Origin of the sequence: Streptomyces aurantiogriseus, assembly GCF_014649375.1 — a bacterium.
GTDB classification, from domain to species: Bacteria; Actinomycetota; Actinomycetes; order Streptomycetales; family Streptomycetaceae; genus Streptomyces; species Streptomyces aurantiogriseus.
Window position 1 is genome coordinate 230,687 of sequence record NZ_BMSX01000016.1, and the last position, 49,520, is coordinate 280,206.

Genomic DNA, 49,520 nt, shown 5'->3' on the forward strand with positions numbered 1-49,520 from the left:
GCCGAGGGGTCGAGTTCCGTCTCGATGACCGGTCCGAGAGGTGCGAAGGTGTCCTGCCCCTTCCCGATCAGAAGCGTGCCGAATGCGCTTTCCCTGCGCTGGATGATGCGGTCGCTGATGTCATTTCCGCACGTATAGCCGAGGATGTACTCGTGGGCATCGGAGGGCTTCACATGGCGGGCTTCTTTTCCGATGACGACGACCAACTCGCCCTCGAAATGGATCAGTTCACCATCTGCCGGATAGATGATGGCGTCACCCGGGCCTATCATCGCCGTGCTCGGCTTCATGAAGCACACGGGAACTTCCGGAACCTCGCGATCGGTCTCGTCGACGTGCGAGGCGTAGTTGTAGGCGAACCCGAAGATCCTGGGCCGCTCGAGCGGCGAGAGAATGACTGCGTCACCCATTTCGTCGACGTGCCCGGTAGGGGACAGCCCGGTGAAGGGATCCCCCTCGCATCTCACGATCCGGGCGTCACCGGACACGAGTTCTCCGTAATGACGCACGCCGCCGACGGCATACCTGATGATCCGCACGGAAACCTCCGCAACCAGGCAGCCGCAGGCGGCTGCACGATCCATCCAGTGGTGCTAACGTTAGCACAGGGATGATGATCAACCTTGCGTCTCATTCCTCCAACCACGGAGCGCAACAGAAGTGCTATCGTTGGCATACAGAAAGTGACGGCGCGGGAACAGCCAGCTCGAGGGGGCCCTTACGTTGATCACGACCAGGGACATCGCCGAACGCCTCGGAGTCTCCGTATCGACGGTCGGCCGGGCGCTCTCCGACGATCCTCGCATCAGCGAGGAGACCAAGTTCCGGGTCCGCCAGGCGGCCTCCGAGATGGGGTACGTCGGCAACCGCGCGGCGCGGATGATGCGCGGGGCGTCCAGCAATGTGGTCGCGCTGGTGATCCCGGACATCCGCAACAGCTTCTACTCGACCATCGCGCACGAACTGTCCAAGAACATGGAGGCCGAGGGCTTCCAACTGATGCTCTCGGAGACCGACGACGACCGGATGGTGGAGCTGCGCCACCTGCGGGAACTGTCCGCGACCCGCGTCGCAGGCGTCATCATCGTGCCCACCGCCCGCCCGCACAGCGACACCGTCAAGCTGCTGCGCACGGTGCCGCATCTGCAACTGCTGCGCCGCCACCCGTCGCTCGGCTCCCAGTGGTTCGGCGTGGACGACCACGAGGCGCTGCGCCAGGCGACGGCCCACCTGGTGACCCAGGGCCACACCCGCCTGGCGTACATGGGCGGCCCCACGGAGCTGCCCACGGGTGCGGAGCGTCTGCGCGGCTTCCGCAGCGCTCTGCGCGAGGGCGGCCTGCCGGAGGATGCCGGGCGCACGGAGCTGGGACCGCCGTCGTCCGTGGACCACGGCCGCCAGGCGATGCGCCGGCTGCTGAAGGGCCCGGATGCGCCCACCGCGCTCGTGCTGGGATCGATCCAGCTCACCCGGGGAGTACTGGAGGAACTGTCCGAGCAGCGGGTGAAGGTGCCCGGGGAACTGTCGGTGGTCGGGTTCGGTGACGAGCCGGGGTTCTCCTGGTGGGGGCCGGGGCTCACCACGATCGGTCTGCCGATCCAGGAGATGGCCACCGGCTGCGCACTGTGGCTGATGCGTCGCCTGAAGACCGAGCCGGGCAACGACGGCCCGTACACGTCGGTGTCCCCCGGATCGCTGGTCCTGCGCGGCAGCACGGCGCCCCCCGGTGGAAGGGCTCCGTCCAGGTCCCACTGAGCCATGGGCGACCCCTTGCCCACTCATGCGAAGGCGCCCGGAGCACACCGCTTCGGGCGCCTTCGTATGTCCGGCGGCAGGTCAGTACGTGCCGTTGAGCAGCCGGCGCACGACGCCGGCGGTACGGGCGAGTTCGCCGAGCACCCGCTCGGCAGCGGTCTCCTGGTCGTGCTCCGAGGCCCGGGCGGTGAACCAGTCCGCGACGGATCCGCCCACACGTCCGGGGCGAGTGCCGGCCACAACGGTGGTGAGGGTCATGGGCGCCGCAGAGGGCCGGGATGTCGTGTCGGGCTCGCTTTCCTGCCGGCCGGGGTCCGGCCCGGCGGACCCACGCCGCCTGTGCTGTCCGTCCGTCCAGGAGGGCGCGGGTCCGCCGGAGTTCTTGCTGGAGCATCACGGGCTGTGCGAACGATAGCATCAACCTTCCGGCGAACCAAGCGAATGCAGCAAGCGACCAGACCACCGCATCGGTGCCGCCCAACCCCTTGACAGAGCCACCGTCCCTTTGCACGATTGCGCTATCGTTAGCACGACACGAGCCGCAGTGGACGAGCAACCCTCGCCCCTCTCCTTCTCACTCGCGCCCGGCGCCGCCGCACCCTTCGGGTGCCGCCCCGCAGGGGCCGTCCGCGCCTGTTCGTCAGCGAGGACTCTTCCGTGCGTCTTCGGCTGCGAAGACGCCTACCGATGACAGGCACGGGCATCTTTCATCGCCCCGATCGTCCGAACTTCGAAAGGTTGCACCGCCATGACAGACGCGCGGATCACCCAGCTCCACGGCCGCAGGGTGTGGGATTCACGCGGGCGGCCGACCGTCGAGGTCGAGGTTCACCTCTCGGACGGCGCGATCGGGCGGGCCATCGCACCGGCGGGGGCCTCGACGGGCCGGGGAGAGGCGCTCGATCTGCGCGACGGTGGCAGCCGTTTCGGCGGGCTCGACGTCCGGCGCGCGGTGGGTTCGGTGAACGACGAGATCGCGCCCGCCCTCGCCGGCCGGGACGCAGGTGACCAGGAGGCCGTCGACCGGCTCCTGGTGGACCTCGACGGAACCCCCGACCGCGGCCGCCTCGGCGGCAATGCGATCGTGGCCACGTCCATGGCCGTCCTGCACGCCGCCGCCGCTTCGGCGGGCGTACCGCTGTGGCAGCACCTGGCGGGCGGGCGGCCGGTCCGCATCCCCCTGCCGGAGATCCAGATCTTCGGCGGCGGCGCCCACGCGGACCGCCGGGTCGATGTCCAGGACTTCATGGTGGTCTGCCCCGCGGCACGGAGCTTCTCCGAGGCCCTGGACTGGACGGCGGAGATCTACCGGGCGGCCGGAAGCCTCATGCGCAAGGCGGGCAAGGCTCAGGGCGTCGCCGACGAGGGCGGCTTCTGGCCCGCCTTCGACTCCAACGAGGAGGCGCTGGAGACGCTCACCCTCGCCATCGAGACCGCGGGCTTCGCGCCCTCGGCCCAGGCGGGCATCTCGCTGGACGTCGCGGCCTCGCAGTTCGGCAGCGGCGGACGGTACACGCTGGCCCTGGACGACCGCACGCTGGACACCGAGGCGCTGATCGACATGCTGGGCGACTGGATCGAGCAGTATCCGATCCTCTCCGTCGAGGACCCGGTCGGTGAGGACGACCACGAGGGCATGGCGGAGTTCACCCGGCGGCACGGCCGCCACTGCCAGGTGATCGGCGACGACTACCTGGTCACGAACGCCAAGCGGGTGGAGGCGGCGGCCACGGGCGGAGCGGTGAACGCCGTCCTCGTCAAGCCGAACCAGGCCGGCACCGTCACGGAGGCCTTCCAGGCCCTGCGCGCCGGAAAGGACGCGGGCTTCGGCACCATCGTCTCGGCCCGGTCCGGGGAAACCGAGGACATCACCATCGCCCATCTGAGCGTGGGATGGGACGCGGGCCAGCTGAAGGTGGGCTCGTTCACGCGCTCCGAGCGAATGGCGAAGTGGAACGAGGTTCTGCGTATCGAGGAGGCTCTCGGCGAATCCGCGGAATTCAGCGGTTGGTCCGCCTTCACTTTCGCCGATTCCGCACCCTCCGCGACCAAGCCGTAATACGGCCTCGAAGTATTACAGTCATCGAAATCCAGAGCCGACCGGAGCACGGAGACCAGCATGCTGCCACCCGTCAATCTGCGCCCGCCCTTCAACATCACCCGAACCAGCCATGTGCGTCTCACCGTTGCCGACCTGGCCGAGAGCCGGAACTTCTACGTGAACGCCCTGGGACTCGTCGTCAGCGACGAGGACGAGCGCACCTGCTACCTCCGCGGTCTCGCCGAGGCCTGCCACCACAGCCTGGTACTGGAGCTGGACGAGGAGGGCGCGGGCGCCGCCAGGAGGATCGGTTTCCGGGTCTTCTTCGACGAGGACCTCGACATCGCCCACGGCTGGTTCCGCGACCGGGGGCTGCCCGCGGAATGGGTCGACATGCCGTACCAGGGACGCACCCTGCACGTCAGCGACCCCGCCGGTACCCCGCTGGAACTCTGCGCGCACATGGAGACGCGGCCGCGGCTGCACATCGACTTCGAGCACCACAAGGGTGCCCACGCGCAGCGGCTGGACCACTTCCAGACCTTCGCGCCGAACACCTACGATCTGTGCGCGTTCTACGGCGAACTCGGCTTCCGGAACTCCGAGTACCTGGCGCACGGCGACAAGCTGCTGAGCGCGTTCATGTACCGCAAGGGCACCTGTCTGGACCTGGCGATCGTGGAGAACACCGGTCCGGCCCTGCACCACTTCGCCTACACCGTCTCCGAGAGCCGTGACATCTTCACCGCCTGCGACTGGGCGGGCATCCTCGGCTACGGCGAGGGCGTGGAACGGGGCCCGGGACGGCACGGTCCGGGCGGGATGCTCTACACCTACCTCCGCGACCCCGACGGCCACCGGGTGGAGGTCTTCAACAGCCACTACCAGACGATCGACACCGAGGTCGAGCCCGTGCGCTGGGACGCGGGATCGCTGAGCACCAACGTCCGCTGGGGATTCCCGGCGGTGGAGAAGTGGTACTTCGAGGCGTCGCCCTTCGTCGGTGTCCCTCAGGTCCCGCCGGCCGAGCTCCCGAAGCCGATGACGCTCGAGCGGTTCCTGCTCGAGCAGAACGCCCACTGACCCCCTTCGCTCCCTCCGCCCCCCGAGGAGACACCATGGCACGCGTTCCCTACCTGCGCCGCGAGGACGCGGACGAGGCGGACAAGGCCCTCTACGACCGGCTCGAGGCCGAACGCAAAATACCGACGGCGAACATCTTCCTCGCCCTCGCCCACGCGCCGACCCAGCTGGACGGCTTCCTGACCTACGCCAACTCGCTGCGGGCCAGTGAGCTCAGCCCCGCGCTCCGCGAACTGGCGATCCTGACGGTGGGTCACGTGACCCGGTCCGCGTACGAGGTGGCACACCACCACTCGCACGGGCTCAAGGCAGGGCTCACCGAGGAGCAGATCGCAGCGGTGGGTGACTTCGAAACGGCCGACGTGTTCGACGAGACGGAAAAGGCGGTGATGCGCCTGGCCAAGGAGTCCACGCTCCAGGTCGACGTCTCCGAGGAGACATGGCGTGCCGCCGCCGACCGCCTGCCGCAGAAGCAGATGGTCGAACTCGCGTTGTCCATCGCCTGGTACAACTCCGGCGTCCGGATCATGGGTCTGCTGGACATCGACCTCGAGGCCGATTACCCCCATCCGTTCCCGAATTCATAACTCTCGGCGCCGTCAGCCGCTCAACACATGGCACGTGATTTCAAGGAGTATTTCAATGGCGAAAATGCTCGCCGCACGGCTGCACACACTCGGTGAGCCGATGAAGGTGGACACGATCGACGTGCCCACCCCGCGGCCCACCGACGTGCTGGTGCGGGTCAAGGCATGCGGGATCGTGCCGAACATGGCCAACGTGATCAACAACTGGCCCACCTGGTACCCGCATCAGCCGCTGCCCAAGTTGCCGGCGATCTTCGGCCTGGACCCCGCGGGCGTGGTCGAGGCGGTCGGTGAGGCGGTGCTCAACACCAAGCCCGGCGACAGGGTGTACGTGAGCCCTCTGCGGTCGTGCGGCAGCTGCCAGGTGTGCCGCGGCGGCGAGCTCGCCCGATGCCGCTACTTCACCCTGAACGGCTACTTCAGCACGTCCCGTGACGGCCAGCGGATCTTCGACCTCTATCCCTACGGCGGCTTCGCGGAGTACATGACCGCACCGCAGCACGCGATCGTCAACATCCCGGACAACATGACGTTCGAGCAGGCCGGAAAGCTCGGCTACATCGGCACGTCCTACGGGGCCCTCAAGCACGCCGCGGCCGGCCCCGGCCAGGTCGCGCTCATCGACGGGATCACCGGCACCCTCGGTGTCGCCTCCACCCTGCTCGCGCTGGCCTCGGGCGTCTCCAGAGTCCTCGGCACCGGCCGCAACGAGGAACTCCTCAAGCGCGTCAAGGAACTGGATCCGGACCGGATCGAGGTGATGCGGCTGGGAGAGGGCTCCTCGGGCGAGTGGGCGAAGTCCCGCACCGGTGGCGAGGGGGCGGACTTCGTGATCAGCGCCCTGGGTGCCATGGCTCCGGTGGAGACGATGCTGGACTCCATGCAGGGCGTCCGCCGCGGCGGCAAGGTGATCAATGTGGGCGGTGTGGCCGACCGGCTGCCCGTGGACGTGAAGTGGCTCATGGACGAGCAGGTCCAGCTGATCGGCTCCAACTGGTTCACCACCGCGCAGGGCCAGGAAGTCGCCGACATGGTGGCCACCGGCGCCCTGGACCTGTCCTACCTGATCACCAAGCCCTTCCCGCTGTCCGAGGTCAACGAGGCGATCTCGGGACGCTCCACGGACAGCGACGGCGGATTCAGCAACTACGTCGTCATCCCGTGAACCGCAGGTCCCACGGCGGGGGTCCGCGCGCCCCTGCTCGCCCGGACCCGCGCCTTCGGCGGCGGTGCCCCTGAAGCCCCGTACTCACCCCGCGGCGGTCCTGTTCTGCCCTGACGCCGCCGCGGGGTGTTCTTCCCCGCCGGCCGTGCACACGGCCGGTGCTATCGTCAGCACAGGCCCAGCAGGACGGAGGAGCCGGTGGAACTGCGCTGGCTGGAATCGTTCGTCACCGTCGCGGAGGAACTGCACTTCGCGAGGGCGGCGGACCGTCTGCATCTTGCTCCGTCGGCGCTCAGCGCCCAGGTCAGGGCCCTGGAGTCGCATCTGGGCGTGCGGTTGATCGACCGGGGACGACGCACCCGCCCGGCCCTGACCAGTGCCGGGCGGCTGTTCCTGGAGGAGGCGCGGCTGACCCTCGCGCAGGCCGCCCGGGCCGAGGCGGTGGGCCGGCGTGCCGGGCGCGGAGAGCTGGGGCACGCCCAGATCGCGTACGTCGCCTCGGCCACGTTCTCCGGAGTGCTGACCGACGTCCTCACCCGCTGCGCGTCCTCCGGCAGCGAACTGACCGTCCAGGTACGGGAGTTGGAGACGCCCGCCCAACTGGAGGCGCTGGCCTGCGGGGACATCGACGTCGGCTTCCTGCGCTGGAGGCCGGAGTACCCGCCCGAGGTCACGGCGACGTGCCTGCTCACCGAGGATGTCGTCCTGGCGCTGCCGGCCGGCGCGCCGCTGGCGGCGTACGAGGCCGTGCCGGCGGCGGAGCTGCGCGACGAGTGCTTCGTGGCTCCGCACTTCGACGAGGAGTACGGCTGCCGCGACCAGATCTTCGAGGTGGCCGAGCAGGGAGGTTTCAGCCCGCGGTGCGCACCCCCGGTGCGGGATTTCGTCGCGGCTCTGACGCTGGTGGGCGGTGGTCTCGCGGTGGCTCTGGTCCCCGACTCGCTGCGCCGCGTGCACATCCCGGGGGTGGCCTACCGTCCGCTGGCGGACGTACCGCTGACCACCCGTCTGGTAGGCGCCTACCGGAGGGGCGAGACCTCGCCCGCGGTGCGCGGCGTGATCCGCCGACTGCGGGAGGCGGCTGCCGCCACGGTCGCCGTCGGCTGAAGCCGCGCGGACGATCGCGCGCTGACCGGGCGTCAGTCTTCGCCGGACGCCCGCTTCAGGCCGCTTCGGCGCGCTCCCCGCTGCGCCGTCACATCGGTCGGGGACGCGGTCCTCGAGCCCGCGCCCGCCTCCTCGTACTCACCTCTCCGGCCGCCGGGCCCGCCCCACCGTCGTGATCAGATTGGCTCCGCGCGGTACGGCGGGTCAACGACGAACCGACGCATGTTTGTGCGTGGAAAGCGCACGATCGAAGCAGGTCAGAGGGGTTGCACCCAGCCTACGCTCGACACGGAACCACAGACCGTGACGGCGTCGGTCGACCGCCGCCGGACGGAGGACAGGCGGAGGAGAACATGACATCGATCAAGCACGTGGCCGTCGTCGGCGCCGGACAGATGGGCCGGGGCATCACCGAGGTCTGCGCCCGCGCCGGGCTGCACGTCACGTTGTGCGACGTGACCGAGGACAGGGCCCGGGCCGGCCTGGCGGGTGTGGCGGACTCCCTGCTCAAGGCGGAGCAGCGCGGCGCACTCACACCGGAGGACCGCGCACACGCCCTGGCCTCGATATTGGCCACCGCCGACCTCACCCACCTGTCCGGCGCGGACCTGGTCATCGAGGCCGCGGTCGAGGACGAGAGGGCGAAGACGGCGCTGTTCCGGCAGTTGGACGAGGTCACCGACCCGGCCGCCGTGCTGGCCAGTAACACGTCGTCGATCCCCATCGCCCGCCTCGCGGCGGTGACCGGACGGCCGGAGGCGGTGGTCGGCCTGCACTTCTTCAACCCCGTCCCCGTCATGCCACTGGTCGAGGTGATCCCTTCGCTGCACACGTCGAAGGCCACGGAACTGCGGGTACGTGCCTTCGCGGGCGAGATCCTGGGCAAGAAGACGATCCTGGCGCAGGACCGCGCGGGCTTCGTGGTCAACTCCCTCCTGGTGCCGTACCTGTTGGCCGCGGTGCGGATGGTCGGCACCGGTACGGCGACGGCGGAGGACATCGACACGGGAATGACGGCGGGTTGCGCCCACCCGATGGGCCCACTGCGCCTCGCCGACCTCATCGGGCTGGACACGGTGGCGGCGATAGGCGAGGCGCTGTACGAGGAGTACCGGGAACCGCTGTACGCCCCTCCCCCGTTGCTGCGCCGCATGGTCGAGTCGGGACTGCTCGGCCGTAAGTCCGGACAGGGGTTCTTCAGCTACAAGGCGGCCTGAGGGCCCGGCTGACGTCATCGCCGGGCCGCGCGCGCCTCCCGAGGGCTCATGCCGTAAGCCGCCTTGAAGGCGTGGCTGAAGTGGGCCGGGTCCGGGAAACCCCACCGCCCGCCGATGGCCCCGACCGGTAGGTGGTCCAGGGCGGGATCCGCGAGGTCGCGCCGGCACCGGGCGAGACGCTGTTCCCGGATCCAGCCGGAGACGGTGTACCCCTGCTCCGCCAGCAACTTGTACAGGTAGCGGCGGGAGATGCGGTGGGCGGCCGCGATTCCCTCGGGGCTCAGCCGGGGGTCGGCGAGCCGCTGCTCCATGTGGACGAGGATGCGCTGGGTGAGCAGGCTCGGGCCGTCGAAGTCGGGTGCTCGGTCCCCACCGGTGTGCTCCGCCAGCAGGGTGCCGATCAGGCCGACCACGTTGTCGGCGAGCCGGGTCGTGCCACGGGACCCCAGTTGCTCCAGTCGCTCCACCTGCCGCGCCAGCCCGTACAGGAAGGGCCCCACCACCTGGCCGAGTCCGTCGTGGCACGACACCGGAGTCGCCGTCACCCGCGCCAGTTCGCGTTCCGTCAACTGCAGCATGGGCCGTGGGAACATCAGCACGAGGCCGCTGTGGGACTGATCGAGGTCGTAGGTGAAGGGACAGCGGGTGTCGTAGATCACCAGCTCGCCCGGCGCCACTCGGGCCTGTCGGTCGCCCTGGCTGAGCACACCGTGCCCGGTGAGCTGCAGCGTGACCTGGAAGAAGTCGGGCGCGTCCGACCCGATGTGGCGCCGGGTGCGCGCGACGGTGTGCGGTTCGGCCGTGATGGCCGACATCTGGAGCCGGCCGACCTGCGCGGACCGCAATGAGGCCCGGAAGTCGGGGCATGCGCGGGGCAGGACCTCCAAGGGCACGAGGTTCCGGCTGACGGCGTCCCGCCAGCTTTCCAGTCTTCGGGTGGTGGGGCCGTCGTGCGGCGTCGTCATCCGGGGCATGCGGCTCTCCTCCTGCGGATTCTGCCCCCAAGGAGTCCGGCACGAGCAGCCCGTCTCCTTTGCGGGGAGTTTAGGTCCCCGCGGGTGATGTGCAACCGCCCGTGACCACCCTGTTCGGCGGATCACAGGCCGGCGTCCCGCCGTGACCGGTACGGACGCCGGGAAGTCCCCGCCGACAGGCGCGACGGTGGCCGTGGCCGACGCCTGGCAGCAGTTCTCAGCCGACCAAATGCCCGTGCTCCCGGACACAAGCGGGACCTTGCGCCTCGGCCCGATCATTCGGGGCAGTGAGCAGGAGGCATCGGCCACGGTTCGTGCAGGGACGAGCACGACCGCATCCCCTCGCGTCGGCCGGCCCGCATGTCACCGCGGCCTCCGAAGCACGAACGCGATCGAAATCCGAATGACGAGCCGGCAGTCCGCTCGTCCGATGTGGAGACCCATCATGACGACTTTGCTTGAGCCCACCTCCTCCCAGGACCGGGAGACCGACAACAGTGTGCTCGGCCGCGTCCGCGCGCATCTGCCCGAGATCGCGGCAGGCTCCGCCGAGGCCGAGGCGGCCCGTGCGGTGCCTGCGGAGATCATCACCGCGCTGCGCGAAGCCGGTGTGTTCCGGATGGCGCTGCCCAAGGCCTGGGGCGGCGAGCAGCTCGGCCTGGTGGAAGGCGCTCGGGTGGTCCAGGAGATAGCGAAGGCCGACGGTTCGACCGGCTGGACCGTTCAAGCGGCCTCGATGGCCTGGTTCTTCGTGCGGTCGCTGCCCCGGCAGACGCTTGAGAAGGAGGTCTTCGGCGACGGCGCCGACCTGATGCTCCGCGGGGCGATAGCCCCGAAGGGGAAGGCGACGCCGGTGGAGGGCGGCTACCGGCTCAGTGGCCGCTGGCCGCTGGCCAGTGGCTCGTTCACCCCGGACTGGATGCTCGCGGGCTTCGTGGTCGAGGGCGCGCCCCCGCTGCCCGGTGGCGGTCCGGACATGCGCGTCGCGCTGGTCCGCCCCGAGCAGGTCACGTTCCTCGACACCTGGGACGCGGTGGGCCTGCGTGCCACGCAGAGCACCGACTTCACGATGGACGACGTCTTCGTGCCCGAGCGGTTCACGGGGCCGCTGATGGGCGACAACAACATCCCCGCTCCGTTCTACGACCTGCCGTACACCGCGACCGGTGCCTCGCACGACGCCGTCATCATCGGCTGTCTGGAGGGTGCGCTCGGCGACCTCGCCGAACTGGCCGCCACCAAACGGCCGGCGTTCAACCCCAGGGTGGTCATCGGTGAGGACCCGGTGTTCCAGGAGAAGTTCGCCGAGCTGCACCTGCGCACGGCGGCACTGAACGCCCTGTGGGAGCAGACCGGCCGCACCGTCATGGACCGGGCACTCGCGGGAGAGGAGCCCACCCCGACCGAGTGGTTCAGCTACACCGGCGGCCACCAGCACATTCACCACGAGGGCAGCCGGATCCTCAACGAGATCATGACGCTGTCGGGCAGCGCGGGGCTCTACAGCAGCAACCCGATGCAGCGTCGCTGGCGCGACGTCCGCTGCGTCTCCCAGCACGTGGCCGGCAACAACGGCTCGCTGCGGCGCCTGGGCGCCGTCCTGTCGGGTCAGGAGGACGCCCGATGAGCCCGCTCGTCGCGACACCGACGGATCCCGCGGCGCTGCGCCAGGCGTTCGGCTGTTTCCCGTCCGGGGTGACAGCCCTGTGCGCACTCGACTCCGGTACGCCGGTGGGTATGGCCGCCAGCACCTTCACTCCGGTCTCCCTCGAACCCCCTCTGGTGTCGGTCTGCGTCCAGGACACCTCGTCGACCTGGCCGAAGCTGCGGAAGCAGAGCCGCCTGGGCCTGAGCGTGCTGGCCGAGGGACAGGACCTGGTCTGCCGATCGCTGGCCGGCAGGGCGGGGGACCGGTTCGCGGACGTCGACTGGGAAGCCGGCGTGGACGGCGGCGTGTACATCCACGGTGCCAACCTCTGGCTGGACTGCTCGGTCCACGCCGAGTTCCCCGGCGGCGACCACACCATCGTCCTGCTGGAGATCCACGGCCTGAAGGCCGAACCCGACCGGGCGCCGCTGGTGTTCCACGGCAGCCGGTTCCGGCGCCTGGCCGTGTCATGAACTGAGTTTCGTCGGTATCGCGGACGCGTGCGGCGGTGACCCTCTTCTCGGTCGCCGCCGCACTCCCGTTGGGCCGCTCGACTCACACCGGGGCCGAGTGGTCAGCGGAACGCCGGGTATCCGGTGATCGCCTGACCGACGACCAGGGTGTGCATCTCGTTGGTGCCCTCGTAGGTCAGGACGGACTCGAGGTTGTTGGCGTGGCGCAGCGGCGAGTACTCCAGGGAGATGCCGTTGGCGCCCAGGATGCTGCGGCACTCCCGCGCGATGGCGATCGCTTCACGGACGTTGTTGAGCTTGCCCACGCTGATCTGCTCGGGGCGGATACGGTGCTCGTCCTTCAGGCGGCCCAGGTGCAGGGCGAGCAGAGCCGCGCTGCTCAGGGACACCGTCATGTCGGCCAGCTTCTTCTGGGTGAGCTGGAAGGCGCTGATGGGCTTGTCGAACTGCACGCGGGAGTCGGCGTACTCGATGGCCGCCTGGAGCGAGTCGCGCGCCGCGCCGACCGCGCCGAACAGGATGCCGAAGCGGGCCTCGTTCAGGCAGGACAGCGGTCCGCGCAAGCCCTCCGCGAGCGGCAGCCGCGCCGAGTCGGGCAGCCGGACGTTGTCGAAGTACAGCTCCGAGGTGATGGAGGCGCGCAGCGACATCTTCTGCTTGATGTCCTGGGTGGTGAAGCCGGGCGTGCCGCGCGGGACGAGGAAGCCGCGGATGCCGTCCTCGGTCTGCGCCCACACGGTGGCCACGTCGGCGATACCGCCGTTGGTGATCCACATCTTGGAGCCGTTCAGGATCCAGTCCCCGCCGTCCCGGACGGCCCGGGTGCGCATCCCGGAGGGGTTGCTGCCGAAGTCGGGCTCGGTCAGGCCGAAGCAGCCGATCGCCTCACCGGCGGCGAGCCGGGGCAGCCACTCCTGCTTCTGCCCCTCTGAACCCCACTTCCAGATGGAGTACATCGACAGCGAGCCCTGCACCGAGACGAAGCTGCGGAAGCCGGAGTCCGCCGCTTCCAGTTCCAGGCAGGCCAGCCCGTAGCTGACGGCGTTGGTGCCGGCACAGCCGTACCCTTCGAGGTGCATGCCGAGCACCCCCAACTTGCCGAGTTCCGGCGCGAGTTCGCGGGCGAAGTGGGCGTTCTCGAACCACTCGCCGATGTGCGGGCGCACCCGGTCGGTGAGGAACTTGGCGACGGTGGCCTGGATCTCGCGCTCCTCGTCGCTGAGGGCGGAGGAGAGGTCGAGCAGGTCGAGGGGGTCCTTCAGCGGCTTGCGGCTCATCGTGCGCTCCTGGTGGTCGACATGGTGGGTTCGGTCATGGTGATGGTGCGGGGAACGGTCATGTGATCGCTCCCTCTCGCTCTGTGGCGTGGTCGGACAAGCGAGGGAGAATCTCCGCGGTGTGCTGGCCCAGGCACGGCGGAGGCAGGAGGTACCGCGCGGGTGTCTCACTCAGCGTGATGGGGTTCGCGACCTGGCGGGAGGGCCTGCCACCCGCTCCGTCGGCCGCCGCGGCGGGGATGTCGACGATGCCGGGAAGGCCGAGCCGCTCGGCGAAGGCGAAGGCCTCGTCCAGGGCGTTGACGGGTCCGGCGGGCACGCCCGCGGCCAGCAGGGCGCCCGACCAGTGGTCGGCTCCGGCGGCGCCCAGCCGCTCGGTCAGGATGTCCCGCAGTTCGCCGCGGTGGGCGACCCGGTCGGTATTGGTGCGGAAGCGGTCGTCGAGAGCGAGGCCGGGATCTCCGACGACCTCGGCGAGCGCCGCGAACTGGCGGTCGTTGCCCACCGCGAGCGCGATCGGACGATCGGCGGTCGGGAAGGTCTCGTACGGGGCGATGCTCGGGTGCGCGTTGCCCAGGCGCCCCGGGACGACACCGGCGACGGCGAACGCCGATGCCTGGTTGACCAGGGCCGACAGCAGCGAGCCGAGCAGGTTCACCTCCACGAGCTGCCCCTGCCCGGTGGCGTCCCGGTGCCGGAGAGCGGCGAGGACGCCGAGCGAGGCGTGCAGTCCGGTGATCACGTCGACCAGGGCCACGCCCGCCTTCACCGGTTCCCCGTCCGCGTTCCCGGTCACGCTCATGAGGCCGCCGACAGCCTGGACGAGCAGGTCGTAACCGGGGATCGCGGCGCCCTCACCGCTGCCGAAACCGCTGATCGAGCAGTAGATCAGCTCCGGGTGCAGTGCGCGGAGCTCCTTGTGGCCGAGGCCCAGCCGCTCCATCGTGCCGGGTCGGAAGTTCTCCACCAGCACGTCGGACTCGGCCACCAGGGCACGTGCCTGTTCACGGCCGGCCTCCGTGGTCAGGTCCAGGACGACCGACCTCTTGTTCCGGTTGACGCTCAGGAAGTACGTCGACGTGCCGTCGTGGTCGGCCGGGGGGTGCCAGGCCCGGGTGTCGTCTCCGATGCCCGGCCGCTCGACCTTCACCACGTCGGCGCCGAGGTCGGCGAGGAGCATGGTGGCATAGGGCCCCGCGAGAACCCGGGAGAAGTCGGCGATGCGCAGACCGTCCAGCGCTCCACGCCTCGCTCCGTCGAGAACGCCGGCCCATCCGTCCGGCGCGTTGTTCTGGGTGCCCACGCACCCTCCTCTCTGATCGTCCCGTCTACCCGAACGTGGCTCCGCCGGAGCCGTTTCCCGTCACCACCAGGGCTCCGCAGGCGGCTCCCGGCGAGTGAGTTCGACGACGGGAAGGCCCTGGCCCAGGGGGGCGCCGGCCCGTACGACACGCACCTTTGCCCCGACCGCGACCGCGACCGGCGCCGCCCCGGTGACCTGGCAGATCAGGGTGAATCCCTCGTCCATCGCGACGAACCAGGTGTTGTGCGGGGACGGGCCGTTGCGGCGGACGACGACCCCGGTACCCGAGCTGCGCTCCTGTGCGAAGGCCATGGACCCGCAGGCGCGGCAGAACGAGCGGCGGTAGGCCGGAGTGCCGCACCAGCGGCAGCGCTGGAACAGCAGTGCGTCGCCGTCCGCCGGAGCGGTCGGTGAGGCGGGCCCGGGCGTGGCGGCGGTAGCCGCGTCGTGGTCTTCCCGCAATTCGGTTTGTTCACGGATGTCTGTCTGGAGCATCACGGCCTCCTGCACGCAATTCGGTGACCGGAAAACGGGCCAGGGGAACCCGCTGTGGCTCCACCACCCTGGCCCTGCCGCGAATCACCGGTCAACGACGAACCGACGCATCTTTGTGCGCGGAATGCGTTCTGTTCACTGACGACGCAGGTCAACCGTTTCGGCTGTACGGACGGGTGGTGTACCGGAGTGAGGCGCCGCGGGGTTTCGCCGGTTCGTGCAGGAGGAATTCAAAAACGGGGAAGCAGCCGGGGCGCTCCGCATTTCGACCGCATTCGAGTGGGCGCACCGACTGCTCGACGCCGGGTGGGCGGTCAGCGTGAGGGGCGTCGGTCGGTACAAGGCCTCAGACTTCGACGCCTGGCTGTGAACCGCCCGGATCCCGGACGTCGTGCAGTCGGTCGGTCCCTCAGCGCCTCAGGTCCGCGCCGACCGCGGCGGCGACGACGCGGTCGCGCTCGGCGCGGGTGAACAGCCCCGCGGACAGCCAGTCGTCCGCGAGGGCGCGCACCGCCCCCACGAAACGGCCCGAGGTCACGAAGGGTGCCTGGGCCCAGAGCACGTCGAGGAAGGTCAGGCCGTCGCCACCGGCGCGGTTCGGTACGCCCGAGTCGGTCGTGCCGAACACGACGACGGGTTCGGAGCGCTTGAAGTAGGCGTGGTAGCGGGTGCCGTCCGCGATGTGGAACGGGGCGAGGGTCAGGCCGTGCGTGGTGAAGTGCAGGGGGCGGCCCTCGGGCCGGATCGCGTCGGCGAGATCGCCCCGGAGCGTGAAGTGCTTGTAGAAGGAGAAGGTACGGAAGCCCTGTTCCGGGCTCTGTGCGACCAGGAGGACAGGACCGTGGAAGACCGACTGGACCGCGGGGTCGTCCAGGGCCCTTTCGATGCGCAGACGGTACGGCGTCGAGATCCGGACCCGGTCGCCGCGCCTCCAGCTTCTGCTGAGGGTGACGTAGCTGCCGGGCACCGCCGCCACTCGTTGCCGGACCCCGTTGACCGTGACGGTGAAGCCTCCCGTGGCCCAGGACGGAACCCGCAGTCGCAGGTCGAGCCTGCCGCCGCCCTCCCGGAAGGTCAGGGTGCGCACGCCCTCGGCCGGGTAGTCGCTCGTCTGCTCGATGACGAGACCTCGCTCCGGCCACCGCAGGGTCGAGGCGAGGTAGAGGTTGACGTACAGCGCGTTGCCGTCGGCCGATCGGAAGTAGACCGAGTCCTGGTACTTGGTGTGGTTCTCCATGCCGGTGCCGCCGCAGCAGGTGCCGGTGTTGTCGTACTGGCGCACGACCCCCGGGCCCATGCCGACGAAGTAGGTGACCTCCGGGCTGCTGGTGCTGGGGGCGTCCCGGCGGGAGGCGAGGATGTGGTTGGTCAGGCCCCGCTCGTAGTAGTCCATGTAGGCGGGGTCGGGCTCGCGGAAGAACAGCTGACGGCTCAGCTTGAGCATGTTGTACGTCGCGCAGGTCTCGGCGTTCTTGTCGTCCAGGGTGGCCGCGATGGCCCCTCTGGCCCGGAACATCTCGCCCTGGCCCGTGCCGCCCAGGCTGTACGTGCGGGGGCCCGCGACCATGCCCCAGAAGTTGCGTGCCGCGGCGGCGTACTCCTCCTCCCCCGTGTGGTCGAACAGCCGCAGGTACCCGGTGAACTGGGGGATGTGCTGATTGGCGTGACGGCCGTCGAGGATGTCCCGGTCCTCGGCACAGGCGTCCAGCAGCGCGGTGTTGTCGAAACAGCGGGCGGCGGCGAGGTGTTCCTCCCGGCCGGTGAGGGCGTACAGGTCCGCCATCACCTCGTTCATACCGCCGTACTCACCGGCGATGTAGATCGACCACATCCGTTCCAGCTGCGCCTTCGGCAGGTGCCCGAGCCGGCTGTGCACCCAGTCGCCCATCTTCGCGGCGATCTCCAGGGCCTGCGCGTTCCCGGCCAGCGTGTGCGCGTCGAGGAGACCGCGCATGATCTTGTGGCAGGTGTAGTACGGCGCCCAGATGGTGGGGTACGTCGTGTAGCTCTCCAGCAGGATGAACTGTGTCTCCGGGTACGCGGCCAGGTAGCCGGGGTGACTGGGCCGGGGCGAGCCGTGCTCCGCCAGGGCCCGCTGGCACTCGCCGAGCGCGCCGACCAGGTAGTCGAGCTTGGCCTTGAGCGCGGCCTCCCGCGTGTCGGCGTACGCCTGGGCGACGAGGGTGAGGAAGTGGCCGCCGTAGTGGCCGCGCAGGTTGCCGTCGGAGGTCTCCCAGCCGCCGGGCGGCCGGGCGCCGCGGGTGTCGAGCCCGGCGTTGGCGCGGAAGACGGCCAGGATGCGGTCGGCCGGGTAGGACCTGGCGTAGTCGAGCATCAGGTCCCGCTTGCGACGGAAGACGCCGTCGCCGAGGGACACCTGGTCCAGGGGGAAGGGGCGTACGGCCCAGGTGGGCGGGGTGGGAAGCGCGGCCACGGCGGGCCCGGCGGGCAGCGAGGCCACGGGGGCCTCGGCGGGCGCCGCGGCCAGGGCGACCTCGGGTGTGAGGGCGTACACGAGGGGGGTGGCGGCCGCGGTCTGCGCCGCCAGCCTCAGCACACGGCGGCGGGAGGGGGGTCGGTACATGCGCGGACTCCGATCGTCGGTCGTCGGCGGGCATGGGCGGTGGAAGGGCGACGTCATGGAGAAGCGGTCACGGTGACGGTGGCCGTGGCGCGGTGACCGGTGCCCGCCACGGTCCCCTTCACCTCGAAGGACCCCGGCCCGGCGTACTGGTCCGGATCCACCGGGTCCCAGGACACGGAGATCCGGCTGTCCTTGGAGCCGTCGTTGTAGGTGGCGACCACGCTCGCCGGGAGCGTGGGCGCCGTGCCGGCCCGGGTGGTGACGCGTTCCTCCGCAAGGCTGGTGATCTCGACGGCGTCGGTCTGGCGCACCCACACGGTCGCGGTGACGGGCTGCGCGGTCCGGTCGGCGAGCCCGGTGATCCGTACGCTGGTGCCGCCCTCGGCGACCTGGTCCTCGGTGAGGGCGGGCCAGGCCACCGGCGAGCGCGCCGTCGAGCCGTCGGCGTACACCAGCGTCACCTCGCCGGGGAGTTCGGGGAGCTTGCCGCGGAGGGTGGGGACGTGGACCTCGCGCACGGACTCCGGTGTCTCGGCGTACACCTTCCACTCCTGGACGCCGAGCGCCAGGTCGGTGTGTCCGGTCAGCCGGGCGCGCAGGGCCGTGGTGGTGACGGGGGTGAAGGTGGTCCGGTTGTAGCGGTCCTCGGCGGTGCCGTAGCCGCTGGGCGAGGCGACCTCGCGCCAGGTGTCGCCGTCGCGGTACTCGATGACCCAGGAGGCCGGCACTCCGACGCCGTCGGCCGCGCCCGGCTGTGCGTCGCGGAAGAAGTACAGGTCGGATCCGTCCACGCGGACCGGGTCGTCCCAGGTGTACTGGACCCACTGGGTGCCCTTCTCGGGCCAGCTGCCCCAGCGCGGGGCGTCGGCCGACGAGGCGGGTTCCCGGCCGTCGTTGATCGCGGCGACCGACTCCCAGCCCGAGGTGTAGGACGCGGTGGGGGTCGCGAACGGCGCCACGTTCACCTGTCCGTCCGAGAGGCCCTCCACCTTCACGACGACCTTCTTGGACGACCGCAGGGCGCCGTCGTCGCCGGTGAGTTCGAGGGTGTAGATGCCGGCCTTCGTGAAGCGGGCGACCGTCGACGAGGCGCCCGGGGTGTCGAAGATGACGGTGCCGCCGTCCGGGCCGTCCGTCGTCTTCCACGCGGCGGACAGCCTCCGCTGCGGGAGCCCGTCGTCCTCCACGATCCCCGTCAGCCTGACCTGACCCGGCCGGCTGTACGTCGTGTCGCGCCACGCCTCGACGTACGGGGGTTGGTTGCGTGCCGCCGGTGGCCTGACGCCGGTGGCGTACGCCTGGATCTCCTTGAGGCCGCTGGTGTGGCCGTCCCGGTGGCGCAGCAGCACCCGCAGCTTCTCGGTGGTGGCCTTCCGGAAGCGCACCTGGTTGAGGTTGGCCCGCGGATGGACCGGTGACCTGACCGGTCCGGCCACGTCCTTCCACTGCCCGTCGCCGTCCTGGTACTGCACCGTGTACAGGGCGGGTTCGGCGTAGCCGCCGGGGCGTTTGTCGCTGTAGAAGTGGAGCCGGACGTCGTCGACCGTGCGCGGGCGTCCGAAGTCGATCTCGTACCAGTCCTCGGTGTCGCCCGAGCCGCGGGCGCCCCAGAAGGGCTCGTTGACGGTGAAGCCGTCGACCGCGCCGGCCACGCCTCTCCCCTGGGCCTCGTGGGAGGCACGGGCCGTGGCTCCGGCGGCGAGGTTCTCCCGCGCCCGGCCTGTCAGGTCCCGGCCCGCCTTGGCGAAGAGGTCGGTGACGCGGTCCTTCGGGCCGTACTCGACGTCCTGCGGCTCGGCGACGGCCGTACGCAGACCGGTGGTCCGGGCCTTGGCGCCGCCGCCGTCGGGGAAGGTCACCTTGCGGGTGGCGGGGTCGTAGACGAGGTGGGTGAGGCGGTCGGCGGTGAGAGCGAGCTTTCCGTCGAGGTAGACGGAGTACCCCTCGGGGACCTTCCTGCCGTACGGCCGTTTCCCGTCGCCGGGTGCGTCCCACAGCACGGCCACGTCGGTGCCGCGGTAGTTGATGTCGGTGACGGCGAAGTGCGGCCAGTCGACGTCGATCGGCCACAGCTCGATCTTCCGGTCGTCGCGCGGCCGGAAGCCCATCGCGTCCTCGATCACGGTCCAGTTGGTGGTGCCGAGGATGGTGTGGTGGATCCAGGAGCGGTAGCCGATCTTCTGCGGGTCGGCGCTGCCGTCGGCCCAGAACTCGTTCTGGTCGGGCCGGCGGTTGTCACCGTCGACGTAGTGGGCCCAGGCGTTCCAGGACAGCAGCTTCTTGTACCAGGTGCGGTCGATGTACGGGTTGGGGTACTTCCGCAGCACCGAGGAGAGGAAGCGGAAGGTGACGGTGGAGTTGATGACGGAGAAGTTGTTGCTCCCCGGGTGTCCCTGCTCCGCCGCCTCCGCCTTGTCGGCCTGGTTGGCCGTGAAGAACGGGAAGACGGGGTACTGCTCGGCGTCCGCCCACAGCCGCAGGGCCTCGAGGTACTGCGGGTCCTCGTCCGGTGTGGGCATCAGACCCACGCTGTACGGGTAGTAGTTGTTGATCTCTTTCCAGGGCACGAGGGTGTCGGTGGCCACGTGCCGGTGCTTGAGCAGCTTGTCCTTCGGGTCCCAGAGGTGTTCCAGGACGGCGTCCTTGACCCGGTTCGCGATCCCGCGCATCTCGCCGGCCTTCCCGGTCTCGCCGAGCAGGTCGTAGGCGCGGGCCGCCGCCGTCGCGTTGCTGTAGACGTACGCCGATTCGGCGCGGTCGAGGTTCCCGGGCTTCCAGTCGAAGGACACCGCGTCGGCGTCGTTGCCGGTCATGGCGCCCCAGTCGTACTCGATGAGGCCGTTGCCGTCGTGGTCGTAGTTCTCCAGCTGGCCACGGACGTCCTGCTCGGCGTACCGCGCGAGGTTGCGCACGATCCCGTCGGGACCGCCGTGCACCTGGTAGGAGCGCCAGGCGGCCTCGGAGATGTACTGGGTGTAGCTGTTGGACCAGTTCTCCGGGTCGCCGGGGTTGTCGGTGTACTTGCCGCTCTTCGAGACCTCGCCGGCCGACACCCAGGGGCCGTAGGAGTAGCTCGGGTCGCGCAGGTACTTGAGGTCGTCGACGAACATGCCCACGGTCAGGGCGATGGCGTTGTTGTAGCCGAGCACCCCCTCCATGGAGGTCGGGAACTGGTAGTCGTTGCCCGGGATGTCGGCGTCGAGGTAGTTGTAACGCAGCAGCCACCAGCGGTAGTAGAGCGTCTTCTCGATGTTGTCGTCCGGGATGTCGAGGTAGGGCAGGTTCTCGGCCCACCAGCGGTTGTACGTCTGTACGTGCTGCCGGAAGGCGGCGGCCGGGGGCGCGGTGCGCACGGCGTCGTACTCGGTCCGGGAGCGGGTGATCTCCTCGGTGACGAAGCCGAGTTGGACCTTGGTGGTGAGGGTGCGGCCCGCGGGTACGGTGAGGGTACGCGTCAGGGCCTCGCCGTCGGCGGCGGGAGCCATCCCGTCGCCGCTGAACCGGGGGAAGACGGTGGTGAGGTTGTTCTTCGCGGCCACCGCACCGGTGAGTTCACGGCCCTCGGGGGTCGTGGTGTACGGGGACGAGGCGCGCAGGGTGACCTCGCGGCGAGCGGAACCGGTGTTGGCGACGGCCAGGTTCGTCACGGCGACATTGGCGTCGGTGATGAACTTGGTCTGCGTGACCTTCAGTCCGGTGGCCTCGTGGGTGAACTCGCTGCGCCAGTGGCTGGGGGTCTGCGTGCGGGCGCCGGTGTCCTCGCGGAGGGTGAGGTTCTCGCCGTCCACGGCCAGGTTCACGGTGTACGCGGACCGGTTGTCGATGCTCTCCCAGTACGCGACCTTGCCGGCGAACCCGAGCGGGGCGGGGTCGTGTTCCTTCATGAACACCGCCCGGCCCCGGGTGAACAGCCAGTCGCCGGCCGGGTCCTCGCCCTTGCGGGCCAGCATGCGGTCCATCCAGAAGTCGGTGCCGTCACCGGCCCTGCGATCGGCCTCGTACTGGGCGCGCAGGGTGCGGTGGGTGGTGAAGCCGGCCGGCAGTTCCGGCACGGGCCGGGCGGAGCCGGAGTAGACGGGGTAGCCGATGCCCGCGTTGTCGGCCTCGGCGGGCGAGGTGGCGGCGAGCGAGGCCAGCAGCCCCAGGGCCAGCGCTCCGGCCAGGGTTCCGCGGTGGTGCCGTCTTCGCGGTCCGTGCACGCCTACCTCCCTGTCCCGGTGCTGTCCGCTTCCGTCGTCGGCAGCCACACCCGCATCGTCGAGGGACCGCGGTTCGCCCAGGAGTGGTAGGGCACCAGGACGATGCCGGTGTGCCGGGCGGCCGGCGCGGCGACGTGGCCGAGCGGCCGATACGGCCACGCGGCGTCGCCCGGTTCACCCGGTGGGGCCACTTCACCCGGCACGACCACGGTGTCGTCCGGCCCGTCCTCCGGCTCGGCGGACGGGTCCACCCGTACGGCGTCGACGTCGTGTCCGTCCGGCAGGTCCACGGACTCGGCGCAGTACACCAGCGGCCCGCGCTGGACGGCCGCCGTGCCGCGTGTCGCGTCGATGCGCGGGTCGGCTCCGATCCAGCGTGGCGCCATGGGCAGGTCGAGCCGTATCTCGTCACCGGGCCGGAAGACCCGGGTGACCGAGGCCGTGCCGGGGGCGACGGCTCGGCGTTCCCCGTCGGGGTCGACCAGCCACGCGGTGGCGCCCTCCGTCCAGGCGGGGACGCGCAGCGACAGGGTCCACGGGTGGTCCGGGGACCGCCCGATCCGTACGGTCACGCTTCCGCCGGAGGGATAGTCGGTACCGACCCGCAGCGCGACGCCGTGGCCGCCCGCGAGGGAGGTGGTGATCTCCGCGTCCGCGTACTGGTGCAGCTGGATGCCGTGGTCGTCCGCCGTCGCCAGGTACGCGGGCAGCACGGCCAGGGTCCGCGCCACGTTGGTGGGGCAGCAGGACACCGCGAACCAGGGCGCGCGCAGGCTCGACTCGGCGCGCGGGCTGTCGACGTTGGCGGCGGGTACGGTGCCGCGGCGACGCCGGTGCAGGGTGTTGGCGTAGAAGAAGGACCGGCCGTCCTCGGACGGGGAGGTCGCGACGACGTTGAAGAGGGTCCGCTCGGCGAGGTCGGCGAAGCGTGGCTCGCCGGTGGCGAGCAGCAGCCGCCAGCTGAGCATCACGGAGGCGACGCCCGCGCAGGTCTCCGAGTAGGCGCGGTCCGGGGGCAGCACGAAGTCGTCGCCGAAGGACTCGTCGCGGTGGTGGGAGCCCATGCCGCCGGTCAGGTAGGTGCGCCGGGCGACTGCCGCCTCCCACTGCCGGACGACCGCGGCGAGCAGGGCGTCGTCCCCCGTCTCCACGGCCACGTCGACGGCGCCGGCCGCGAGGTAGAGGGCGCGGACGGCGTGGCCGCGCAGCACCGTGGCGTCCCGCACGGGCAGGTCGTCCTGGTAGTAGGCGCGGCCGAACTCGATGTCGGCGAGCGTGCCGTGGCCACGGCGTTCGACGAAGAGGGCGGCCTGGTCGAGGTAGCGCTGCTCCCCCGTCAGCCGGGCGAGTTCCACCAGGGCCGACTCGATCTCCGGGTGGCCGCAGACGGCCTCGATGCCGCCCGGGCCGAAGGTGGCGCACACGTGGTCGGCGGCCCGCCGGGCGATCTTCGCCAGTTCGCCCTCGCCGCGCGACCGGGCCTGTGCCACACCCGCCTGGATCAGGAACCCGTGGCAGTAGAGTTCATGGCCCCATTCGAGGTCGCTGTAGCGGGGCTGTTGTCCGGGGCGGCCGAAGGCGGTGTTCAGGTAGCCGTCCGGTTCCTGGGCGGGTGCGATGACGTCGGTGAGTGCGGCGATGTCCGCGTCGAGCGGGGTGCCGCCGCCCGCCTCCCAGGCCATGGCCTCCAGGAGTTTGTAGTGCTCGGAGTCGGCGAACTCGCGGCCCCGCCGGTCCCGGTGGATGCGGCCCTCGGCGGCGGCCCGGAAGTTGCCGGTCCAGCCGACGCGTTCCATCCAGTCGCGGCAGTGGCCGAGGGTGGCGGTCGCGTTGATGTGCCGGCACCGGGCCCAGAAGCCTCCGGTGATCCTGACCTCGTCGAGGCCGAGAGGCCTGAGCCGGCCTCGGGTGGGCGCCACCGGCAGGGCGGATGACTGTGCCGTGTTCTCCCTCACCAGTTCATGCCTTCGGTTCGTCCCTTCGGTCGTGGTCTGTTCGCATGCCTTTCAGCCCTTGAGCGCGCCGGACATGAAGCCCCGCACGTAGTGCCGTTGCAGCAGCAGGAAGAGCAGGAGGCAGGGCACGGCGAGGACCACCACGCCCGCCTCGGTCGCCCCGTAGTCGACGGCACCCATGCTCTGCTGCCGCAGGTTCGCGACGGCCAGCGGCAGGGGCGCCTTCTCGCTGTCCGAGATGAGGATCAGGGGTGCGATGAAGTCGTTCCAGGCCGCGAGGAAGGCGAAGAGCCCCACGGTGATCAGCCCCGGCCGCACCGCGGGGAGGAGGACCCGGCGCAGCGCGCCCGCCGTGCCGCAGCCGTCGACGAGCGCCGACTCCTCCAGTTCGCGCGGCACCGCCTCGAAGGAGATCCGCATCATGAAGGTGGCGAACGGCAGTTGGAACATGGCGAGCACCAGGCTCAGCCCGATCAGCGAGTTCTGCAGATGGAGCCTGCCGAGCAGCACATAGAGCGGGATGAGGAGCGTGGCGTACGGGACCATGAGGATGGCCAGGGTGAGCAGGAACAGCAGGTTCTTGCCGGGGAAGGTGAAGCGGGCGAAGGCGTAGCCGCCGAGCAGGGACACCGCGAGGGTCAGGGCCACGGTGAGCGCCGAGACGACGGTGCTGTTGAGGAGGTACCGCCACAGGCCCGCGTCGTACTCGAGGAGTGTCCGGTAGTTGCCGAGGCCGTAGCCGGATTCCTGGGCGGTGCCGGGCTGGCCGCTGACCGAGGCCCAGGCGTTCCACAGCAGGGGGAAGAGGAAGATGACGGCCAGACCTCCGGCGACGACGTAGTGGGGCGTCCGGCCGAGGGCGCGGGTGAGCACCGTGGTGTCCCTTCTCCAGAGGCGGGTGTCCTGTGCGGGGTGGGTCATGACTCGTCGGCGTGCCGCAGTCCGCGGAACTGCAGGACGTTGAGCAGGAGCAGCGCGGCCAGCACGATGATCGAGAGGGCCGCCGCGGTGCCGAGGTTCAGCCGCTGGAACGCCTCGCGGTAGATCAACTGCACGATGGTGACGGTGCTGTTGTCCGGGCCGCCCTTGGTGAGGACGAAGAACTGGTCGAACGCGAGCAGGGATCCGGTCACGCAGAGCAGCAGGGACAGGGCGAGCGACGGCCGCAGCAGCGGCAGTGTGATGCCGCGGAAGATCTGGGCGCGGCTCGCGCCGTCCATCCGTGCCGCCTCGTACACCTCGTGGGGGATGCGCTGGAGGCCCACGAGGAGGATCAGCATGTAGAAGCCGGCGAACTTCCAGACGACGAGGAACACCGTCGACAGCAGGGCCGAGGTCGGCGTGCCGAGGAAGGACACCGGCTCGTCGACGAGGCCGAGCTTTTCCAGGGTGCGGCTGAGGGGGCCGGTGGTGGGGCTGTACAGGCCCCAGAAGAGCAGGGAGGCGGAGGCCAGTCCGAGGGCGCCGGGCAGGAAGTAGACCGTGCGGAAGAAGCCGGCGCCGGGACGGGACTCCTGCACCAGGAGGGCGAGGAGGAGCGCCAGGCCGAGGAGGACGACCGTGACGATCACGGTGTAGAGGAGGGTGAAGCGGACGGCGGGCCAGAACAGGGGGCTGTCGGTGACGTCGGTGTAGTTCTCGGGGGCGTTGCCGCCCCGGTCCCCCGCGAGCAGGGGCCAGTCGCTGAGCGACATCTGCCCGACGAGCAGCAGGGGCAGCAGGAAGAAGACGGCGACGAACAGGGCCGTGGGGGCCGCGTAGGCGAGCCCCTGGACCTTGCGGGACCGCCACAGGGGCGTGGACGTAGGGGATCGGCGGGCCCGGTGTTCGGGTGGGGCCCGGTGTTCGGCGGGCGCTCGGTCGGGCGCCTTCACCTGCATGGCTCTCCTCTGCCGTGTGACGTGGGAGGGTGTGCCTTCGGGCGGGTGTACAGGTGCCGCTCAGTCGGCCAGCGAGGCGGTGACCGCCTTGTTGTCCTTGTCGACGGACGCCCCGTCGCCGAAGACGGCGTTGCGCATCAGGGTCAGCCAGGGCCCGTTGGGGTCGTTGAAGGTCTGGCCGAACTTCAGCGCGTACGGGGTACGGCCGTCGGCCACGAGCTGGTTGATCGTGACCAGGCGCGGGTCCGCGGCGGAGTGCTTGTTGGACGCGAGGTCGGTGCGCGCCACCACGTCCTTGTGCGCGGCGACCACGTCGACCTGGGCCGCGTCGCCCAGCGACCAGGCGAGGAAGTTCCAGGCCTGGTCGGCGGACTTGCTGGTGGCCGCGATGCCGATGGCGTCACCGCCGACGAAGGTGGACTTGCCGCCGCCCGGGCCGGGGATGGGGGCGACGCCGAGGTCGAGGTCCTTGGGCATCAGCCCCAGGGTGGTCGACGGCATGGGCATCACACCGACCTTCCCCTTCGGGAAGACGCCGGTCCAGGTCGTGCCCGTCTCGTCGCGTGCGCCGGGGGCCGCGATGTCGTCCTTCACCCATCCGCGGTAGGTCTCGTAGACCTTCTTCGCGGTGGCGGAGTCGAGTTCCGCCTCGGTGCCTTCCTTGTTCAGTACGTCCTCACCCGCCGCCCAGATGGACGGCCACCAGGTGAAGACGCCGCAGCCGCCGCAGCTGCCGCCGAAGAAGGTGCCGTCGACTCCGCCGCCCAGCGCGTCCACGGCCCGTGCGTGCCGGTCCCACTCCTCCAGGGTGGTGGGCGGCTTCGCGGGGTCCAGCTCGGCCTGCCGGTAGAGCTCCTTGTTGTAGAAGAGCACCGACAGATCGAGGGTGTGCGGCACGACGTACTTCTTGCCCTCGTACGTGCCGGCCTTGATGTGCGACTGGGCGAGGTGCTCGGCGAAGGGCAGGGCGTCGACGCGTTCGCTGAGGTCGGCGAAGAGTCCGCTGGTGGTGTAGTTCGGGACGAACACCACGTCGGAGGCGAAGAGGTCGGGCAGGTCCCGGGATCCGGCGGCCGCGCCGACCTTGGCCTGGTAGTCGTCGGTGGGGATGACGGTGAGTTCGATCTTGTTCTTGTGGCTCGCGTTGTACGCCTTGACCAGTGCCTCGCTCTGCGGCCGGGTCGCCGCACGCGTCCACATGGTCAGTGTGGTGCCGTCGTCGACCCCGTTCGCGTCCGCCGCCCGGCCGTCTCCGCCGCCGTCCGATCCGCCGTCGCCCGACCCGCAGGCCGTGACCAGGCTCGCGGCGGCGAGGAGCGCGACGGCACCGGTGACGAGCCGGCGTACGCGTCCACGTGGTCCGGTCGTGCTCCCCATGATGATCCCCCTCGACAGAAATGAACCGAAAAGGCTTTCAGAAAGCTAGGACTGTGGCTAACGGGTCGTCAATCCCCTTGCAGAGAGCGGTTGCCGACGTCTATGCGAAACCGTGGAAACGCCCTGGACACACGCTGCCGAAACATCTCGCGTACCGTTTTACGCGCGACGTGCCACCCTCGACGGCCTCGGCACGCGACGCGAGACAGGAGAACACCCATGCCCCAGGCCGCCGGCCCCTCTCGTTCGCATCCCGCCACGCTCGGCGACGTCGCCCGGCTGGCGGGCGTGTCCATCGCCACCGCGTCCAAGGCCCTCAACGGCCGCAGCCAGGTGCGCGCCGAGACCCGCCAGCGGGTGATCGAAGCCGCCGAGCGGCTGTCGTTCCGGCCCAACCAGCTGGCCCGCGGTCTGCTCGCCGGGCGGACGGGGACCGTCGGTCTGCTCACCAGCGACCTGGAGGGCCGGTTCAGCATCCCGATCCTCATGGGCGCGGAGGACGCCTTCGGGGCGGGCGAGGTGGCGGTCTTCCTCTGCGACGCCCGCGGCGACGCGATCCGCGAGCAGCACCACGTCCGCGCGCTGCTCGGACGCCGCGTCGACGGTCTCATCGTGGTGGGCAGCCGGACCGACCCCCGCCCGTCCCTGGGCCGCGAGCTGCCCGTCCCCGTGGTGTACGCGTACGCCCCGTCGGACGATCCCGACGATCTGTCGATCGTGCCCGACAACGTCGACGCGGGCCGGATCGCGGTGCAGCATCTGCTGGCCTGCGGCCGGACCCGGATCGCGCACATCACCGGCGACCCCGGATACCTCGCGGCGCGGGAGCGGGCCGAGGGAACCCGGGCCGCGCTCGCCGACGCCGGTCTGGCCCTGGTCGGTGAACCGCGGTTCGGGGCGTGGTCGGAGGGCTGGGGACGGGCGGCCACCGCGCTGCTGCTCGACCAGCACCCGGAGGTGGACGCCGTCCTGTGCGGCAGCGACCAGATAGCCCGTGGCGTGATGGACGTGCTGCGCGAGCGCGGCCACCGGGTGCCGGAGGACGTGGCGGTCATGGGCTTCGACAACTGGCAGGTCCTGACGTCCGCTTCACGCCCGCCGCTGACCAGTGTCGACATGAACCTGGAGCAGGTCGGCCGGGCGGCCGCGCACGCCCTGTTCACCGCGATCGGCGGGGCGCGGCGCTCGGGCGTCGAGACCCTGCCCTGCCGCGTGGTGATCAGGGGATCCACGGCGCCGCTGTCCTGAACCGTACGGTCGGCGAACACGGGCCCCAGCCCTCGCTCTTGACACTCCATCAGCTCCCTCCTACGTTGCGAAAACCTTTTAGGTCGTTTCAGCACTCCCCGGGTCATGCACGTAGACGCCATCGCGAGCGAACGCTTGTCGTCAGCCGGACAGGGAGCATCCGATGAGAAGACCGCACGTCCTCCTGGTACGACGCCGGCGCACGAGGTGTCTCCTCGTCGCCCTGGTGCTCAGCGTCTGTTCCGTCGTGACCGCGACCCCGGCCGCTGCGGCTCAGACGATCGGTTTCCCCACCTTCAGCGGCCCGGCGGTCCCGGCCCCGCCGGTCGCCCACACACCGGGCGACATGATGCGGAGCATCTACGACGCGGAGAGCTCGGGGACCGACTTCTGGATGGACCGCCTGCTGGCCCGTTCCGGAAACGACCCGGCCGGCCCCTGGCTGATGAGCCGGGGGCGGGCGGTCTTCATGAAGACCCACAACCCGGCGGTGTTCGGTTTCGGCGGCCAGGTCGCCTACTGGGAAAGCATCAGCAACAACAACGCCTACACCGTCGCGATCAGTCCGGGCACCTTCACCGAGCAGGTCGCCCAGCGCCGGCAGACGCCCAGCCACTGGAAGAGCGTGCACACCAGCGGCTCGATCACGGTCGACCAGACCAAGTTCATCACCGACAACAACGTCGCCGTGACCAACCTGTCGATCAGGAACAACGGGGCCGGTTCGACCACGCTGCAGTTGCGGGCGACCTCCCCCTACGCCACCACGGGCACCGGCAGCGAGCTGACGGGCCAGGTCAACGCCTACAACAACCTCACCACCATCCGGCCACGGCTCACCGGCGACGCTTTCACCGCCTCGGGCGGCGGGCTGGGCCGGTCCGTGACGATCGCGGCCGGGGCCACGGTCACCGCGAAGGTGGTGATGGGCTTCGTCACCGACGAGATCCCCGCGTCGCTCACGGACTACAACGCCTACGCGGGCTACTCGAACGCGACCGCGTTCGCCACCCACGTCAAGGCCTACAACCTGTGGTGGGCGCAGAACGTGCCCTACATCGACGTGCCCGAGCCCGCGATCAAGAAGAACATCTACTACCGCTGGTGGCTGATGCGCTTCAACAGCCTCGACGCCGACATCCCCGGGCAGACCTTCCAGTTCCCGACCTCGACCGAGGGCGTCCTCGGCTACAACAACGCGATCGCGCTCACCCAGCCCATGCACATCGACGACCTCAAGTACCTGCGCAACCCCGCCTACGCCTACGGGGACTGGCTGAGCGTCGGCCAGACCTCCAAGGGCGGCCGGTTCCTCGACAACCCGGGTGACCCGGAGAACTGGTCCAACAGCTACACCCAGTACATCGCCGAGGCGGCGTGGAAGAGCTACCAGATCCACGGCGGCCAGCCGGCCATCGCCGCCAACCTGGCCCGTTACGCGGAAGGGGACGTCAAGGGACAGCTCGCGTACTACGACCACGACAACAACAAGCTCATCGAGTACGACTGGGGCGCCCTGACCGGCAACGACGCCGACGCGGTCTCCTTCCACTGGAAACCCGGAAACATGGACCGCGCCGAGTCCGCCTACCAGTACAGCGGCGCGCTCGCCGCGGCCCAGGCCTACGAGGCGGTCGGCAACACGGCGAAGGCCACCGAGATGCGCACGCTGGCGACACAGATCAAGGACGCGATCGTCAACGTCCTCTGGAATCCCAACCGGCAACTGTTCGAGCACCGGTTGAAATCGACCAACGAGTGGGTGCCCTGGAAGGAGGTCAACAACTACTACCCGTTCTCGGTCGGAGCCGTCCCCAACACGGCGACCTACCGGCAGGCCCTGCGCCTGTACGACGACCCGGCGCAGTACCCCGTCTTCCCCTTCTACACGGCCAACCAGGCCGACAAGAAGGCGGCGGCCGACGCCGGGAACCCGGGCTCCAACAACTTCTCCACCATCAACTCCACGGTCCAGTTCCGGCTCTACTCCTCGGTGCTGCGCAACTACCCCAACTCCTGGATGAGCGCGACCGACTACAAGAAGCTCCTCTACTGGAACGCCTGGGCGCAGTACGTCGGCGGCAACACCCAGTGGCCCGACGCCAACGAGTTCTGGGCCGACTGGAACGGCAGCAGCATCACCTACCGCTCCTGGATCCACCACAACATCCTGGGCAGCAGCAACTGGACGGTGATCGAGGACGTCGCGGGGCTGCGACCGCGCAACGACGCCAAGGTCGAGCTCTCCCCCATCGACATCGGCTGGTCCCACTTCACCGTCAACAACCTCCGCTACCGGGGCGCCGACCTGTCCGTCGTCTGGGACGACCCGGCCGACGGAGTCGTGCGCTACCCCGGGATCCCGGAGGGGTACTCGATCTACGTCAACGGCAACCGGGCCGCCACCGTCAGCTCGCTGGTGCCCTTCACCTGGGACCCGGCCACCGGCGAGGTCACCACGAGCGGCACGGTCACCCATCACACCGCCGTCCCCGGTCTCAAGGCCCCCACCCAGGTCGTGCAGAACAGCCCGCAGATGGTCGACCTGCTCGCCAAGGCCGGCGTGGACCTGACCGCCGACCTGACCAACCTCGCCTCCGGGGCGACCGTGACCGCCTCCCACACCGGGTCCGGCAGCAACGTCTCCGGCGCGGTCGACGGCTACCCCACCAACGAACCGTTCTGGGGTGCGGGCGGCTCCGCCAACAGTCAGGACTGGTACGAGCTGAACTTCGGCACGACCCGCACGATCGACGAGGTGCGCCTCCACTTCAAGGACAGCCGCCCGGCCAGTACCACCTACCGGGCCCCGTCCGCGTACACCGTCCAGTACCTCGACGGCGGTTCGTGGGTGAACGTGCCCGGCCAGACCAAGAGCCCGGCCGCACCGCGCGCCAACTACAACCTGGTGCGGTTCCCGGCGATCAGCGCCCAGCGGATACGGGTCCTGGCCACCCACGCCTCCGGCGCCAAGACGGGACTCACCGAGGTCAAGGTCTTCAACCGGGGCGGTGTCCAGCCACCGGCGAACCTGGCGACGTCCGCGACGGCGTCCGCGTCGTACACCTCCCCCTGGGAGAGCGTCACCGCGGTCAACGACGGGATCGATCCGCCGTCGTCCGACGACACCGTGAATCCGCGCTGGGGGACCTGGCCGGAGACCGGTCAGCAGTGGGCCGAGCTGACCTGGCCGTCGGCGAGGACGCTCGACAGGGCCGAGGTGTACTTCTTCGACGACGACCAGGGCATCGACATGCCCGCCGCATGGAAGCTGCAGTACTGGAACGGCAGCGCCTACGTCGACGTGCCCGGGGCCGGCGGCTATCCGCTGGCGAAGAACCAGTACAACACCGTCACGTTCACCGCCACGAGCACCACACGACTCCGGGTGCTGCTCACCGGCAACGGCACCAGCTCTGTCGGCCTCCTCGAAGCAAAGGTGTACGGCCCGTGACCCGTTCCAGATGTCTGTCCGCGCTCCTCGCCCTCCTCGCCCTGGCGGTCGCCTTCCTGGTGGCGCCACCGCCCGCGGCCGCCGCCGTCGCGTTCACCTCGACGGGGGTGAACCAGAACGGCGGCACCTGCCTCGACCTGCCGGGCGGCTCGTCGGTCAACGGGAGCCAGCTGCGTGCCTTCACCTGCGATTCCGGAGCGAACCAGAGCTTCGGCTTCGCTCCGGTCACGGGGACGAGCGACACGTACACGATCACCACTCGGTCCGGCCAGTGCGTGGACGTCCACGGCGCGTCCACGGCGGACAACGCCGCGATCATCCAGTGGCCCTGTCACGGCGGGACGAACCAGCGGTGGCGGCTCGTCCCGGTGTCGGTGAGCGGCACCGACAAGACCTTCAACCTGGTCTCCGTCAGCTCCGGCAAGTGCGTCACGCCCAGCGGCGGTTCCTCGGCCTCGAACACCAACCTGGTGCAACTGCCGTGCGCCGGCGCGAGCGGCAGGGTGTGGCGGCTGCCCGCCTTCACCGGCGGCGGTACGGGCACGAAGACCTTCACCAACCCGCTCTCGCAGCATGGCCCGGACCCCTGGCTGACGTACTACGACGGCTACTACTACCTCGCCACCACCACCTGGAACTCGACGATCACCATGCGCAAGGCCAGCACCCTGGCGGGGCTCGCCACGGCCACCGACCAGGTGATCTTCAACCTCAGCCGGCCCAACGGGGCGGGCACGATGTGGGCGCCGGAGTTCCATCTGCTCGACGGCCCGAACGGGAAGCGCTGGTACTTCTACTACACGGCCGGGCGGGAGCCGTACGACCTGGGCACCCAGCGGATCCATGTGCTGGAGAGCGCCGGACTCGACCCGATGGGGCCCTACAGCTTCAAGGCCGACCTGCTCGACCCGACCCAGGACAACACATGGGAGCTGGACCCGGGCATCCTGCAGCTCGACGGCAGGCTCTATCTCCTCGGCACCTTCTACAACGGCTCGCAGCCGATGTTCATCCGGCCGCTGTCCAACCCCTGGACCGCGAGCGGAACGCGCCGGGTGCTGTCCACTCCGACCTACAGCTGGGAGACGGTGGGCGGCGCGGTCAACGAGGGCGCCGAGGTCCTCCAGCGCAACGGAAAGACCTTCATCATCTACTCCGCCAGCCACTGCTCCACGCCCGACTACAAGCTGGGGATGCTCACCTACAACGGTGGTGACCCGCTCAGCTCCTCCTCCTGGGTCAAGTCACCGAACCCGGTCTTCCAGCGGTCCAACGCCAACGGTGTGTACGGCCCCGGCCACAACGGGTTCTTCAAGTCGCCCGACGGGACCGAGGACTGGATCGTCTACCACGCCAACAACTCCGCGAGCGGTGGCTGCGACATGAACCGCACCACCAGGGCGCAGAAGTTCACCTGGAACGCCGACGGCACTCCGAACTTCGGCACCCCGGTGCCCCTCGGCGTCACCCTGCCCGCGCCGTCAGGCGAGTAGCCCCGCGAGGAACGGTGCCGGGGTGCCGGCCAGGGTGTGGTGAGGCGTGGCGGCGGACAGCGGGACGGCCGGCCCAGGGCCGCCCGCTGTTCGTCATGAGGCGCACCCGCCCACCCGCCTGCTGCTCAGCGCCACGTCGTCCATGCGGATGTCGTACGACGAGGGGGTGGGGTCGGCCTGGTACAGCTGCCAGCCCAGCTTGAGCTTGTCGAAGCGCGGGAAGACGAAGTCGTCCGCCGTGCCGCCGTGTTCCTTGGTGGACACGGTCAGCTCGGGCTTCTCCACCCCGTCCAGATAGACGGTGACCCGGTTGTCGGTCGCGTCGAGGTGGAACTCGACGCACCTCCAGGTCCCGGCCGTGGCGGGGGCGGAGGTCTTCCAGGCGGTCCAGTCCCCGGTGGCGCCCAGGTCGGAGCCGACTCCCCAGAAGTTGCCCTGATCGGTGGGAGCGTACTGGCCGCCCAGCGGGCGGACCAGCGTGGGGGCGTCGGAGCCGGAGGCCTCCGCGATGGTCCAGTGCGCCCAGTCGGGGGCTGTGGGGAACCGGTCCACGCGCAGCCGCAGCCGGGCCCAGAAGCTGTTGCCGGCGGGGGCGATGTCGGAGAGGACGAGGAAGGCTCGGCCGTTGCCCTCCGTGTGGAGTCGGAGCTGGCGGCCGTGTCCGGTGGTGCTCCGTTCGACGGTCAGCGAACCGCCCGAGGTGTCACTGGTCCAGCCACGCCCCGAGGTCACCGGACCGAGGGGAAGGCGGTCGAAGTCCTCCCGGACGAAGGTTCCGTGCGGGGCGGGAGTGGCGGAGGCGGTGGGGGGTGTCGCAAGCAGCGTGGCCGCCGCCGCTGACGCGAGGGCGAGCTTCCTCATGCGTGTCATGCGGCCAGTCTGCAACATTGAAAGCTCAAGCAACATAAGCGACTTGAGTTCTACACAGCCGCACGAGAAACGACCTGCCCGCGAACGGACGCTCCGCGATCGACCGGCTTGCGGATCAGCAGCAGTGCCGCGTCGTCGTGCAGCCGACCGCCCACATGCGCCAGCAACTCGTCGTGCAGCCCGGTGAGGGTGTGCCCCGGCTCGTCGCACACATGGCGCTCCAGTCCTTCCACGAGCGGATAGAACGCGCGGTCACGGTCGCGGGCCTCGATGACCCCGTCGGTGTAGAGCAGCAGCTGGTCGCCGTCGGCGAAGGGCAGCACCTGCAGGCTGGGGGTCTGGTCCGTGAGGGCGCGCAGACCGAGGGGCGGTGCCGGATGCGTGGGCTCGATCGCCTCGACCCCGCCGGTCGCACGGACCAGCAGCGGAGGCGCGTGACCGCAGTTGACCACCTCGAGCTGGCCGTCCCGGGGATACCCGGCGACCACGGCCGTGACGAAGTCGTCGCCGCCGAGGTTGCGCGCCAGACTCCGCTCGATCCTGTCGACGACGGCGAGCAGGTCGGGCTCGTCGTAGGCGGCCTCACGGAAGACACCGAGCACCAGTGCGGCGGTACCCACGGCCGGCAGCCCCTTGCCGCGCACATCGCCGACGATCAGCCGCACCCCGTACGGGGTGGGGATCAGCGCGTAGAGATCTCCGCCGATCCGGGCCTCGGCCGCCGCGGCGCTGTAGCGGACCGCCGTCTGGAACGGGCCGACGGTGGCGGGCACGGGCTTGAGCAGCGCGTGCTGGGCGGTCTCGGCGACCGAGCGGACGGCCGCGAGCACCCGTTCCCGGCGTCCGCGCAGCGCGCTGGCCAGGCCGCTCGCCAGGGTGACGGCCACCAGGGCGGACAGGACGGCCGCCAGCTCGCGGTCCGGGACGCCGTCCCTGGCGCCGAGCATCGCGCCGAGCACCGCGGCGAGGAGACCGACGCAGAGGACACCGCGCGGCCCGTTGGTGGTGGCGGCCAGCGCCGGGCCGGCCGCGAGCAGGGGCAGCCAGATCATGCCGGCTCCGCCGATGATGTCGGCGAGCACGACGGCGGCGACGATCAGTACGGGCAGCACGGGCAGCACGGGTGTCCCGGCGGCCTCTCGGTTCCTGAACAGCCGTATCGGCCACTGGTCGCCGCCATGGTCTCGGGCCTGACTCATGTCTCGTCCGCAGTCCTCACCTGGGTAGGGGGCACTATCCCGAAATGCCTGTTTCATCCAGATAAAGGGATTATGCCCCACCGTCGCAAGGAGCGGATTTTCAGATAGTGAGCGAAAGACTCCTGGTCACACGGCTCGCGGTGGGAAGCAGCCGGGCCCGGATCTCGTCGAGGCGGGCGAGCCGGTCCGCCGGCAGGGAGACACCCAGTGAGCCGAGCGTGCCCCCGCTGTAGACGGGCACGGCGACGCAGACGGTGCCGAGGGAGTACTCCTCGAGGTCCGTGACGGCCGGGGCCACGGGTGAGGCGTCGAGCTGCCGGAGCAGTTCCGGAGGGCTGGTGATCGTCCGGGGGGTGAGATCGGCGAGCGGGTGCCGGGAGAGGTAGTCCTTGCGGGAGTCGTCGTCCAGCTCGCGCAGCACGGACTTCCCCAGCGCGGTGGCGTGCCCCGCGTCCTCGAATCCCACCCAGAGGTCGACGCGGGGCGCTCGGGGACTGTCGACGATCTCGGCGACCCGGATCTCGCCCTCCTCGTAGAAGGTGAGGTAGGCGGCGGTCGCGAGCTCGTCCCGCAGCGCGGCGAGCGTGGGGCGGACCCGGCTGAGCAGCGCCTGACCCCGTCCGGTGGTGTGCAGCGTCTGCACCTTGTCGCCCAGGACGAAACCGCCGTCGTGCAGCTTCCGCAGGTATCCGTCGTGGACCAGCGTGCGCAGCAGGTGGTAGGCGGTGGCCAGGGGCAGGCCCGTCTCACGCGCCAGCTGCTTGGCCGGTGCGCCGTTCGCGTGCGCGCTCACCGCCTCCAGCAGACGGAAGGCCCGCTGGACGGAGGTGATGAGCGTAGGGCCGGCGTGCTCACCCATACGACCAGCGTGCGCCAGGCGCACGGCGCGGGCAAGGCGCGCGGTCCTGCGCGCCCTTCCGCACACGGTTCCGCGCGCCCCACGCTCCGGCACCGGTGCCGAGCCGTGTCGCGTCCGTCGACGTACGCGACCCAGGCCCGCCATCTACCGCGTCCGTCGTCGCGTCCGTCCCCTCCGCCGCCCGGAGCAGGAACGGGTTCAGGCGTCCCCGGCCAGGGAGTCCAGCAGCCTCGGCGATGCCTGGAGCGCCGTCCGCTGCATCAGGTCGAGGACGCCGCGGATCCCCGCCATCTCCGAGCCGCCGCCGGCCCGTCCGGGACCGCCGTGCCTCAGGGCGGGCAGGGGCGAGCCGTGTCCGGTGGTCTGGGTCATGTTCGTCGAGTCCAGCAGGTGCAGCCGTCCGTGCCAGGCGGCCGCCTCCCGGACGAGGGCGGTCGTCCAGGCCAGGTCGTCGCCGACCGCCGACGCGGCGAGGCTCCCCCGGCCGCGGGCGAGCAGGTCCAGGGCGTGCGCGGTGTCGCGGTAGGCCAGTACGGACGCGGCCGGTCCGAAGGGCTCGACCTCGTGGGGCGCCGAGGCGTCCGGGTCGGCCGAGATGAGGAGGGTGTCGAGGAAGGCCCCCCGCTCCGGATCGGCGTCGACCACCCGCACCTTGTCGGGGTCGCCGTGGACGAACCGGCCGGACGCGGCGATCCTGCGCGCCGCCCGGCGGACGTCGTCGCGCTGTTCGAGGCTGACGACGGCGCCCATCCGGACGCCGTCCGCCGTCGGGTTGCCGATGGTCACCGCGTCCAGTGCGGACGAGAGGGCGTCCAGGACGGCGGGTTCGTGCTCGCGGGGGACGAGGACGCGGCGGATCGCGGTGCACTTCTGGCCCGCCTTGACCGTCATCTCGGTCACGACCTCGCGGACGAACGCCTCGAACAGCGGTGATCCGGGCGTCACGTCCGGGGCCAGGACGACGGCGTTGACGGAGTCGGCCTCCGCGTTGAACCGGACCGAGCGGGCCACCAGGTTCGGGTGGGTGCGCAGGGTCGCCGCCGTGGCGGCCGAGCCGGTGAAGGAGAGCACGTCCTGCTCACCGAGCAGGCCGAGGGCCGGCCGCACCGATCCGACGACCATCTGGAGGACTCCGGGCGGCAGGACGCCGGCCTCGGTGACGATCCGCACGAGGTGGGCGGTGAGGTACGAGGTCGGGGTGGCCGGCTTCACGACGCTCGGCATCCCGGCCAGGACCGCCTGGGCGAGCTTCTCCAGAGGTGCCCACACGGGAAAGTTGAAGGCGTTGACCTGGAGCACCAGGCCCGGGGACGGGGTGCAGAGGTGGACGCCGAGGAAGTCGTCACCGCGCGCGAGGCGTTCGGCCGGCCCCTCGATCAGGTGGGGCGCGTCGGGGAGTTCGGCGCGGGCGCGGCCGGCGTAGTCGCGCAGGACGCGGATGCCGCCGTCGACGTCGTAGCGGGCGTCCGTCAGGGTGGCTCCGGCGCGGGCGGACAGGGTGTACAGCTCCTCGCGGCGGGCGCGGACGGCCGCGGCCAGCGCGTCCAGGAGGTCGGCCCGCTGGTGGAAGGTCAGGGCGCGCAGGGTCGGCCCGCCGACGCGGCGCGCGTGGTCGAACGCCCCGGCGAGGTCGAGGCCCGCGGAGGAGACACGGCAGACGGTCTCCCCGGTGACCGCGTCGCGTACGTCGGCCGCCGCGTCGTCGGTGGCCGACGGGGTGACCCAGGTGTCCTGCAGATGGCTGTCGAGCATGGGATACGACCACTTTCGTCAGAAGGGCGGCTCGGGACGTCGGCGCAGAAGCGGGAGCGTGGCGGTCAGTCGACCGGGTGGTGGCCCCACACGTCGGCGGTGTAGACGCGGCTGACCCAGGTGCTCTCGTCGACCTGCACGCCGCCCGCGCCGATCTCGATGCCGAAGCCGGCCGGCGAGGTCATGTAGAAGGAGAACATCCCGTCGTTGGCGTGCTTGCCGAGCGTGGCCATCAGCTTGACGTCGTGCTCGCGCGTGCGGTCGAGGGCGCGGCCGACCTCCTCCGGGGTGGTCACCTCGCACAGGACGTGGTGGGTGCCCTCGTTCTTGTAGGAGCGGACGAAGGCGATGCTGTGGTGTCTCGGGTTGCAGCCGAGGAAGTGGAAGGTGCCCCACGGGTAGTCGGCGGTGTCGCTGAGCCGGAAGCCCAGGACGTCGCAGTAGAAGTCGACCGCCTCCTGGACGTGCGGTGTCTTCATCACGACGTGCCCGAGGCCCTGGTCGCCGGTCACGAAGTCGACGCCGAGCGGGGAGACGAACTGGCTCGTGGCGAGACGGCGGCCGCAGAACAGTTCGGTGCGGATGCCGACGGGGCCGGTGAAGTGCACCATCCGGGCCACCTGGCGCTCCCGGCACTCCTCCTCGGTGCCGACGGTGACGTCGATGCCGGCCTCCTTGAGCCGGACCGTCGTCTCGTCGATCGCCGCCGCGTCCCGCACCTCCCAGCCGATGACCGTCACGCCGCCCTTCGGGGCCTCCGTCAGCCACATGCGGAAGGGATGCTGGTCCATCCGCAGGCGGTGACGCACGGGCTCTGCGGCGGAGCCGCTGTCAGACGCGGCGGCGGGCTCGACTGCGAGGCCTATCACGTTCCGGGCGTACTCCGCCCATGCATCCGGGTCGGGCGTACCGATGCCCACGTACCCAAGGCTCTGGATCGTCATGGCGAAGACGGTATTTGTTAGACCCTTGACGGTCAAGGGTCGTACGAATACGTTGACGCCATCGAGAGCCGAGGAGGTCCCCGATGCCGGGAGAAGTGCCCGAGAAGGCCCGCCTGCAGCCCGTCGACGAGCGCGAGCTGCACGAGAAGACACTGGCGTCGCTGGCGCCGTACCGCGACCAGGACGGCCGGATCTACACGATCTGGGCGACCCTCGCCCACCACGAGGACGCACTGCGCCGCTTCATCGTCTTCGGCAACCACGTGCTGGGGAAGAACACCCTGCCCCTGCCGTCCCGGGAGCTGATGATCCTGCGGATCGCCGCCCGTGCGCAGGCCGCGTACGAGTGGGACCAGCATGTACGGATCGCCCGTCGCGCCGGGCTCGCCGACGCCACGATCCTGGCCGCCGTGAACGGCGAGTGGGACGGGCTGGACGAGCTGGACCGGGTGCTGCTCACCGCCACCGACTCGCTCCTGGACCGCCAGGGCGTCGACGACGAGCTGTGGGGCCGGCTGACGGCCCACCTGAGCACCGAGCAGATCATCGACGTCCTCTACACCGTCGGCCAGTACCTCACCATCGCCACCGTCATCAACACCCTCGGGGTGCGGGTCGAGGGCGAGCTCGCACTCCCCCTCCCCCTCCCCGCCGACCAGCAGAAGGAAGAAGCCGCATGAAGCTCGCGAACCTCGCCGGCCGCCCCGTCCTCGTGCGCGACGACCGCGCCCTCGACATCGCCGACGCCAGCAAGGGAGCGATCGAGCCGCGCCTGGAGGTCCTGTCGGACCTCTCCCTCCACGACGAGCTGCGCACCCTCGCCGAGCGGGCCGCGGAGTCGGACTGGAAGGCGTTCGACCCGCGTGACCTGGGCCGCGTGGCCAAGCCGTACAAGGCCATCGGCGTGGCGCTGAACTACCGGGCGCACGCCGAGGAGTCCAACCTGCCCGTCCCGGACGAGCCGTCTGTGTTCGCCAAGTTCGCCTCGTCCGTGGTGGGGCCGTACGACTCCGTCGTGGTGGAGGCGCAGTACGACAAGGTCGACTACGAGGCGGAGCTCGTGGTGGTGATGGGCCGGGTCGGCAAGAACATCTCCGAGGCCGACGCCTGGTCCTACGTCGCGGGTGTCACCGCGGGTCAGGACATCAGCGACCGCAAGGAGCAGTGGCGCAAGCCGATCAACCAGTTCACGCTGCCGAAGTCGTACGACACCTTCAGCCCGATCGGCCCGTACCTGGTGACGGTCGACGAGTTCGAGGACCCGGACGACATCGAGGTGGCCGGCTGGGTCGACGACCTGGAGGTGCAGCGGGGCCGCACCTCGGACCTCATCTTCAGCGTCCCGGAGCTGATCGCCTGGCTGTCGAAGCGCGTGACGTTCGAACCGGGCGACCTGATCTTCACCGGTACCCCGGCCGGCTGCGGCGTCCGCCGCACCCCCCGGCTGTACCTCAGCGAGGGTAAGGTCCTGCGGACCGAGGTCACGGGCGTGGGGACTATGGTCAATCCGGTCGTCGCCGGCTGACACCGGTGGGGCCGGACGAGGAAGGGTGGGACATCGTGACGGACACCGTGCGCGAAGCCGGGACCGAGGGCGCGAGCCGGACCCGGGAGTTCTCGGAGCTGCTGCGCCACCACCATCGTGAGCTGGGCACGACCGATCCGCGGGACCTCGACGCGATCGAGATGGTCACCGACCTCACCCGCCTCGAAGCGCGGCTGACCAAGGACTTCGAGAAGCATGTCCACCGGCCGCTGGGTCTGACCTGGGCGGGCTTCCGGATCCTGAACGCCCTGTGGGTGTACGGGCCGCTCGCCCAGCAGGACATCGGGCGGGTCTCCGGGTCGACCCGGGCCAGTATCTCGAGCGCGCTGGCGACCTTGGAGAGCCGCGGCCTCGTGACTCGGCAGCGCGTGGAGTCCGACCGCCGTCAGCTGGTGGTCGAGCTCACCCCCGAGGGCAGCGAGACGCTGCGTGCGGCCATCGCGGCCCAGACGCGCCGCGAGCGGGCGTGGACGGCCGTCCTGCGGGACGACCAGCTCAGTGAGCTGGTGCATCTGCTGCGTACTCTGGTCAACCAGGAGACCCCGGCCGAGGACTGACCGCCGGCCGGCCCCATGGCGCGTGCCCGGGCGCTCCGGGCACCCCGAGTGTCCGAAGCCCGTGGCAGCGCGACACCCCCGAGATCGTCAGAACTTTTACTGTCATACCTCTAACGAATTTTCGGCCTCGTGCTTTAACGTTCAGCCACCCTCACCATCTGACGCCCCTGTCGTCGGTTTCTCAAGGGAGAGAATCATGGTCCGTCGTGTCGTCACCGGTGTCAGTTCGAGCGGCAAGCCCGTGATCGTCAGCGACGGCGAGCCGCCGCGCACCCGTCAGTACACCCACACCCCCGGCTTCGCCCGCTCCCTGGTGTGGAACACGGCGGCGCCCGCCGTCCCGTCGGACGACCCGACGGAGTCCCTGCAGTCCTTCGTCCCCGCCCCCGGCGAGACGATCGCGCTGACCGTCACCTTCCCGCCGGCCAGTGTCTACGCCGACCCGGGCTGGGACCCCGCCGCCGCGGGCGCCGAGCAGCTGGAGGCCACCCCGGGTCTCGCCGAGCTCTTCGAGCCCGACGCCCCCGGCATGCACACCACCCCGACCGTCGACTACGGCGTCGTCCTCAGCGGCGAGATCGTCCTCGACCTCGACGGCGGGGAGACCGCGGTCCTCAAGCCCGGTGACCTCGTCGTCCAGAACGGCACCCGGCACGCCTGGCGCAACAACGGCACCGAGCCCGCCACGCTGTTCTTCGTGCTGATCGGCGCGGGCGGCACCGCATGAGCGCCCTGACGACCGCGGCGCCCGGAGCGCCCGTCGTCGACCTGGACCTCGCCGACCTGCGCCGCGACCCGTACCCCGCCTACGCCGAGCTGCGCCGCACCGCCCCGCTCGCCTGGGTGCCCTCGGTCGGCCGGCATCTGCTGACCCGCTACGACGACATCGTCCACGCGGAGAAGCTGCCCGAGGTGTTCAGCTCCCGCGAGGAGGGCTCGCTGCTGCTGCGGACGGTCGGCCCGAACATGCTCCGCGAGGACGACCCCCAGCACCGGCGGCTGCGGGCCGCAGCCGAGCCGCCCACCCGTCCCCGCCAGGTCCGCGACCTGTGGGCCGGCGCCTTCGAGCGCACCGCGCAGGAGCTGCTCGACCGCATCGCCGACCGCGGCGAGGCCGACCTGATCCATGACTTCGCCGAGCCGCTCGTCGCGGCCAACCTGGCCCTGGTCCTCGGCCTGCGAGGCGCGAGCGCCGAGGACATCGCCGCCTGGTCGCGGGCGATGATGGACGGCAACAGCAACTACGCGAACGACCCCGACCTGTGGCTGCGCGCCGAGCAGGCGACCCGGGCCATCGAGGAAGCGGTGGCCGAGACGGCCGAGGCCGCCCGGCGCGAGCCTGACGGCTCGGTGATCTCCTCGATGGTCAACGCGCCGGAACCGGTGACACTCGCCGAGATCCAGAACAACATCAAGGTCATCATCGGCGGGGGCGTCAACGAGCCGCGTGACGTCTTCGGCGTGGGTGCCTGGGCGCTGCTGCGCCGCCCCGAGGTGCTGGACCGGGTGTCCAAAGACCCGGCGCTGTGGAAGCGGGTCTTCGAGGAGACGGCCCGCTGGGTCTCGCCGATCGGGATGTACCCGCGCCAGCTCACCCAGGACTACGAGGTCGCCGGGGTCACCCTGCCCGCCGGCAGCCGCGTGGCGCTGGTGATCGCCTCGGGAAACCGGGACGAGTCGGTGTTCGAGCGTGCCGACGAGTTCGACATCGACCGCCCGCACCGCCCGCACCTCGCCTTCGGCGGCGGTCCGCACTTCTGCATGGGCGCGTGGGTCGCGCGCCACGAGGTCAGCGCGATCGCCTGGCCCCTCGTCTTCAGCCGCCTCAAGGGACTCCGCCTCGTCGAGGGCGCGAAAGCATCCGACAGCGGCTCCGCCGCGAGCCGCCTGGAGGGCTGGGTGTTCCGAGGACTCACCTCGCTGCACGTCACCTGGCAAGCAGCCTGAGCCGCTCCCACCCGGAGGACTTCATGCCAACCGTCATCTTCCAGTTGCCCGACGGAACCGAACGCAAGGTCACCGCGGCGTCGGGCACGGTGCTCATGCAGGCGGCCGTCGCCCACGCCGTCGAGGGCATCGTCGCCGAGTGCGGAGGCAACGCCTCCTGCGCCACCTGCCATGTCTACGTCGACGCGACGCAGGCCGACCTGGTCGGGCCGCCGAACGACGTGGAGGACGAGATGCTGGACTTCACCGCCGCCGAACGCCGGCCGACCAGCCGGCTCAGCTGCCAGGTCCAGCTCTCCGACGCACTCGACGGACTGGTCGTGCACGTGCCCGAGGAGCAGGTATGACGAGCACCGCGGGCGTGGTCGTGGTCGGCGGCGGACAGGCCGGTTTCAGCGTCGTCTCGGCCCTGCGCGGCGCCGGGTACGACGGCCCGGTCACCGTCCTCGCCGACGAGCGCCACCTGCCGTACCAGCGGCCGCCGCTGTCCAAGAAGGCCCACACCGGACCGGACGGCCTCCGCGTCGACCTGGTGCCGGAGTCCTTCTACCGCGAGCGGGACATCGACCTGCGTCTCGGCGACGACGTGATCGCCCTCGACCGGACCGCCCGCACGGTCATCACCCGCACCGGCACCCGTGTCCCCTACGACCACCTGGTGCTGGCGACCGGCGCCCGCAACCGGCCGCTGCCCGTCCCGGGCGCCGAGCTGGCCGGCGTCCACGCCCTGCGCTCCCTCGACGACGCCCTGGCGATCGGCCGGGCCCTGTCGACGGCCCGTGCCGTGGTCGTCGTCGGCGGGGGGTTCATCGGTCTCGAGCTGGCCCAGGTCGCCGCGGCGCGCGGTGCGCACGTCACCGTCGTCGAGCTGGCCGACCGGCTGCTCAGCCGGGCCGTCTCCGCGCAGCTCCAGCAGCACCTGCGGGAACGGCACGAGCGCAGCGGCGTCCGCATCCTCACCGGGACGGCCGTGCAGTCCGTCGAGGGCTCGGAGGGCCGGGTGCGGCAGGTCGTCACGGACCGCGGCACGCTCCCCGCCGACCTCGTCGTCTACGGCATCGGAGCCGCCCCCAGGGACGAGCTGGCGCGGGACGCGGGCCTCGCCGTGGACGACGGCGTGATCGTGGACGAGCGGTTGCGCTCGATCAGCGACCCGCGGATCTCCGCCGTCGGCGACTGCGCCCGCCATCCCCACCCGCACGCGGCCGGGCTGGTCCGGCTGGAGTCCGTGCAGAACGCCACCGACCAGGGGGTCCTGGTGGGCCGCCGGATCGCCGGTGCGTCCGAGCCGTACGCGAGCCTGCCCTGGTTCTGGAGCGACCAGGGCGACATCAAGCTGCAGATCGCCGGGCTGCGCGCACCCGCCGACGCCGTGCACCTGGTGGCGGGCGACTCGCCGGAACGGCTGGCCGCGTACGCCTTCCGCGACGACCGGCTGGTCGCGGTGGAGACGCTGAACTGGCCCGCCGAGCATCTGGCCGCCCGGCGTCTGCTGGGGCGGGACACGCCGGTGCGGGCCGCCGACCTCGCGGGCTCGACGCTCGGTGCGCTCGCCCGCGCCAGACGTGCGACGGAGGTGAGGACATGAGCGGAGCCACCTGGTTCGGCGCTCACCTCGTGGCCAGTGCGGACGAGGCGGGCTCCCGCACCGCCCTCGTCTTCGGAGACAAGTCCTGGACCTATGCCGAGCTGGACCTGGCGGTCCGGCGCACCGTGGCCCGCCTCGACAAAGCCGGGGTGAGCCGGGGCGATCGCCTCGTGATGCAGGGGGCCGCCCGGCCCGAGGCCCTCATCACCCTCTTCGCGGTGACGCGCATGGGGGCGGTGCTCGTGCCGCTCCACCCGCAGGTGACCGCCGCCGAGCTCGCGGTCGTGTGCGAGGAGACCGAACCGCGGGCCGTGCTCGCCGACGAGGGCTTCCCGCAGGGGTCGGGCATCCGTCTGGCCTGGGAGGACCTGCATCCCGAGGACGAGGGTCCCGAGGCGCCGGCGTCCGCTTCCCCGGCCGGCTCCGACATCGCGGTCATCGCGTTCACCTCCGGCACCTCCGGCCGGCCCAAGGGCGTGGCCCTCACCCACGACAACCTGTACTGGAGCATGGTCAACGGACTGTCCCGGCTGCCCGTCGGGACGCACGACACCGCGCTCGTCTCCACGCCGCTGGCCCATGTCGCCGTCCTGGGCGGGCTGCCGCAGTACACCTGGGCCCGGCGCGGGACCGTGGTCCTGGCGCCGAAGTTCGACCCGGACCTGTTCGTCGACCTGGTCCGCGACCACCGGGTGACCTGCGCCTTCGCCGTACCGGCCATGTCCGCCCTGCTGGCCCGCCACCCCCGCTTCACGAGCGGTGAGCTGGACACGCTCCGGTGGATCCTCTCCGGCGGATCACCGGCCCAGTCGGCGACCCGCGAGCAGTTCCGGGCCCGCGGGATCGGCGTGGTCAACTCCTACGGGCTGACGGAGACCAGCGCCGGCGTCACGTACTCCGCGCCCACGGAGTCGGCCACCTCGGCGGGGGCGCCCGCCCCGCACGTCGAGCTGGTGGTCGTGGACGGGACGGGCTCCCCGGCGCCGACCGGCACGGCCGGTGAGATCTGGGTGCGCGGACCGTCGGTCGCGTCCGCGTACCGGTCCGCCGGCGGACCGCTGCCCGTGGCCGACGCCGAGGGCTGGTTCCACACCGGGGACCGCGGACGGTTCGACGCCGAGGGCCGGCTGGAGGTCGTCGGCCGGCTCAAGGACACCATCATCACCGGCGGGGAGAACGTCGACCCCGCCGAGGTCGAGAACGCGCTCGCCGACTTCCCCGGAGTCGTCGAGGTCGCGGTCTCCGGCGCCCCCGACCCGGTCTACGGCGAGGTCGTGACCGCCTTCCTCGTCACCGCGTCCGGCACCCCGACCCTGGACGACGTCCGCGGTCACCTCGACGGCAGGCTCGCCCGGCACAAGTGGCCTCGGCGACTCTGCGTGGTCCCGGCACTCCCCCGTGGGGCGACCGGGAAGCTGCAGCGGGCACGGCTGACGAGCCTGCTCGACGACTGACACTCCTCTGATCCGCACTGTCACCGCACCTCCCCCCCCACATCCCCGCACACCCGAGATGGGGGCCGGCGCCACCGGCGACATCTCCCCACCCACACCCAAGGAGAGGCCATGAGTGCGACCATGCGAGCCGCGCGGATGCACCACGTCGGCGAGCCGATGAAGCTCGAGGAACTCCCCGTTCCCGAGCCCGGCCCGGGCGACGTCCGCGTGGCCGTGCACGCCGTCAACATCGTCCCCAACCTCGCCAACATCCTGAACATGTGGACCACCTGGTTCCCGCACAGCCCCCTGCCGACCCTCCCGGCGATCTTCGGCCTGGACCCGGCGGGCGTGGTCGAGGCCGTCGGTGAGGGCGTCCAGGCCTTCAAGCCCGGCGACCGGGTGTACGTCAACCCGGGCCGTTCCTGCGGGTCGTGCCGGTCCTGTCGCGACAACGACTCGATCAACTGCGCCAGTTACGCCTTCGCCGGGTACTTCGGCTTCTCCCGGACCGCGATCGACCTCCTCGACCGCTACCAGGGCGGCCTCGCCGAGTACATGGTGGCGCCCGGGCACTCCCTGGTGAAGCTGCCCGACAACCTGTCCTTCAACGCCGCCGCCCGCTTCGGCTACCTCGGCACCATGTACTCCGCGCTGCGCAAGGCCGGTGCCGGTCCCGGCAAGAGGATCCTGATCAACGGCATCAGCGGCACCCTCGGCATCGGCGCCGCGCTCCTCGCGCCCGCCCTCGGTCTGACCCACGTCTACGGCACCGGCCGCGACCAGGGCCTGCTCGACCAGGTCGGCAAGCTGGCGGGCGGCCGGCTGAACCTGCACTCCCTCAACGACGGTCCGCTCGACGAGTGGATCCGCGAGGAGACCGACGGCTACGGCGTCGACATCTACGTCGACGCCCTCGGCCCGGGCGCACCGCACGAGACCTTCCTGGCCGGTATGCGGGCGATGGCGCGCGGCGGCATCGCGGTGAACATCGGCGCCGTCGCCGGTGATCTGCCCGTCGACATCCACCGGATGATGGACCAGCAGCTGAGCCTGGTCGGCTCGGCCTGGTTCACCTCCGGCGAGGGCCAGGCCATGGCCGACATGGCGGAGGCCGGCCTGCTCGACCTCGACCCGCTGGAGCACCACGTGTTCCCGCTGGAGCAGGTCAACGACGCCATCAGCGGCATCGCGCAACGCAACGGCGGCTTCAGCAACTTCATCATCAGCCCCACGGCCACGGCCTAGTCCCCCGCCCCTTTTGGAGACCCAGATGCACGCTCAGCACGCCGCGCGCCCCGCCGACCCCCTCGACCTCCTGGAACTCGACACCCTGCTGACCCCGGACGAGCGCGCCGTCCGGGAGGCCGTCCGCACCTTCTGCGACCGGCGCGTCGAACCGCACATCGCCGAGTGGTTCGAGCAGGGGGCGATCGAGGACATCCGCGGGCTCACCAAGGAACTCGGGGAGCTCGGCCTGCTGGGCATGCACCTGGAGGGCTACGGCTGCGCGGGGATGAGCGCCGTCGACTACGGACTCGCCTGTCTCGAGCTGGAGGCCACCGACTCCGGGCTGCGCTCCCTGGTCTCCGTCCAGGGCTCGCTCGCCATGTACGCGATCCACGCGTTCGGATCCGAGGAACAGAAAGAGGAGTGGCTGCCCCGTCTCGCGGCGGGCACCGCCATCGGCTGCTTCGGCCTCACCGAGCCCGACTCCGGCTCCGACCCGGGCAGCATGCGCACCGCCGCCCGCCGCGACGGTGGGGGCACCTCCCGCTCGAGCGGAGCCGAGAGTGGGGGAGACTGGATCCTCGACGGCCGCAAGATGTGGATCACCAACGGGTCGGTCGCCGATGTCGCGGTCGTGTGGGCCCGTACCGACGACGGTATCCGCGGCTTCGTCGTCCCCACCGACACGCCCGGTTTCTCGGCGCCCGCGATCAAGCACAAGATGTCCCTGCGGGCGTCGGTGACCAGCGAACTCGTCCTCGACTCCGTACGGCTGCCGGGATCCGCCCTGCTGCCGGAGGTACGAGGGCTGCGCGGGCCGCTGTCCTGCCTCAACGAGGCCCGGTACGGCATCGCCTGGGGCGCGATGGGCGCGGCCCGCTCGGCCTTCCGGGCGGCCCTGGCCTACGCGGGCGACCGGGTCCAGTTCGGCCGCCCGATCAGCTCCTTCCAGCTGACCCAGGCCAAGCTGACCGACATGTCCCTGGAACTGACCAAGGGAACGCTGCTGGCCTTCCACCTGGGCCGGACGAAGGACGACCGCGGTCTGCGCCCCGAGCAGGTCAGCTACGGCAAGCTCAACAACACCCGTGCCGCGCTGGAGATCTGCCGCACGGCCCGCACGATCCTGGGCGCGAACGGCATCTCGCTGGAGTACCCGGTCATCCGGCACGCCAACAACCTGGAGTCGATCCTCACGTACGAGGGCACCGTGGAGATGCACACCCTCATGATCGGCCAGGCCCTGACGGGAGAGGCCGCCTTCCGATGAGCACGACGCCCCCGATCAGCAGGGTGGGTGTCGTCGGCTGCGGCCTCATGGGCGCGGGCATCGCAGAGGTCTGCGCCCGGGCCGGGCTGGACGTCGTGGTCCACGAAGTGAGTGAGGGCGCGGCCGCCGCCGGCCGCGCCCGGCTCACCGCCTCGCTGGACCGCGGCGTACGACGCGGCAAGCTCTCCGGCGCGGAACGTGCCACCGCGCTCGGCCGGCTGCGGGTCACCAGCGACCTCGCGGACCTGTCCGACCGGGACCTGGTGGTGGAGGCGGCGACGGAGGACGAGGCGGTGAAGGTCAAGCTGTTCGCCGAGCTCGACCGGATCGTCGCCCGGGAGGACGCGCTGCTCGCCTCCAACACCTCCTCGCTGCCGATCATGAAACTGGGCATGGCGACCGCACGGCCGCACCAGGTGATCGGGGTGCACTTCTTCAACCCGGTCCCGGTGCTGGAGCTGGTGGAGATCGTGCCCTCCCTGCTGACGGGTCCGCAGACCCAGTCCCGGGCGGAGGACTTCGTCACGCAGGTCCTGGGCAAGAAGGTGATCCGCGCCCAGGACCGGGCCGGCTTCGTGGTGAACGCCCTGCTGGTGCCGTACCTGCTCTCCGCGATCCGGATGCTGGAGTCCGGCTTCGCCTCGGCGGAGGACATCGACACCGGCATGGTCCTGGGCTGCGCCCACCCCATGGGGCCGCTGAGCCTGGCCGACCTGATCGGCCTGGACACCCTCACCGCGATCGCCGACGCGATGTACGCGGACTTCAAGGACCCGCTGCACGCTCCCCCGCCCCTGCTGCTGCGCATGGTGGAGGCCGGCCTGCTCGGCCGGAAGTCGGGGCGCGGCTTCCACGACTACTCGAACCCCGGACCGTCGAACCCCGGACACTCGGACTCCGGGCACTCGGACTCCGGGCACTCGGACTCTCGGAAAGGCGCGTGACGTGATGGCGCAGGAAGTGCGCGGAGTGATCGCGCCGGGCAGGGACGAGCCGGTGCGGGTGGA

The 49,520-nt window shown here is 70.7% G+C and carries 40 protein-coding genes (1 of these 40 cut by a window edge); 23 read left to right on the forward strand and 17 right to left on the reverse strand.

Annotation, left to right across the window (positions count from 1 at the left end):
* Positions 1 to 584 carry the 5' portion of a fumarylacetoacetate hydrolase family protein gene (locus IE263_RS30785; protein ID WP_229911259.1) on the reverse strand. 241 nt of this gene lie to the left of the window's left edge, so only the first 584 of its 825 coding nucleotides appear in the window; it begins with the start codon at positions 582 to 584; its stop codon lies beyond the left edge, outside the window.
* 139 nt (positions 585 to 723) lie between these two features.
* Here IE263_RS30785 and IE263_RS30790 point away from each other — a divergent pair, with 139 nt between their 5' ends.
* Positions 724 to 1,755, forward strand: coding sequence for a LacI family DNA-binding transcriptional regulator (locus tag IE263_RS30790; protein WP_189941103.1), 1,032 nt, complete (start codon positions 724 to 726; stop codon positions 1,753 to 1,755).
* A gap of 81 nt (positions 1,756 to 1,836) precedes the next feature.
* On the opposite strand, the gene IE263_RS30795 is transcribed toward IE263_RS30790, so the two are convergent.
* The gene (locus IE263_RS30795) at positions 1,837 to 2,013 is read right to left on the reverse strand and encodes a hypothetical protein (protein WP_189941104.1); all 177 of its coding nucleotides are present in this window, start codon (positions 2,011 to 2,013) and stop codon (positions 1,837 to 1,839) included.
* A gap of 490 nt (positions 2,014 to 2,503) precedes the next feature.
* Here IE263_RS30795 and eno point away from each other — a divergent pair, with 490 nt between their 5' ends.
* The 6 genes from eno to IE263_RS30825 all read left to right on the forward strand — a co-directional run bounded on the left by eno (position 2,504) and on the right by IE263_RS30825 (position 8,955).
* The gene (gene eno / locus IE263_RS30800) at positions 2,504 to 3,814 is read left to right on the forward strand and encodes a phosphopyruvate hydratase (protein WP_189941105.1); all 1,311 of its coding nucleotides are present in this window, start codon (positions 2,504 to 2,506) and stop codon (positions 3,812 to 3,814) included.
* A 60-nt stretch (positions 3,815 to 3,874) separates the two neighbouring features.
* Positions 3,875 to 4,879, forward strand: coding sequence for a VOC family protein (locus IE263_RS30805; protein WP_189941106.1), 1,005 nt, complete (start codon positions 3,875 to 3,877; stop codon positions 4,877 to 4,879).
* Between the two features lie 35 nt (positions 4,880 to 4,914).
* The gene (locus IE263_RS30810; RefSeq protein WP_189941107.1) at positions 4,915 to 5,466 is read left to right on the forward strand and encodes a carboxymuconolactone decarboxylase family protein; all 552 of its coding nucleotides are present in this window, start codon (positions 4,915 to 4,917) and stop codon (positions 5,464 to 5,466) included.
* Between the two features lie 55 nt (positions 5,467 to 5,521).
* Entirely contained in the window at positions 5,522 to 6,631 is a 1,110-nt protein-coding gene (locus tag IE263_RS30815) for an alcohol dehydrogenase catalytic domain-containing protein (protein ID WP_189941108.1), read from the forward strand.
* Positions 6,632 to 6,829: 198 nt separating this feature from the next.
* Complete coding sequence (locus tag IE263_RS30820; RefSeq protein WP_189941109.1) at positions 6,830 to 7,738, forward strand: LysR substrate-binding domain-containing protein; 909 nt, start codon at positions 6,830 to 6,832, stop codon at positions 7,736 to 7,738.
* 353 nt (positions 7,739 to 8,091) lie between these two features.
* Positions 8,092 to 8,955, forward strand: a complete 864-nt coding sequence (locus tag IE263_RS30825; RefSeq protein ID WP_189941110.1) for a 3-hydroxybutyryl-CoA dehydrogenase — start codon at positions 8,092 to 8,094, stop codon at positions 8,953 to 8,955.
* Between the two features lie 14 nt (positions 8,956 to 8,969).
* Here IE263_RS30825 and IE263_RS30830 read toward each other — a convergent pair whose 3' ends face one another.
* Positions 8,970 to 9,929: an AraC-like ligand-binding domain-containing protein gene (locus IE263_RS30830; protein WP_189941111.1), complete on the reverse strand. Its 960-nt coding sequence runs from the start codon at positions 9,927 to 9,929 to the stop codon at positions 8,970 to 8,972.
* Positions 9,930 to 10,374: 445 nt separating this feature from the next.
* Between IE263_RS30830 and IE263_RS30835 the strand changes: the two genes are divergently transcribed.
* Together IE263_RS30835 and IE263_RS30840 are read left to right on the forward strand one after the other, a co-directional pair.
* On the forward strand, positions 10,375 to 11,556 hold the full coding sequence (locus IE263_RS30835; RefSeq protein ID WP_189941112.1) for an acyl-CoA dehydrogenase family protein: 1,182 nt from the start codon (positions 10,375 to 10,377) through the stop codon (positions 11,554 to 11,556).
* The gene (locus tag IE263_RS30840; protein WP_189941113.1) at positions 11,553 to 12,050 is read left to right on the forward strand and encodes a flavin reductase family protein; all 498 of its coding nucleotides are present in this window, start codon (positions 11,553 to 11,555) and stop codon (positions 12,048 to 12,050) included. Before IE263_RS30835 ends, IE263_RS30840 begins: the two co-directional genes overlap by 4 nt.
* Positions 12,051 to 12,151: 101 nt before the next feature.
* Here the strand turns inward: IE263_RS30840 and IE263_RS30845 are convergent, their stop codons facing one another.
* The 9 genes from IE263_RS30845 to IE263_RS30885 all read right to left on the reverse strand — a co-directional run bounded on the left by IE263_RS30845 (position 12,152) and on the right by IE263_RS30885 (position 27,120).
* Positions 12,152 to 13,327 (reverse strand): acyl-CoA dehydrogenase family protein, encoded by a 1,176-nt coding sequence (locus IE263_RS30845; protein ID WP_189941114.1) that lies wholly within the window; start codon positions 13,325 to 13,327, stop codon positions 12,152 to 12,154.
* A gap of 58 nt (positions 13,328 to 13,385) precedes the next feature.
* Positions 13,386 to 14,630: a CaiB/BaiF CoA transferase family protein gene (locus IE263_RS30850; protein ID WP_189941115.1), complete on the reverse strand. Its 1,245-nt coding sequence runs from the start codon at positions 14,628 to 14,630 to the stop codon at positions 13,386 to 13,388.
* A 60-nt stretch (positions 14,631 to 14,690) separates the two neighbouring features.
* Complete coding sequence (locus tag IE263_RS30855; protein ID WP_189941116.1) at positions 14,691 to 15,125, reverse strand: zinc ribbon domain-containing protein; 435 nt, start codon at positions 15,123 to 15,125, stop codon at positions 14,691 to 14,693.
* 409 nt (positions 15,126 to 15,534) lie between these two features.
* Positions 15,535 to 17,709 carry a glycoside hydrolase family 127 protein gene (locus IE263_RS30860; protein ID WP_189941117.1) on the reverse strand — a complete coding sequence of 725 codons (2,175 nt, stop codon included), beginning with the start codon at positions 17,707 to 17,709 and terminating at the stop codon, positions 15,535 to 15,537.
* A 53-nt stretch (positions 17,710 to 17,762) separates the two neighbouring features.
* Complete coding sequence (locus tag IE263_RS30865; protein ID WP_189941118.1) at positions 17,763 to 21,908, reverse strand: Ig-like domain-containing protein; 4,146 nt, start codon at positions 21,906 to 21,908, stop codon at positions 17,763 to 17,765.
* Between the two features lie 2 nt (positions 21,909 to 21,910).
* The gene (locus IE263_RS30870; protein ID WP_189941119.1) at positions 21,911 to 23,863 is read right to left on the reverse strand and encodes a glycoside hydrolase family 127 protein; all 1,953 of its coding nucleotides are present in this window, start codon (positions 23,861 to 23,863) and stop codon (positions 21,911 to 21,913) included.
* A gap of 51 nt (positions 23,864 to 23,914) precedes the next feature.
* A complete protein-coding gene (locus tag IE263_RS30875; RefSeq protein ID WP_189941155.1) occupies positions 23,915 to 24,736 on the reverse strand; it encodes a carbohydrate ABC transporter permease in 822 nt (273 codons plus the stop codon).
* A gap of 44 nt (positions 24,737 to 24,780) precedes the next feature.
* Entirely contained in the window at positions 24,781 to 25,743 is a 963-nt protein-coding gene (locus tag IE263_RS30880) for a carbohydrate ABC transporter permease (protein WP_189941120.1), read from the reverse strand.
* A gap of 60 nt (positions 25,744 to 25,803) precedes the next feature.
* Complete coding sequence (locus IE263_RS30885) at positions 25,804 to 27,120, reverse strand: ABC transporter substrate-binding protein (protein WP_189941121.1); 1,317 nt, start codon at positions 27,118 to 27,120, stop codon at positions 25,804 to 25,806.
* Between the two features lie 219 nt (positions 27,121 to 27,339).
* Here IE263_RS30885 and IE263_RS30890 point away from each other — a divergent pair, with 219 nt between their 5' ends.
* From IE263_RS30890 to IE263_RS30900, 3 genes are all read left to right on the forward strand, one after another.
* The gene (locus tag IE263_RS30890; RefSeq protein WP_189941122.1) at positions 27,340 to 28,368 is read left to right on the forward strand and encodes a LacI family DNA-binding transcriptional regulator; all 1,029 of its coding nucleotides are present in this window, start codon (positions 27,340 to 27,342) and stop codon (positions 28,366 to 28,368) included.
* A 163-nt stretch (positions 28,369 to 28,531) separates the two neighbouring features.
* Positions 28,532 to 31,822 carry a discoidin domain-containing protein gene (locus tag IE263_RS30895; protein WP_189941123.1) on the forward strand — a complete coding sequence of 1,097 codons (3,291 nt, stop codon included), beginning with the start codon at positions 28,532 to 28,534 and terminating at the stop codon, positions 31,820 to 31,822.
* Positions 31,819 to 33,315: a family 43 glycosylhydrolase gene (locus tag IE263_RS30900; RefSeq protein ID WP_189941124.1), complete on the forward strand. Its 1,497-nt coding sequence runs from the start codon at positions 31,819 to 31,821 to the stop codon at positions 33,313 to 33,315. The genes IE263_RS30895 and IE263_RS30900 overlap by 4 nt, the downstream gene beginning before the upstream one ends.
* A gap of 93 nt (positions 33,316 to 33,408) precedes the next feature.
* Here the strand turns inward: IE263_RS30900 and IE263_RS30905 are convergent, their stop codons facing one another.
* The 5 genes from IE263_RS30905 to IE263_RS30925 all read right to left on the reverse strand — a co-directional run bounded on the left by IE263_RS30905 (position 33,409) and on the right by IE263_RS30925 (position 38,939).
* Positions 33,409 to 34,185: a LamG-like jellyroll fold domain-containing protein gene (locus IE263_RS30905; protein WP_189941125.1), complete on the reverse strand. Its 777-nt coding sequence runs from the start codon at positions 34,183 to 34,185 to the stop codon at positions 33,409 to 33,411.
* Between the two features lie 50 nt (positions 34,186 to 34,235).
* Positions 34,236 to 35,384 (reverse strand): PP2C family protein-serine/threonine phosphatase, encoded by a 1,149-nt coding sequence (locus tag IE263_RS30910; protein ID WP_189941126.1) that lies wholly within the window; start codon positions 35,382 to 35,384, stop codon positions 34,236 to 34,238.
* 100 nt (positions 35,385 to 35,484) lie between these two features.
* Positions 35,485 to 36,243 (reverse strand): IclR family transcriptional regulator, encoded by a 759-nt coding sequence (locus tag IE263_RS30915; protein WP_189941127.1) that lies wholly within the window; start codon positions 36,241 to 36,243, stop codon positions 35,485 to 35,487.
* Positions 36,244 to 36,441: 198 nt separating this feature from the next.
* Positions 36,442 to 37,995: a phenylacetic acid degradation bifunctional protein PaaZ gene (gene paaZ, locus IE263_RS30920; RefSeq protein ID WP_189941128.1), complete on the reverse strand. Its 1,554-nt coding sequence runs from the start codon at positions 37,993 to 37,995 to the stop codon at positions 36,442 to 36,444.
* A gap of 65 nt (positions 37,996 to 38,060) precedes the next feature.
* Positions 38,061 to 38,939: a VOC family protein gene (locus tag IE263_RS30925; RefSeq protein ID WP_189941129.1), complete on the reverse strand. Its 879-nt coding sequence runs from the start codon at positions 38,937 to 38,939 to the stop codon at positions 38,061 to 38,063.
* 83 nt (positions 38,940 to 39,022) lie between these two features.
* Here IE263_RS30925 and IE263_RS30930 point away from each other — a divergent pair, with 83 nt between their 5' ends.
* From IE263_RS30930 to IE263_RS30980, 11 genes are all read left to right on the forward strand, one after another.
* A complete protein-coding gene (locus IE263_RS30930; RefSeq protein WP_189941130.1) occupies positions 39,023 to 39,619 on the forward strand; it encodes a carboxymuconolactone decarboxylase family protein in 597 nt (198 codons plus the stop codon).
* Entirely contained in the window at positions 39,616 to 40,464 is an 849-nt protein-coding gene (locus tag IE263_RS30935; protein WP_189941131.1) for a fumarylacetoacetate hydrolase family protein, read from the forward strand. Before IE263_RS30930 ends, IE263_RS30935 begins: the two co-directional genes overlap by 4 nt.
* Before the next feature lie 35 nt (positions 40,465 to 40,499).
* Positions 40,500 to 41,042, forward strand: coding sequence for a MarR family winged helix-turn-helix transcriptional regulator (locus IE263_RS30940; protein WP_229911261.1), 543 nt, complete (start codon positions 40,500 to 40,502; stop codon positions 41,040 to 41,042).
* Between the two features lie 196 nt (positions 41,043 to 41,238).
* Positions 41,239 to 41,769, forward strand: coding sequence for a cupin domain-containing protein (locus IE263_RS30945; RefSeq protein ID WP_189941132.1), 531 nt, complete (start codon positions 41,239 to 41,241; stop codon positions 41,767 to 41,769).
* Positions 41,766 to 42,989 carry a cytochrome P450 gene (locus tag IE263_RS30950; protein ID WP_189941133.1) on the forward strand — a complete coding sequence of 408 codons (1,224 nt, stop codon included), beginning with the start codon at positions 41,766 to 41,768 and terminating at the stop codon, positions 42,987 to 42,989. Before IE263_RS30945 ends, IE263_RS30950 begins: the two co-directional genes overlap by 4 nt.
* A gap of 23 nt (positions 42,990 to 43,012) precedes the next feature.
* Positions 43,013 to 43,336, forward strand: a complete 324-nt coding sequence (locus IE263_RS30955; RefSeq protein ID WP_189941134.1) for a 2Fe-2S iron-sulfur cluster-binding protein — start codon at positions 43,013 to 43,015, stop codon at positions 43,334 to 43,336.
* Entirely contained in the window at positions 43,333 to 44,577 is a 1,245-nt protein-coding gene (locus IE263_RS30960) for an NAD(P)/FAD-dependent oxidoreductase (protein ID WP_189941135.1), read from the forward strand. Before IE263_RS30955 ends, IE263_RS30960 begins: the two co-directional genes overlap by 4 nt.
* Positions 44,574 to 46,031, forward strand: a complete 1,458-nt coding sequence (locus IE263_RS30965; protein ID WP_189941136.1) for a class I adenylate-forming enzyme family protein — start codon at positions 44,574 to 44,576, stop codon at positions 46,029 to 46,031. Before IE263_RS30960 ends, IE263_RS30965 begins: the two co-directional genes overlap by 4 nt.
* Positions 46,032 to 46,142: 111 nt before the next feature.
* Positions 46,143 to 47,261: an alcohol dehydrogenase catalytic domain-containing protein gene (locus IE263_RS30970; protein ID WP_189941137.1), complete on the forward strand. Its 1,119-nt coding sequence runs from the start codon at positions 46,143 to 46,145 to the stop codon at positions 47,259 to 47,261.
* Positions 47,262 to 47,286: 25 nt separating this feature from the next.
* The gene (locus IE263_RS30975; protein WP_189941138.1) at positions 47,287 to 48,513 is read left to right on the forward strand and encodes an acyl-CoA dehydrogenase family protein; all 1,227 of its coding nucleotides are present in this window, start codon (positions 47,287 to 47,289) and stop codon (positions 48,511 to 48,513) included.
* Complete coding sequence (locus IE263_RS30980; RefSeq protein ID WP_189941139.1) at positions 48,510 to 49,457, forward strand: 3-hydroxybutyryl-CoA dehydrogenase; 948 nt, start codon at positions 48,510 to 48,512, stop codon at positions 49,455 to 49,457. Before IE263_RS30975 ends, IE263_RS30980 begins: the two co-directional genes overlap by 4 nt.
* Positions 49,458 to 49,520 lie beyond the last annotated feature (63 nt).

What these genes read in the sequence shown, in the direction of transcription:
- IE263_RS30980 (WP_189941139.1), top strand. Translation starts at nt 48,510, where the DNA reads ATGAGCACGACGCCCCCGATCAGCAGGGTGGGTGTCGTCGGCTGCGGC.
- IE263_RS30925 (WP_189941129.1), bottom strand. Translation starts at nt 38,939, where the DNA reads ATGACGATCCAGAGCCTTGGGTACGTGGGCATCGGTACGCCCGACCCG.
- IE263_RS30960 (WP_189941135.1), top strand. Translation starts at nt 43,333, where the DNA reads ATGACGAGCACCGCGGGCGTGGTCGTGGTCGGCGGCGGACAGGCCGGT.
- IE263_RS30945 (WP_189941132.1), top strand. Translation starts at nt 41,239, where the DNA reads ATGGTCCGTCGTGTCGTCACCGGTGTCAGTTCGAGCGGCAAGCCCGTG.
- IE263_RS30855 (WP_189941116.1), bottom strand. Translation starts at nt 15,125, where the DNA reads ATGCTCCAGACAGACATCCGTGAACAAACCGAATTGCGGGAAGACCAC.
- IE263_RS30835 (WP_189941112.1), top strand. Translation starts at nt 10,375, where the DNA reads ATGACGACTTTGCTTGAGCCCACCTCCTCCCAGGACCGGGAGACCGAC.
- IE263_RS30830 (WP_189941111.1), bottom strand. Translation starts at nt 9,929, where the DNA reads ATGCCCCGGATGACGACGCCGCACGACGGCCCCACCACCCGAAGACTG.
- IE263_RS30965 (WP_189941136.1), top strand. Translation starts at nt 44,574, where the DNA reads ATGAGCGGAGCCACCTGGTTCGGCGCTCACCTCGTGGCCAGTGCGGAC.
- IE263_RS30890 (WP_189941122.1), top strand. Translation starts at nt 27,340, where the DNA reads ATGCCCCAGGCCGCCGGCCCCTCTCGTTCGCATCCCGCCACGCTCGGC.
- IE263_RS30880 (WP_189941120.1), bottom strand. Translation starts at nt 25,743, where the DNA reads ATGCAGGTGAAGGCGCCCGACCGAGCGCCCGCCGAACACCGGGCCCCA.
- eno (WP_189941105.1), top strand. Translation starts at nt 2,504, where the DNA reads ATGACAGACGCGCGGATCACCCAGCTCCACGGCCGCAGGGTGTGGGAT.
- IE263_RS30815 (WP_189941108.1), top strand. Translation starts at nt 5,522, where the DNA reads ATGGCGAAAATGCTCGCCGCACGGCTGCACACACTCGGTGAGCCGATG.
- IE263_RS30915 (WP_189941127.1), bottom strand. Translation starts at nt 36,243, where the DNA reads ATGGGTGAGCACGCCGGCCCTACGCTCATCACCTCCGTCCAGCGGGCC.
- IE263_RS30860 (WP_189941117.1), bottom strand. Translation starts at nt 17,709, where the DNA reads ATGTACCGACCCCCCTCCCGCCGCCGTGTGCTGAGGCTGGCGGCGCAG.
- IE263_RS30825 (WP_189941110.1), top strand. Translation starts at nt 8,092, where the DNA reads ATGACATCGATCAAGCACGTGGCCGTCGTCGGCGCCGGACAGATGGGC.
- IE263_RS30795 (WP_189941104.1), bottom strand. Translation starts at nt 2,013, where the DNA reads ATGACCCTCACCACCGTTGTGGCCGGCACTCGCCCCGGACGTGTGGGC.
- IE263_RS30840 (WP_189941113.1), top strand. Translation starts at nt 11,553, where the DNA reads ATGAGCCCGCTCGTCGCGACACCGACGGATCCCGCGGCGCTGCGCCAG.
- IE263_RS30910 (WP_189941126.1), bottom strand. Translation starts at nt 35,384, where the DNA reads ATGAGTCAGGCCCGAGACCATGGCGGCGACCAGTGGCCGATACGGCTG.
- IE263_RS30950 (WP_189941133.1), top strand. Translation starts at nt 41,766, where the DNA reads ATGAGCGCCCTGACGACCGCGGCGCCCGGAGCGCCCGTCGTCGACCTG.
- IE263_RS30845 (WP_189941114.1), bottom strand. Translation starts at nt 13,327, where the DNA reads ATGAGCCGCAAGCCGCTGAAGGACCCCCTCGACCTGCTCGACCTCTCC.
- IE263_RS30905 (WP_189941125.1), bottom strand. Translation starts at nt 34,185, where the DNA reads ATGACACGCATGAGGAAGCTCGCCCTCGCGTCAGCGGCGGCGGCCACG.
- IE263_RS30975 (WP_189941138.1), top strand. Translation starts at nt 47,287, where the DNA reads ATGCACGCTCAGCACGCCGCGCGCCCCGCCGACCCCCTCGACCTCCTG.
- IE263_RS30930 (WP_189941130.1), top strand. Translation starts at nt 39,023, where the DNA reads ATGCCGGGAGAAGTGCCCGAGAAGGCCCGCCTGCAGCCCGTCGACGAG.
- IE263_RS30935 (WP_189941131.1), top strand. Translation starts at nt 39,616, where the DNA reads ATGAAGCTCGCGAACCTCGCCGGCCGCCCCGTCCTCGTGCGCGACGAC.
- IE263_RS30955 (WP_189941134.1), top strand. Translation starts at nt 43,013, where the DNA reads ATGCCAACCGTCATCTTCCAGTTGCCCGACGGAACCGAACGCAAGGTC.
- IE263_RS30805 (WP_189941106.1), top strand. Translation starts at nt 3,875, where the DNA reads ATGCTGCCACCCGTCAATCTGCGCCCGCCCTTCAACATCACCCGAACC.
- IE263_RS30885 (WP_189941121.1), bottom strand. Translation starts at nt 27,120, where the DNA reads ATGGGGAGCACGACCGGACCACGTGGACGCGTACGCCGGCTCGTCACC.
- IE263_RS30810 (WP_189941107.1), top strand. Translation starts at nt 4,915, where the DNA reads ATGGCACGCGTTCCCTACCTGCGCCGCGAGGACGCGGACGAGGCGGAC.
- paaZ (WP_189941128.1), bottom strand. Translation starts at nt 37,995, where the DNA reads ATGCTCGACAGCCATCTGCAGGACACCTGGGTCACCCCGTCGGCCACC.
- IE263_RS30970 (WP_189941137.1), top strand. Translation starts at nt 46,143, where the DNA reads ATGAGTGCGACCATGCGAGCCGCGCGGATGCACCACGTCGGCGAGCCG.
- IE263_RS30895 (WP_189941123.1), top strand. Translation starts at nt 28,532, where the DNA reads ATGAGAAGACCGCACGTCCTCCTGGTACGACGCCGGCGCACGAGGTGT.